We start from the raw sequence: 57,671 nt of genomic DNA, 5'->3' as shown, positions 1-57,671 counted from the left end.
CGCCGTTGGCGAACACCAACGTGCCGTCGGCCTCGGCCGCCACCACTTCCGCGCCGGTGACGATGCGCGCGCCGGCGTCGCGCGCGGCGGCCTCCAGGCCCGCGAGCAGGTCGCTGCGCGCCACCGCCAGCACGCGCAGGCCCGGCGGCAACAGCGCGGGGACCAGCACCTGGCCCGTATGGTCGCGTTGTTCGATGCCTTCGGCCAGGAAGGCGTTGCGCATGGCGCGCTCATAAGCGCCGATCTCGGACAGCACGGCCAGGCCGTTGGACCACAGGTATATGCCCGAGCCCGCGACGCGCAGTCCGGGCCGGCTTTCGTACACGGTGACGCGCCAGCCGCGCCGGCCCAGCGCCGCCGCGGTGGCCAGGCCGCCGATACCGCCGCCGCTGATAATGGCTTCCAGTGTCATGTCGAATTCCTTTTGCGCCGGCCGTCTCGCCGGCGGCATGTTGAGAGATTGCCGAGGGGGGCGGGCGCGGCGGTTCAGGGCCGGGCCAGGCTCCTGGCGTAGCTGAGCAGCCCCACGCCGCCCATCCATTCCTGGACCGCCTCGTACATGACGATGTCTGCCGGTGCGTCGCGCATCGCGCCCATCAGCGCCGCCCACATGAGCATTTCGGCGCCCCCGGGTCCGGCGTCCTCGCGCACTTGCGCGTGGCGCAGCGCCAGCAGCGCCGCGCTGTCGCCGTCGGCCAGCCAGCGCAGCACCTGCCGGTCCCAGCCGACGTTGACCAGGTTCCGGCCGGAAGCGGCCATTTCGGCTTCACGCTGCAGGATCGCCAACGGCAGGTCCGGGTCTTGCGCGAACGCCGCCATGCCCTGGATCTGCCAGCGCAGCACGCGTTCCATGAGCGGATCGCCGGGGTGTTCCTCGTCCACCGTGATGGGCGGCCAATGGGACAGCCCGCCGCTGGCCATCAGTGCGATGCGCTCGCCGCGGCCCGCCAGCGCCTTGCGCACGGCCGCGCCCAGCGCGTGCGCCCGCCGCCAGGTGGGCAGCGGCGGCGCGAAACAGTTGATGAAGATCGGCACCACGGGAATGTCTGCGTCCGGCCACAGGTACTTGCGCGGCATGAGCACGTTGTGGACAAGTTCGGCCGATTCGCTACGGAACAGTTCGAACCCGTCATCCACCACGGACTGGTATATGGCTCGCGCCACGGCGGGGTGGCCTGGAATGGGCGCGCGCGGCATGCCCAGCCATGCCTCGGTGGCCAGCGTCGGGCCCCAGTGGGTGTCGCCCAGCGCGATGGCCATGCCCGGCATCGCGTGCAGCGTGTACATGTCGAAGTGATCGTTGACGAACGCCACGATCACGTCGGGGCGCGCCGCCGAGATCTGGCGCCTCACGGTCGCGAAGCCGTCCATCATGCGTTGCATCTGGTCGGCGGGCGGCTTGTCGGTCTGGCCGCCCAGTCCCGGCGTGTGGGTCATCGCGAACGCGGCCACGATCGGCGTATTCTGTTCTGGTGACATCGGTGGTCCTTGCTGTGCGTTGCCGCCGCGTCCCGCGGCGGGTAAGAGACGTGTCCGCCGCGCCGCCTGCTCCTCCTCAGGCGGCGCGGCTGGATGGACACGGTTCGGAGTATGGGCAGCGTGCCGGGGCCGGTCATCTCTCAAATTGCAGATGGCCGGGCCCGCCCGCGTTGCTGGCAAACCCCAGTTGCGCGGGGCCTGGAGTTGGCGGACGATTGGCGGCTTTCGGGTCGTTCGGTGCTCCGTCCATGGCCGTCAACGCGGTGTCTGATGCCTTTCTTCTCGATCTCTACGCGTGTTGCGCGGACGCGGGCCGGTGGACGCCGGTGCTGGACCGGCTATGCGGTGAAGTCGGCACCCTGTCCGCCGTGGTGCAGTGCATCGAACTCGATGGCGCGCGGGCGGTTCCCTATTGGGCCGCCTACGATTCGCGCATCGACATGGCCGCGTACCGCAGCGAGGTGTCGGACGCCAGCAACCCGCGGTTCGATTCCTGGCGCTTGCGCCGCGTGGCCTCGCGGCCCGGCCGCATCGCCACCGACCACGAATTGTTCCTGCCCGGGGAGACGGCCATCCGCGATCGGTTGCACGCGCAACTGCGCCGTGCCGGACTGGGGCGATTCATGGGAGCGATGGCGCCGCTGGGGGGCAACCGCTATGCTGCCCTGGTGCTGCATCGCGACCCGCGCGATGACCTGGATTTTTCGCCGCGCCACAAGGAGCGCCTGCGCAGGCTGATGCCGCATCTGCTGCAAGCGGCGGGACTGGCCCAGGCGGCGGCCACCAGCCGCTGCGCGTCGACGCTGGTCGAGCACTATCTCGGTGCCTGGCCCCGCGCCCTGGCGCTGAGCGACGGGCGCGGCCGCGTATGGTGGGCCAATCGGCAGGCCCGGGCGCTGGACCATAGGTCGGTCGTCAGTCTGCGCGGCCAGCAGTTCAGCGCGCCGCCGTCGGCGCAGACGGCGCTGGTGGACGCCTTGTCCCACGCGTCGCAGACCAGCGAACCCGTTTTCCTGAAACTGACCGGCATACACGGAGCAATGCAGCTGGCGCTGCAGAGGCTGGATGGGCGCGGCGCGTCCGGGGAAGGGCTGGTGCTGGTTTCGTTCGTGGACGCGACGCAGCAGCACGGCCATTTTCCGATCGCCGCGCTGCGCGCGCTGTTCGGCCTGACGGAAGCGGAAGCGCGGCTGGCGAGCGCGCTGGTCGCGGGCAAGACGGTCGAGGCCTATGCGCGCGATCGCGGCGTGACGGTGGGAACGGCGCGTTATCAGTTGAACCAGGTGCTGGGCAAGGTCGGCGCGCGGCGCCAGGCGGATCTGGTCCGCCAGGTATTGTGCTCGGCCGCCGCGCTGGTGGTGCCAGGGCCCGACTGAATTCCGCCCGCCCGCGGACCTCGGGATGCGGTCGGCGGGCGGGCCGCCATCACCCGGGGCGGCCGCTCAGCAGGAAGGCGCGCGCCCGCGCGATCCAGGGATGGCCATCGTCCACGCAGCGGCTGCTGGCGGTGAAATGATCGTGGCCGGCCAGCAGGTCGAGGGCAACGGGCACCCCCGCCGCCTGCAACCGCTGCCGCATGTCGACCGCTTCGGCCGCGAGATTGCCCAGATCGTGCTCGCCGGCGGCGATATAGAAGGGCGGCGCTTGCGGATGCGCGTGCGACACGGGACTGGCCGCCTCCACGTCGGCGTCATTGGGGATGAAGCGGCGGCGTATCGCCAGCGCCGCCGCGCCGAAAGGCTGGTCCGGGTCGCAGGTCAGGTCGTACAGGCCGCTGATTGGCAGCACGCCCTTCACGACGTCGCCGGGCAGGCCCCATTCGCCCAGCCAGCGGCGGTCCAGGGCGGCCAGGCTGGCCAGATGTGCGCCGGCCGAATGGCCTCCCAGGAACAAGCGGTCCGGATCACCGCCGTAGCGGGCGACATTGCGCCAGGCCCAATGCACCGCCGCGGCCACATCGCGCACGGCGGCGGGGTAGACGTGGCTCGGGGCCACCCGGTATTCGACCGAAATGAACAAGGCCGGCGTGGCGCATATTGCCGGCGCCATGAAGCCCATCCATTCCTTGTAGCCGGTGGCGAAGGCGCCACCGTGCACGAACAGCAGGGTGGGCAGCGCGGCCGGGCATGCATGGGCGGGGGCATACAGGTCCAGGCGTTGGGCGGGATCCGAACCATGGGCGAGGTCGGGATGAAAGCGCAGATCCGGGCTGGCCGCGGCGCGGCGCGAGCGTTCCAGCACTGATTCGGCATAGGCCTGGCCGCCCGGCAGTCCGGCGGCGGGGCGAGGGGGCAGGGAATCGAAAGCCATGGTAGTCCTCCTGGTCAAGCATCCATGGCCCCACGGACGCGGCGGTGCTGCGCGTCATGGCGGGGCGGGTTAGCAGGGATCCTTGCGGCAGGAGGAGGCCGGCCACCGGCCAGCCTTGCGCTGGATGGTGGCCGTGCCGCGGGGCAAAGCGCGCAAATGATAGGCCGACAAGCGGGCCAGGGCAAGGTCCAGGAAGAAATGCCCGGTGTGGCGTCATCAGCGACCAGTGCGGTTGCCCCAAGTCCGCAGCCAGCGATTCAAGGGCGTGGAATAGACGCGCGCGATCCATATGCCCAGAAGGCACGAACCGATGAAGTAGCCCGGCAGCAGGGCGAGCCTGGCGTCGCCCGCCAGTTGCGCGGGCGGCAGCGCGGTGCGCAGCAGCCCCAGCACCAGCAGGTGCAGCAGGTAGATCTCGTAGCAGTCGCGGCCGCAGCGCATCAGCAGGCGCCGCGCCGGGCCGGGCGCCGAGGGGCTGGCCGCCGGCCCGCCGAGCAGCAGCAGGGCCGTTCCCACGGCGATGGCGCTGGCGCCAAGGATATTGCTCTGGCTGATCGGCCATGCCAGGTAGAGCGCGGCCATGGCGATCCCCACGAGCGCGCGGACCAGGGGGCGCCGCAGCGCCGGCCATGCCCGCCGCCGCGCCAGCGCCGCGGCGCAGCAGCCGATGGCGATCGCGTCGAAGCACGCGGCATAGCCATACAGCCAGGCTTCGCCGGCGCCCTGATTGGCAAGGCGGTAGAGCGGGCCGGCCGCGATCAGCAGCATGGCCAGCGCCTGCAGCAGCCAGGCGCGCCGCAACAGCACGCAGGCCAGCGGAAACAGCAGGTAGAAGGCCATCTCGACCGACAGCGACCACATCACGCCCAGGGGATAGTTGATCCATCCTTCCCGGATGACCAGCGCGTTCATCCAGGCCCCGAGCGCGGCGGCGTTGACGGTCCAGAGCGATACCGCGCTGTCGGCGCGGTTGCCGAACAGCGGCAGGCCAGCCAGCGCCAGCGCGTCGACCAGCAGCAGCGTCAGCACCAGCGTGGGCACGATCCGCGCCAGGCGCAGCAGCCAGAACGACGCCGGCCGGATGGCGCCCAGCCGGCCCCAGCGTTCGAGCGCGTTGCGGGTGATGAGAAATCCCGAGATGACAAAGAAGATCGTCACCGCGTAATTGCCGTTGCGCGCGACGGCTTGCAGCAGCGGCCAGCCCGGCGGGCCGCCCAGCGCCGTATCGCGCAGCGGATAGGCGATGTTGAAATGATGCAGCAGCACCAGCAGGATCGACAGGCCGCGCAGTGCGTCGATGCCGTCATCGCGCGTCGCGGCGTTCATGGCGGGGGCCGGCCGGATCACGGACGCCACGCGCCGGCCATGGCCGGCCAGTCGCGCACCAGCTCGTCGCGGGCGCGCAGGCCGGCGTTGGGCTGGGTGGCGCGCTCGTCCTGCAGCAGGCGGGCGTACACCAGCTGGCGGCCATCCTTGCGAGCCCAGCCGACGAACCAGCCGTAGGCATTGGCCGCCGTGTAGACGCCGTTGCTGCCGGGCGACCCGGTGCCGGTCTTGCCATACAGGCGCCAGCCATCGGCCTGGCCCACCTCGAAGAGGTTGTCCGCCAGCTCATAGGCGGCGGCCTTGACCGGCAATTGCCGGTTCACCAGCTTGCGCAGGAAAGCCAGATGTTCCAGCGGCGAAATGCGCAGCGACGAGATGATCCACGCGCCGTCGGTGCCGTTGTGCTTGCCGGGCTCGCCCGAGACGTCCGCATTGCCGTAGCCGAACGCGCTGGTGTAGCGCTGGAAGCGGTCCTGTCCCAGCGCCTTGGCCGTCAGCTGTGAATACCAGACCACCGAATACTTGATCCAGCGCGCCGGATCGGTGGGCTGGCGCCAGGCGTCGCCGCCCCAGTCGGGATAGGCGGGCTGGTAGTTCCAGACCGGCTCGTGCGGGCCTTGCAGGATGCCGGCGTCGGCGCCCATCAGGGCGATGGCCAGCTTGAAGGTCGAGGCCGGCGTGTAGCGCTCGGCGCAGGCCTGCTGCGTGCCTTGCTGGAACAGGATGCGGCCGTCGGCGGCGTCGGCCACCACGGTGCACAGGACGGCGGCCTGGACGGGGCCGCCGCCCAGCGCGGACAGGGAAAGGGCTGCGCCAAGGGCGCACGAAAGGCGTCGAACGGTCATGGTCGATGAAGCGGGATGGGCAGGAAGGGGAAAAGGGTTCAGGCGTGGCCGGGGCGGCCATTGAGCAGGACCAGCGTCAGGTCGCGGTCGTCGATATGCAGGCGCATCGCCAGGCAGCGTCCCGCTTCGGTCGAGTTGCCGGTCTTGGACAGGCGCACGTCCCAGTCCCGGGCGCCGACCAGCGGATTGGTGTTGCGATAGCTGAGCCGGCTGCCGGCCGCCTCGACCGTATCGGCAAGCGTGGTCGTGTCGCGCGCGATCTGCGGATAGGCGGCCGCCGCATTAATGATCCGGCCGACGTCGGCGGCGCTGGCGCGATTGGCGTTCGACAGGCCGGTCGCGTCCTGTAGCGTGGTGTGTTCCAGGCGCAGCGCGGTGGCCTTGCGTTGCAATGCCTCGGCGAACGCCGTTTCGCCGCCCGGATAGGCGCGGGCCAGGGCATGGGCGGCGCGGTTGTCCGATGCCATCAGCGCCAGCTTGAGCAGGGTGTCCAGCGTCACGCTGGCGCCAACCGGCAGCGGCGACGCGGCGCCCGAGGCGGTGGCCAAGGCATCGCGCTCGTCGATCCGGATGCGCCGCGACAGGTCTGGCGAAGTGTCCAGGACCACCATCGCGGTCACCAGCTTGGTGAGCGAGGCGATCGGCACGGCGTCGTTCTCGGCGCGGCCGAACAGCGTCGCGCCCGAGCGGCTGTCCAGCACCAGCACATGGGAAGCGCCACTGGCCTCGATCAGTGCCTGGACTCCCGGCATGCGTTCCATCAGTCGTTGCGCCTCTTGCGCCGACAGCGGCTGCGCCGGCCCGGCCGCCAGCGCCGACCAGGCGCCGAATCCAGCCAAGGCGCACGACATCGCCAGCGCCGGCAAGGCCACGGCGCGCCGGGCCGCGAGCGTGTCGGGACGCGCCAGGCGGCGGATGCGGTCGAGCAGGTCGCCGTCGCGCGCGGCGGGCGCCACCGGCGCCGGTGACTCGGTGGCGGCGCGCGCCAGGGCGTGCAGGGCCCGCGCCAGCGGCATGGGGCTGCCGATCAGGCTGGCCGCCATCTGGTCGGCGATGCGCTCGCGCTCGATCCGCAGGCGCCGCGACAGCCACCAGATCGACGGGTGGAAGAACAACAGCACCTCGGCCGCATGCTGCAGCAGGTTGACCAGATAATCATGGCGGCGCACGTGGGCCAGTTCATGCGCCAGCAACGCGGCCAGCAGGTCCGCCGGCATGCCGGTGACGAGCGAGGCCGGCACCAGGATCACAGGCTTGAGCCAACCAGCCGTTACCGGCGTGGACAGGTTGCGCACCACCCGCAGGCCGACCGCGCGCGACAGCCGCAGGCGGCCGGCCATCCCGGCCACGCGCGCCTGCCAGGCGGGATCGGCCCAGGGCTGGCTGGCGCGCAGCACGCCACGCAGCCAACCCAGCCCCAACAGCACCCGCAGGGCCGCGAGCGCGCTGCCGGCCAGCCAGGCCGCCGCCAGCCACAACGGCCAGAGCGTGGCGGCCGCGCTGGAGGCCGGCGCGGCCATGGGGGCGGGCAGGGCGCGCCAGGCGAGCGCCACGTCGGTTGCGCCGATGCCCACGCCGGCCAGCAGCGCCGCGCCCAGCAGCGCGTAGCGCAGCCGTGCATCGTCGCGACGGGTCAGGCACAGCAGCGCCAGCGTCGCCGCGTGCAGGCACAGGATCTTCCAGGCCAGCGCGGGCAGGCTGGCGCCGAGCGTCCAGGCCATGGCGAAGGCGACGTCGCTCACAGCTTGTCGTCGCGCAGCAGGGCCTCGATCTCGGCCCGGTCTTTCCTGCTGACGTGACCTTCGCGCAGGGCGGCCAGCACCAGGGCCTTGCCGGAGCCGGCGAAGGCCTTGCTGATCAGGTCCTTGACCAGGCCGCCCTGGGTCGCCTTCTGGCTCTGGGCGGCGGCATACACGTGCGAGCGCTCGGTTTCGTCGCGCGTCAGCAGGCCCTTGCCGTGCATGATCTGCATCAGCCGCAGCACGTTGGCATAGGTGAGGCTGTCGCGCCCGGCCGCCATGGTCGCGTGGACCTGCTTGACGGTGGCCGGGCCGGTGCGCCACAAGGTTTGCAGGATATCGAGCTCGGCGTTGGTGGGCTTGCCGCCCGCCGGGGATTTCGCGGTCATGAAGGGATGGGTCCTGCGCAGATATAGAAAAAATTTTCTATTGCCGGCAGGATAGGCGTTCTAGAAAATTTTGTCTAGATCCTAGAACATCATCCGGAAACCCACGGTGCCGGTGACGACGTAGCTGCCGGAGAAGTCCGCATCCGCGTCGACCTGGCCATAGACGGCATACCGCTTGCCCCAGGCGTAGTCGGCGCCCACGCCGAGATTGCCCCAGGTGCGCGACATGCGGCTTACCACCGGCACATCCGCGACCTGGATCCGCGTGCCGTCCAGGAACTCGTGTTTCAGGTTGATCACGCCATAGACGTTGGACCGGCGGTCGCTCCCCGTCCCCTGGCCGTTGCTCCTGTAGTCCAGCGCGACGCCCAGGCGGCCTTGCAGGCTGTCGCCCTTGTCGCTTTCGACCCGCGCGCCGAACCTGTCGCTGAAGCGGTCAAAGCGCGTGGAGACATACGTCAGCTGCGCCTGCGGGACCAGGGCCAGGCCTTCGCGCAACCCGAACGCCTTGCCGGCTTCCAGGCCGAGTCCATAGCTTTGCGCCTTGCGGCCGTCCTTCAGCTTGCCCGCCAGGCGGGATTTCAGGTCGCTGTCGAACCAGGTCGCCTGCGCCTGGGCGTCGACATAGACGCCGTCGCTGCCATACCAGGTCAGCGTGGGCGTCAGGCCGTAGCGGGTGGTGTCGATGGAGCCGTTGCCGTACACCGACGACACGCGGGTGTCGGAGGTGCCGTAGTGCAGGGCCAGCCCGCCCACCAGGCGCGAACCGTCCTCTTGGCCGGCCAGCACGCGGTCGACCCCGATCTGCATCTTCCAGTCGTCGATGTCCTGGCGCTGGCCGGTGGTGGACACGGCGGGTTCGAGGCGGCTGGTCGAGCCTTCCATGCGAGCCCACACCCCGTTGCGCCCGGCACCCTGCGGATCGTAGAGACGATCGCCGACCCGCTGGCGCAGCGTGGGCAGCTTGCTCAGTTGCATCAGGGTGTTGGCGTAGGCTTCATACACCGGTACGCCGGGCTGGTACAACGGGCCTGGCGCTGGGGTCGGCGAGCCGCCACCGGTTTGCGGCGATCCTGGGTCAGTCAGAGCCGACCGCAGATACCAACTGCCGTCGCCCGAGTCCTGTTGCAGCGTGTAGCCATAGGCGCCGGCCACCAGCGCCGGGCGTCCGCCGATCACGTAGTCACCGTTGGCAAGATTGAATTGCCCCGCGGAAAGGCCGTTGACCTGCACGACCTGGATGCCGCGCTGGGTCTGCGCGCCGGCGCCGCCGATGTTCGTCACCGTGACGGGCGTGGTGCCCGCGGTGGCGCCGGTGATCACCAGCTTGTCGGTCGGCGAGTCATCGCCGCCCAGCCGGGTGCGGACTTCCAGGTTGCCGCCCTGCGCGGCGTAGTCGCCGGCAATCGTCAGGGTGCCGAAGCCGCTGCGCGGGCCCGGCGCGATGGTGCCTTTGTTGGTCGTCGCGCCGACGCGTCCGGTCCCGGTCAGCCGCGCGCCGGCGAGCACGTCCACCGGTCCGCCGAGGACGCCATCGACCTGCAGCGTGCCGGCCTGCACCTGGGTGTTGCCGGTGAAGGCCGCGCTGTTGCCCGACAAGGTCAGCCTGCCGGCTCCCAGCTTGTTGAAGACGGACGTGCCCGAGAACGCGGTGCCCACGCCGACCTCGCGGCCGTTCGTGTCGAACCAGGCGCCGCCGGCAGCCACCGCCTGCGTGGCGAAGCCCTTGAGGAAATCGCCTTCGTCGCGGTTGGCGCGCAGGATGCCGCCATCCAGGTTGACGGTGACATTGCCCGCGCCCTTGATGACCGAACCGGTCTCGAGCACGCCACGACCGCTGGCGTCGCCTGTCAGGTTCAGCGTGCCGGTGGACGTGCCGTCAATGGCGACCCAGGTATCGCGGGCCGCGATGGCCAGCCCGCCTTTCGCCACGGTGAGCGCTCCCGTGCCAGCCCAGCCGACATTGATGCGGTCGGTGGCCGAGAGGGTCGAGATGTCGCCTGTCGTGCTCGATACGGTGACCGTGCCGATGCCCCCTGCGTTCTGGCCGATGTAGATCGATGCCGGGGCGCCGGGCGAGGTCGAGGCCTCGGTATGCACCGTGGCGCCATCCTGGACAAGCAGTTCCCCGGTGCCGTCGAAACCGACGTAGATGTTGTTGAACGGGTTCCAGGCCGATGCGCGGCCCGATACCGTGACGTTTCCTTCGCTGCCGGTGTTCCAGCCGATCATCCCCTGGCCGCTGTGCACGGCGCCGCCATTGTCGATCTGTAGCGTGCCTTTGCCGTCCGCACCGATAATGAAGGCGTTGGCCGCATTGAGATTCCAGGTCGATTTCGGCCCGGATACGATAGCCGTGCCGACACTGCCGGCACTGCTGCCAAGGGTGCCCGAGTAGCTTTGCGCCACGCCGCCGTCCAGAATCCGCAGTGTGCCGGTACTGCCCGGATCGGCGCCGATATACACGGGGCTGAGGCTGGTCCAGCTGGACGCCTTGCCGCTGCCGTCAACGCCCGTCACGGTCAGGGTGCCATCGCCGCCGTTGACATAGCCGATGAAGGCCCAATCGTTCCGCACAGACCCGCCATTGCTGATGGTCAGCGTGCCGGCGGCGGATTCTCCGACGGTCAGGTCTCCCCCTACCGTCCAGTCCGGCGAAACCAGTCCGGGCGTTACATCGCCGGTACCGGAGACGGACTGCGCGTTCGCGGGCTGCGCGAAGCTGGCCGCGGATGCGAGCAGGATTACCCACGTTGATAACACCGTACGATTGAAATTCTCTTCGACCACGACACATCCTCCCAGGTAGATTGCGCGCCGCACGCGAGCAGTACGGCATCCGACACGGTTTTTTTATAGGTGTTTACCCACGCTGGACGGCGGCGCGGGCTTCAAAGTCATGCGTGCTGCTTTCTCCACTCGCCGCGTCCCGGAACGCGGCCAGGCCCGGTCCGGCGTCCGCCTGCGCGTGACCCGCAACTGTGCAATTGCGTCCGCGTCGCTTCGCCGCGTAGAGCAGGTCGTCCGCGCGCTGGAGCGCGCTGGTGAAAGACTCGCCGGCCTGCGCCAGCGTCACCCCCATGCTGGCCGTGAAACGCGAATCGGGAGCCTGCGGCGCCCAGCGCTGCGCGACGAAATCCGCGCGGATCTCTTCGGCGATCGCGGCGGCGCTTGCCAGATCGGCCACGGGCAGCAGCAGCAGGAATTCTTCTCCTCCCAGCCGGGCGGCATGAGCCTGGGCGTGCGTCCGAGGCCGCAGCAGGGCGCCGAATCGCGCCAGCACCATGTCGCCAAACGGGTGGCCGAACCTATCGTTGATGCGCTTGAAGTTGTCGATGTCGGCCATGATCAGCGCGGTCGGCGTCGGGCCATCCGATAGCGGGCGCGCGGAACTGGAAGCGAGCAGGTTATCCAGGCCCTGCCGGTTCAGCAGGCCCGTCAGCGCGTCGGTATGGGCGTGGCGGCGGTATTTCTCTATGGCGTCGTAGCTCGTCGCGATGAACACCGCGAAGGTCAGCACGATGCTCCCGAGCAGCCCGGTGTACTGGATCAGGATGCCCCACACGGACGTGCGCCATTCTCCCGCCGCGAGCGCGGGCGTCGGCGCGGCGAGGTACAGGATGCACTGGCCCGTCAGCACCAGCGCGATGAAGAGGAAAGCGGCGGTGAGCACCCTGTCCGAGGTGGTCGCGGCGTGCCTGGCGAAGGACAGCGTGGCGCGCCAGGTCACCAGCGCGCAACAGGCCTGGACGAAGAACGTTTCCAGCTTCGCGCTGGCGAACAGCACCACCGAGACCACCACCATCGCCGTCGAGGCTAGCAGGATCGCAACGTCAAAGCAGGGCGGCGCCTGGCGGCCGCGGCGGCCCTGCAGCGCGCGACAGGCCAGGATGACACCGCCCAGGATGAAGGCATCCTCGACCACCTGCTTGTACGGCGCCAGCCCGCCGGCCTGCACCAGCATGATGGCGTAGCCCGCGCCCAGGCAAGCCAGGGCGCCGCCCCAGCGCAGCGTGTTGAAGCCGATGAAGCGCGCGGCGCAGAGGCCGGCTGCGCACATCAGGATCGCCGCGGGCACGGACCACTCGAGAAGGGTTGCGGGCATGGCAGGGATAGGTGAAACGAACCAGTCCGGCACATGCCTGACCGACACAATCTGTGTCGAAAAAGATTACAGTGTGTCGCAATGTATCGCCAGCATGCAACAGTCAAGGATTGTCAAGCGTGATGGCACACCGCTTCGACGTTGTAGCCGTCGGGATCCAGGATGAAGGCGCCGTAATAGTGCGGGTGGTATTGCGGACGCAGCCCGGGGCCGCCGTTGTCGCGCCCGCCGGCCGCCAGCGCCGCGCGATGGAACGCATCCACCTCGGCCCGGTTGCGGGCGCGAAACGCTACATGCACGCGCGGCGTGCTGGGCGTGCCCTGGTGGATCCAGAATTCGCCGCCCGGGTCGCCGGCGTCGTCCGCCTGGCCCACGCCGAAGCCCATGCCGGTGGCCAGCTGCTTGCGCGGCACGTGGCCCAAGGCCGCCAGCGCTTGCAGGTAGAAGGCGCGGCTGCGTTCGAAGTCGCTCACGTGCAATTCGACATGATCCAACATATCGCTTTCTCCGGAGGTTGGCCGCCAGGGGCCGGACCTGCCAGCATAGGCCCGGCGACAGGGCAGGGGCGCTTCGATTTGCAACCTGGGCGCCGCGCCCCGCGCGCTGACACGCTTCGGCGCGGATAACGCCGCGTCCGCGTCACGCCGCGGCGCCGCCCGTATCGCGCAGCACCTGTTCGAGCGGGACCAGGCCCGTCATGGCGCCGCTGCCGATCGCCGGCTTGCCGTCTTCGATCGCCAAGGCGAAGCGAAACGCGGGATCGGCCTCGATGCGCCGGCGCAGTTCCAGGATGCGCGGATAGTCCCGCGGCTCGATCGCCTGATGGAAGTCGGCCCAGCGCGCCACGCCCGCGAACACCGCGTCCGCCAGCGTCGGCCGGCCGCCCAGCAGATAGTCGCTGTCGCCCATCATCGCTTCGAGTTGCGCATGCCGCAGGGCGACGAATTGGCGGCCGAACTTGCGCAGGGTTTCCTTCTCGCCTTCGGTGGCTTCCTGCGCTTCCAGCGCGACCCACATGGGATAGAAGGCGCCGGTGAAGCCGGTGTTGAGAAAGGCCAGGTACTGGTGCAGCCGGTCGGCCTGCCGTGTGCCGGGCTCGAAGCTGATGCGTCTTTCGGTGTCGCGCGCCTCCAGCCACAGTGCGATCGCCATCGTTTCGGTGATGACCTGGCCTGCTTCGGTGATCAGCACCGGTGTTTCCACCCGGCCATTCAAGCGCTTGTAGGCGTCGGAGCGCATCTCGCCCAGCATGTCCACCCGGGTGATGCGATAAGGCTGGCCCAGCCATTCAAAGGCGGTCACGAGCCCGGCCGAGCTGCCCAGGGGAAAGCCGGCCGCGAGGATCGGTCCAGATGTGGGATTCATTTTCATTGCTCCGTTGGTTGACGCCTGGAAATATACGTTTGTGGACATTGATTGAATATATGGATAAATTGCGACTCAAAGTCCACAAATAGAGACCATGATGCTGAACCTGAACGATCTGCATTTTTTCGCCCAGGCGGTCGACAGCGGCGGTTTCGCCGCGGCCGCCCGGCGGCTGGGCTGCCCAAAGTCCACGGTCAGCAAACGGGTTGCGACGCTGGAAACAGCGCTTGGCGTGCAGCTGCTGCACCGCACGTCGCGCAGCTTCACGTTGACCGACGTCGGGCGCGACGTGTACGACCACGCCCGCGCGGTGATGATCGAGGCGCAGGCCGCCGAAACGGTGGTGCATCGGCGGCTGGCGGAGCCAAGCGGCACCGTGCGGATCACGGCATCGGTTCCCGTTGCGCAGTTTCAGCTCGCGAATCGCCTGCCCGTGCTGGCGCGGCGGTATCCGAAGCTGCGCATCCAGTTGCACGTCACCGACCGCCTCGTCGATCTGGTGCAAGAGGGCTTCGACATCGCCATCCGCAGTCATTTCGCGGCGCTGCCGGACTCGGACCTGGTGCAGCGGCGCATGGCCGAGGAGCCGATCACGCTGGTGGCCGCGCCGTCCTACGTCGCCGAGCGCGGCGCGCCGCAAGCGCCGCAGGCCTTGGGCGATCACGACGGACTGATGGCCGGCATGGCGACGAAGTCCTGGCGATTGGGCGACGCGAGCGGCCACATCGTGGAGGTCGCGCCGCGCCCGCGCTTGCATGCCGACGAATCCACGGCATTGATGCAGGCCGCGCAGGCGGGACTCGGCATCGTCTGCCTGCCGCGGACGATCTCGGCGCAGGCCGTGAGCGAGGGAACATTATTGCGGGTCTTGCCGGCCTGGACCGCCGGCCGTGTGACGACAACGATCTTGACGCCGCACAAACGTGGCCAGCTACCCGCCGTGCGTGCGGTGATCGATTTCCTGACGCAGGCAGAGGGTGCCGGCGATGGCGCGGTGGCCTGATCCTGACGGCTAAATACGCGCGAGGCAGGCCCTCGCCCCCCGGCATGGCGTTTGCTGGACAGGTTCGTCCCGATCAAACACAAGGAGGACACCATGCCTGGACATGACAAGGATATCGAGGCGTGTACGCGCCTTTGCCTCGACTGCTATCGGACCTGCCTGCAGACCGCGTCGCAGCATTGCCTGGAGGCCGGCGGCGAGCACGTCGAGCCAGGGCATTTTCGCCTGATGCTCGCATGCGCCGAAATCTGCCGGACGGCCGCCCACATCATGCTGATCGGCATCGAGCAGCATGGCAGGGTCTGCGCCGCGTGCGCGGAGATCTGCCGCGCCTGCGCGCAAAGCTGCGCCGGCCTGAGTGGCATGTCGGAGTGTGAGCAAGCCTGCAAGCGCTGCGCGCAGGCGTGCGAAAAAATGGGGTAGCGACCGGCGCCAAAGTCGCCATGCGGGCGCGGCGGGAGCCTCTTACCGGATGAGGCCGCGTCAATCTTCGATCCCGACCGCCAGTTCATGCAGGATGCGCGCCTTCAAGGCCAGCAAGGCCGGTGCATGGCGTTGTTCCACGGCGGCAAGCGGCTCGTCGGTGGCCAGGCTCAGGTTCAATGCCAGGGCCGGGCCGCCGATACCTTCCAACGGCGTCGCGAGCGCGATGACGCCCGGTTGCCACGAGGCCGCGCAATAGCCCCGGGTCGACACCTTGGCGATCGCGCGCTCGATGTCCAGGCGGATCGGCTGCCAGGAGGCGCTGCGGTAGCCGTGCATGATCCGCGCCAGCAGTTCGCCGCGCGCCGCGCCGTCCAGCGTGGCGAGGTAGGCGCGTCCCAGCGAGGTCAGTTCGATCGGCACGCGCTGGCCGGCGACGACGGTGCGCAGCGAGGCCTTGCGGTTGTAGCGGATCGATTCCAGGTAGACCATTTCGGCGCGGTCGGCGCTGGCCAGGCCCACGTTGACGTGGCGCTTGAGCGACAGCTCGCGCATCAGCGGTGTCGCGGTCCGTAAAACCGGCGAGGCCGCGCGCATCGCGTGCCCCAGGCTGAGTACCGGCGCGGCCAGGCGGTAGGCGCGCGCGCGCCGATCGTGTTCCAGGAAGCCGCTGGTCACCAGGGTCTGGGTCAGGCGACTGACCGTTGCCGCGGACAGGCCGGTGCGTTCGGCCAGTTCGCCGTTGCCGAGCAGGTTGGTGCCGGGCTTGAACGCGCGCAGGATTTCCAGCCCGCGCTCGAGCGACCGGTTCTGGCTGACGCCATCAAAGCGCGGGCGCCTGTCGGTGGGCGGTCGGGCGGGCTGTCTTGCGGTCATTCAATTCCACTCTATGGAAATAGGGGCGTGCCAGCCCCCCAATGTAGCGCCTACCGTGTCGTCATGCCAGAAGAAAGCTGCCCCGCCGGGCAGGACCGATCGAACAGCAACGGAGCGAGACGATGGCGGACTACGAATTCATCACACTGCAACGACATGAAGGGGTGGCGACGCTGACGCTGAACCGGCCCGAAAAGCGCAATGCGATCAGCGATGCCATGCGCACCGAACTGATCCACGCGCTGGAGGCGGTGGCGCAGGACCGCGCCGTCCGGGCATTGGTGCTGACGGGGGCGGGAAAGGGGTTCTGCGCCGGCGGCGACATCGCCGGCATGCAGCGTCGCATCGAGGCGCCTGCCGGCGAGGTGGCGTTCAACGGGTGGTCGCGGCAGCAGCGGGTCCATCACGCCGTCAGCCTGCTGTACCACATGCCCAAGCCCACCATTGCCGCCGTGAACGGCGCGGCGGCCGGCCTGGGCGCGGACACGGCGTTGAGCTGTGATTTCATCGTGGCGTCCGAGCAGGCCTCCTTTGCCTGGAGCTACATCGCGCGAGGCCTGATCCCCGACGGCGGCGGCATGTATTTCCTGCCGCGCCGCGTCGGCCTGGCGCGCGCCAAGGAGTTGATCTACTCGGGCCGCAGGGTGTCGGCGGACGAAGCGCTGAAGCTGGGCATTGCCGACCGGCTGGCGCGGCCAGGAGACGAACTGGCCATGGCCCAGGGCTGGGCCGCCGAACTGTCCCGGGGCTCGGCCACGGCGCTCGCGCTTGGCAAGTCCATCCTGGATCAAAGTTCCGAACTGTCGGCCGACCAGGTGTTCGCCATGGGCAGCCAGGCGCAGGGTATCTGCTATACCAGCACCGAACACCGTGAGTCGGTGGCGGCGTTCCTGGCCGGCATGGCGCAGGCCAGGGAGCAGGCCCGATGAACCGCGTATGGCAATTGCTGCGGCCCCGCAGCGTGGCGGTGGTGGGCGCGTCGGCCGATCCGGCCAAGACGGCGGGCAGGCCGATCGCCTATCTGCGCAAGCATGGCTTTGACGGGCGCATCTATCCCGTCAACCCGAAGGCGGCCGAGATCGAGGGCCTGCGCTGCTACCCCGATGTACGGTCGTTGCCGGAAGCGCCCGACGTGGCCATCGTGCTGCTCGGCGCGCAACGCACCCAGCAGGCCATCCGTGAACTAGCCGGGATCGGCGCGGGCGCCGCCATCGTCCTGGCCAGCGGCTATTCGGAGACCGGCGAGGAGGGCGCGCGGCGGCAACGCGAACTGCGCGACGCCGCCGGCGCGATGCGGATCCTGGGGCCGAACACGATCGGGCTGGTCAACCTGACCGACCGCATCACGTTGTCGGCCAGCGGCGCCCTGGCGGCGGATCAGCTGGTCAGCGGCGGGATCGGGCTGGTATCGCAGAGCGGGGGGATTCTGGGCGCGCTGCTGTCGCGCGCCACCGCCCGCGGCATCGGATTTTCCAAGCTGATCTCCACCAGCAACGAAGTCGACCTGGACCTGGCGGATTTCATCGGCGCGCTGGCCGATGATCCGGCGACCCGGGTGATTGCGCTCTATGTCGAGACCATCCGCCACCCCGCCGCGTTTCGCGCCGCGGCGCGCAAGGCGATCCGGGCCGGCAAGCCGATCGTGGCCTTCAAGATAGGCCGTTCCGACTCGGGCGCGCAGGCCGCGGCGTCGCACACCGGCGCGCTGGCGGGGGCCGACGCCATGTATGACGCGCTGTTCGAGGAAGCCGGCATCATCCGCGCGCAGGCGTTTTCCGATCTGCTCGATATTCCGGCGGCGCTGGCGAGCGGGAGCCGGCTGGCGGGGCGCCGTATCGCCGTCCTGACGTCGACGGGCGGGGCCGGCACGCTGGTGGCCGACTGCCTTGGGTTGGCGGGCTTCGAACTGCCCGCGCCCGACGCGCCCACCGGCGCGGCCCTGCGGGCGCTGCAGACGGGCGAGCACGCGGCGCTGGACCGCAATCCCATCGACGTGACGCTGGCCGGCCTGCAGCCCGATGTGCTGCGCGGCGCCGTGCGCGCCGTCCTCGAGAGCGACGGGTATGACGCGCTCGTCGCCATCGCGGGATCCTCCGCTGTCGCCCAGCCGGAGTTGCTGGCCAATGCGTTGAGGGATGCGCTTGTTCCCGGCGCCAAACCCGTGGTGGCCTATATCAGTCCGCATGCGCCGCGGGCGGCCGAGTTGCTCAGTCGCCAGGGGATTGCCGCGTTCCAGTCCCCGGAAAGCGTCAGTGCGGCACTGGCGGCGATGGGGCGGGTCCACGCGCCGGCGCGGCCGCCCGCGGCCGACTCCACGGCGCCGTCGCCGGCGCCGGTGTCGTGCCCCGAGCACGGCTCCCTGGACGAAGCCCAGGCCAAAGCCCTGTTCGCGCGGTTTGGCGTGCCCGGCGTGCGCGAGATCGCGGTGCGTTCACCGGCCGAGGCGGTCGAGGCCGCCAGGCAATTGGGACCGCGCGTGGTTCTGAAGTTGCTGTCCGGCGACATTCTGCACAAGAGCGAGGTCGGCGGGGTGGCGGTCAATCTGACGCCCGACGAGATCGGGCCGCGCCTGCGGCGGATGGCCGCGGACGTGCAGCGCCACACGGGGCGGGTGGCCGAGGCGTTCCTGGTGCAGGAGATGGTGGCGGGAGCGGCCGAAGTCATCCTGGGCGTTCATCGCGATCCGCTTGGCACGGCGATTCTGCTGGGAATGGGCGGCGTGGTGGCCGAGCTGATCCGTGACACCACGCTGTTGCTGCTGCCCGAGGATGGCGCGGCCCTGACGGCATGGCAGGTCGAGGCCGCCCTGCGGCGGCTGAAGACCTGGCCGTTGCTCGATGGCTACCGGGGGCGTGACCGCGCCGATGTGCCCGCCCTGGTCGACGCCGTGCTCGCGTTTGCGCGGATGGCGCAAGCCCTGGGCGACCGGCTGGTCGAGGCCGAGATCAACCCGCTGTTCGTCAGGCCGCTCGGTCAGGGCGTCCGCGCGGCCGACGCCATTGCGATCATCGGCGCGGGCGCGGCCTGATTTCGATGGATGGAATTGGCGGGATGGCAGGCGGCCCTGGCATCCCTACACTTTTTCAAGGCGCCGCGAGCAGATCGGCGCTGGACAATACCAGGAGACAAATCATGAAGAACCAATGGATCCGGGCGCGCGGCGCCAAGGGGCTTGCCGCCGCGTTGGCGGCGCTGACTGCGATGGCGATGCCCTTGCTGGCGCGGGCCGCCTTTCCGGAGCGGCCGCTGCGCATCGTCGTGCCGTTCACGCCGGGCGGCGGCACCGATATCATCGCGCGCCAGTTGGCCAAGGGCCTGACCGATGCGCTGGGCCAATCCGTCATTGTCGAGAACCGGCCGGGCGGCAGCACGATCATAGGCACCGAGAACGTGGCCAAAAGCCCGGCGGACGGCTATAGCCTGTTGATGGCGACCTTCGCGCATGCCGTGAATCCCGCCATCCACAAGAAGCTGCCCTATGACACCGACAAGGCGTTCGCGCCGGTCGCGCTGATCGGCAAGTCGCCCAACGTGCTGGTGGTGTCGCCGAAGTCCAGGTTCAAGAGCGTGCAGGACATCCTGGCGTATGCCCGCGCCCATCCCGGCAAGCTGACCTTCGGGTCCTATGGCAACGGCACGTCCGCGCACCTGGCCGGGGAAATGTTCAAGAGCCTGGGCAAGGTGGATATCCTGCATGTGCCCTACAAGGGCGCGGGACCGGGCATCAACGACTTGATGGGCGGGCAGATCGATATGATCTTCTCGACCTCGGCCAGTGTCAGCGGCCAGATCAAGAACGGCCAGTTGCGCGCGCTGGCGGTGACGACCAAGGATCGCTCGCCGTCCTATCCGGGCGTGCCGACGGTGGCGGAGTCGGGGGTGCCGGGGTATTTCGTCGACAGCTGGTATGGCGTGTTCGTGCCCGAGGGGACGCCCAAGGACGTCATCGATCGCTTGAATGGCGCCATCAAGACGGTGTCGGCAAATGCGGATTTCCAGGCGGCGCTGCAATTGGAGGGGCTGGTTGCCGAGGTGGGGACGCCGCAGGCGCTGGGCGGTTACGTCAAGGACGAAGAGGCGCGCTGGAACACGATCGTTCAGCAGGCGGGGATCCGCGACATGCCTTAACGGCATGGCGATTGCGCGCCCGGGCGGGACGCGCATTCCCTTTCAACCCGGCGGGAGATGGTCAAACGGCTTCCAGGTTGTGGCCGTCAGGCCCGATGACAAAGGCGGCGTAGTAGTGGGGATGATAGTGCGGGCGCAGCCCCGGGGGACCGTCAATCACAGCCATTGCAATGTGGCGCCATGCGGATCGGTCCAGGCGAGGGGATTTCCGGCAACGCATAGCAAGAACATGCCCGGGGGCTGTTGCGCCGTGTCGGGCAGGAATTGAGGGAAGACCAGCGGGCTTTCGTTGCTGATCCAAATGCAGCGTGACGCCAGCATTGCCCGCGCGAATTCATTGCGCCGCGCCTGATCGGTCACATAGTTGAGGACGGCTGAGTGATACACCACGACGGTGGCATCTGCTGGCGCTTGCGCGACCACAGAGGCAAGGTCGCGCAGCAGATCGCCTCTGATGATCCGGGGCGGTTCGCGCCGACAGATGCGCAGCGCTGACCGAAGCCGTGCGAGCCGATGCTCGTCCTCGGGCCAGACAAGGGTTTCGAGCCATTTCAAATCTGCGTCGAGGCGGACATCGATCGGGCTTAAGTCCAGCCCCGCCCGCCACACAATGTCTGGATACCTGCGGGGCAGCGGTGGCGTGCCGGTGACCGCGCAGGACAGGACGGGGTAGTCCGAAACGCCCACATCCGGTGTCAGGCGCTGCACGCCCCAGTCGTAGCCATACCTTTCCATCAGCAGGCATAGTCCCGCCGACGCGCCCACCTCGATCAACGCAATCTTGCCCGGGATCGTGGCGATGGCGGGCATCAGTACCGCGCAGCGCCCGGGTTCGTTGGTCTGGGTGGAGCGGGCCAGCATGAGCGCGCGAATTTCAGCGTCATGGCGCGCCAGCGCCGCATCGCATTCCGCAGGTGATCGAGGCAAGCCCGCCGTATGGCGCAGCGCCGCGAACAGCAGGTTGGGCTGCTGCTTATCGGCAGGCAATCCGCGGAGAAATGTCAATGCGGAAAACGACTTCGCCACATGGAATGCCCATTGTTCGTACAACGGCGATCGCCCAGCTGCTTCGATTTTGGCAAACCTCAGATAGCGGTCGGCTATTCGATCCATGCCATGTCCTCTCCGGATGAATCAGGGCAGATTAGCATCGTCCCGCAACATCGACTCAGGGGAAGAATTCGCCGGTATCGCTCCCCGGCGTCCCCGGCAGGACATCACGATGCAGCGCGACGAAACAGGCGAACATCACGGTGAACCGACCGGCGGCCGGGTTGCGATCCGCGACGGTCGCGACCCGGATGTCAGGTATCAGGATTCGCATGGCCAGGCGTATGAGGCGGGTTGGCCAGCGCCTGCGCGCGTAGCAATTCCCGCGTCCTCTGCGCGGTCCTCGGATGATCGGTACTGAGGCTTGCCCGGACTTGGAGCTTCAAGGACTTCTTGTGCAATCGTGCCGTCCGCAGGCGCGGCATGCACTCGCCGCGCTATGTCCGGGAGGCTGGTATCGCGGCATGCGGCGCCCGTGAGGAGCGTGTGCAATGGAGACGATGCCGAGGCGGCGCATTCCGCAATGAGTCTCCCAGATATTGATCGCCGCGGGCCGCCGGCTGCCGGCCATCGGAGAGATGCCACTGCCCGCCGATGTCGCGCCAAACCGGGGGCCACGCGGCTACCTTCGCGGCTATAGTGTTGTGCCGTTCCGACCTCCCGTCCTGGCGGCGGGCCGGGACTTGTCTTTTGATTCAGGAAACTTGCATGACCATGACCGCCGAACAGTTCCACAAACGCATATGGGAGATCCTGGACCCCGTGGACGCCGCGTATTTCGAGGTGGTGGCCGCGCCCGCGCCCGATGCGGCCGCGATCGCGAGCCTGGAGGCCGCTGTCGGGTTCGCGCTGCCGGCGGCGTTCGCGGCCTTTTGCCAGCGCACCAACGGCCTGTGCGTGATGGCGCGCGAGGAAGTCTGGCCGCGCGCCAAGGAGTTCGAAGTCGGCCCGGCCTGGACCTTCTGGCGCGGCGTGGTGCTGTTGGGCATCGATGCGCCGGAGTTGCCTGAATGGGCCAGCATTTCGGCGCAACAGCGTCAGCTTGCAGAGGCCGGTCTGCCCGGCATCCTGCCGGTGCTGAAGATCGTGGGCGACGGCAGCCGGATCTGGGGCGTGGACCAGGCGGGGGCCGTCGTGGCGATCGACGACGGGGCTGATCCGGAGCCGGTGGGCGGCGATCTCATCGATCTTTATGCCGAGCAGATCGCCGACCTGATGCAGCGCCAGCAGGACATGGCGCTGCGACTGGCCGAACGCGCCAAGCACAAGCACGGCAAGCTGCCGGGATAGCGGGGCAGCGGAGCGCGGGGTCAGCGCGCGGACGCTGCCGTTTGGGGCGGATCGAAGGCCCGGACCGACGGCAATGGTCCGTCATGGCGCTCAACCTGCACCGCCGTCAACTGGCCGCTGCAACCCTGCGCCAGCGACGCTGCCCACCGGCGCCTGGTGGCAAGTGGCGCGGGTGATCCCCCGCTGCGGGTCCAGCGTCCGCGCCTACCAGGTCCGAGGTGCCGCCCCGGCGCAGCCCTTTTTATACCGAGCGCAGGCTGCACTGCTCGCTGGCCGACAACGAGGCCTCAACGAGCGGCTTCGCCCAATCAGGCGTGTCCCGCATCTGCGCAAGCGAAGTGGGATAGTGCACCTGGCCCTCGTCCACGTAGAGGACCAGAGCCGGCTCAGGCACGGCCTCGCCAGGCTCTACGTCCACGCTGTTGTCGTAGATCCGCAAGCTGACCAGGTGCGGCATCAATTTCAGCAGATTGCGGCAGGACGTCTTGCAGCGTTCGCGGATGCGTTCTTCGGGGATGTCGTGGCCGCCGCGCGCCACCCGGGCCTGCACTCGCGCGATATGGTGCTCGGCGTCGCGCAGGCCGCAGTACCAGACCAGCACATTGTGTGTCGACGCCGCGGCGATGAGCTTTTCCACGATGGTCTGGCCGCCCAGGGTGGTTTCGAAGGCGAACGACCCGCCCGCCGCCACGGCCGCGTCCAGCCGCCGCACCCCTTCCGCCCAGGCCTCGGCATTGGCCTGTTCCTGGGATCGGCCCAAGCGCTGTACAAGCTCACGAGCGAAAGTGTCAGGGTTGAACCAGGCCATGCCGGCCTGAGTCAGGATATGGCCGCCCACTGAGCTTTTGCCGGCGCCATTCACTCCCGCCAGCACGTACAGAATCGGGCGTTCCATCAAAATGTGGATCCGGCCTTAACCCGGCCAGCCAACGGCCCGGGGTTGCGCATAACGCTTCGCAAGCGCTCGGCCGCGTCGGGGGCGGACAGCGCGGCAAGTCGTTGATCAAAGCTGCGGCGCAGGTCTTCGACCGGGTCCGGCACGGCGGCCTGGGCAGCGCTCAGCGCGTCCATGATCCGTGTGTACTCGGCCACCGTCATGATCACGGCCTCCGGCTCATCGTGGTTCGTGACGACGAGCCTTCCTTCGGCGGCGGCAAGACTGCGGACGACACCCCGCCAGCCGTCCTTCTTGACTGCCGAGGCGGGCTTCGCCGGCAGGCGGGTGATAGGTTCAGCGAGCAATGCGGAAGCAGCCATGATCGTTCTCCCTACAGCGGGTTTGGTTGAGCCTTAATAGGCATTTTGCCCATTTTACCCTTTTTCCCTTAATTGGCCTTATGGAACTGCACGGGGAGACTGTCCGCTTGAATCCACAGCCGAAAGCCGCCACTGGCAACAAGCGCCCCCCCGCTCAGGGATTCCCCCAATCACATTTCCCTTGCGGAAAATCAATGCTCTATAGGACACTTTGTGTCATAGCCGCGATCCAGCGGCGAACACAAGGGGAAACCTATGAAGCGCATGATCATGGCCGCCGCGCTGGCGGTGGCCGCAGGGGCGGGTAGCGGCGCGCAGGCCGCGTTTCCGGATCATCCGATCCGGCTGGTGGTGCCGTTCGGCGCCGGCGGCATCACCGATATCGTGGCGCGCCAGGTGGGCAAGGGCATGGGCGATGCGCTCGGCCAGAGCGTGGTGGTGGAGAACCGGCCCGGCGCGGGCGGCGTGATCGCCGCGCAGGTGGCGGCGACGGCGCCGGCCGACGGGTATACGATCTTCATGGGCACGGTGGGCACGCAGGTGGTGAATCCGCTGATCTACGCCAAGCTCAGCTACGACGCCGACAAGTTCGCGCCGGTCGGACTGGTGTCCGGCTCGCCCTATCTGCTGGCGGTGCGCGGCGACCTGCCGGCGGCGAACTTTGCCGACTTCGTGACGTACGCCAAGGCGCACCCGGCCAAGCTGAATTTCGGTTCGGCGGGCACGGCCAGTTCGCCGCACCTGGGGCTGGAACTGCTGAAGCTGACGGCGGGCGTGGATATCGTGCACGTGCCGTTCAAGAGCGGCAGCGAAGCGGTCAACGCAGCCATCGGCGGGCAAGTGGACGTGGTGATGGATGCCAGTCCGGTGATCATGCCGCACGTGGCGTCGGGCAAGCTGCGCGCGCTGGCGGTGGCGGCGGACCAGCGCCTGCCGTCGGCGCCGCAGGTGCCGGCCGCGGGCGAGGCTGGCGACGCGGGGCTGCAGATCAGCTCGTGGAATGCGTTCTTCGCGCCGGCCGGCACGCCGCCGGCGGTGCTGGAAAAACTCAACGCGGCGCTGCGCCAGACGCTGGCCTCGCCTGAATTGAAGGCGAGGCTGGCGGCACAGGGCACGCAGCTGTACACCGGCGCGCCGGACGAATACCAGCGTTTCATCGCGGCCGAAAAGAAGAAATGGGCCGAGATCGTCAAGCGCGCCGATATCAGGATGGATTGACGATGACCACGCATCCCTTGGCGGGACAGCCGCTGGAACTGGCCGATACGCTGCGTTCGGGCAATGCCTGGAAGATCCGGATGGCCTGCGGTTACATGGGGCTGGCGCTGACGCGCCGCACGTTCGACATCGTGCAGGGCGACCTGGAGACCGAGGCCTTCGGCCGCATCAATCCGTGGCGCCAGGTGCCCGCGCTGCGCACGCCCGAAGGCGTGTGGCTGGCGGAGTCGCAGGCGATCCTGTGGTATCTGGGCCGGGGCTCGCCGTGGCTGCCCGAGGGGCGGCTGGCGCAGGCGCAGGTGGCCAGCTGGCTGAGTTTCGAGCAGACCCAGCACATGCACGCCTTCGCGCAGCCGCGGCTGCTGATCCACCTGCGCGGCACGGCGCGGGTGGATGACCCGGCGATGGTCGAGTGGCGCCGCATCGGCATGCGCGCGGCGGCGTGGATGGAGGCGCATCTGGCGGGCCGCGCCTTCCTGGTGGGCGAGGCGCCAACCATCGCCGACATCGCGCTCTATCCCTACACCAGCATGGCGGAGCAGGGCGGCTACGACCTGTCCGCCTTTACCCACATCAACGCCTGGCTGGCGCGCATGCGCGCGCTGCCGGGCTTTACGCCGTTGTTGGAAACGGCATAGCAAGGAGTCAAAGATGGCCGATACGATGCATTTGGGCAAGGATGAACTGATCGCGCGGGCCAAGGCCGAGATGCAGCGCCAGTTCGACACGCCCGACTGGACGCTGCGCGAGCGCCTGGCGCTGACCTGCCGCATCCTGTTCGACGGCGGGCACGATTCGGGCCTGGCCGGCCAGATCACGGCGCGCGCGCCGGCACCGAACCGCTACTACACCCAGCGGCTGGGCCTGGGCTTCGACGAGATCACGGCCGGCAACCTGCTGCTGGTGGACGAGGACCTGCGGGTGCAGGAAGGCGGCGGCATGCCCAACCCGGCCAACCGTTTCCATTCCTGGATCTACCGGGCGCGGCCGGACGTCAACTGCATCATCCACACGCACCCGCTGCACGCGGCCTCGCTGTCGATGCTGGAGGTGCCGCTGGAGGTCTCGCACATGGACAACTGCCCGCTGTATGGCGACGTGGCGTTCCTGAAGGACTGGCCGGGCGTGCCGGTGGGCAACGAGGAAGGCGAGATCATCTCGGCGGCGCTGGGCGACAAGCGCGCCATCCTGCTGTCGCACCACGGCATGCTGGTGGCCGCGGGCACGGTGGAAGAGGCCTGCGTGCTGGCGCTGCAGTTCGAGCGCGCCGCGCGCATGCAGTTGCTGGCGATGGCGGCCGGCAAGATCCAGCCGATTCCGCCGGCGCTGGGGCGCGAGGCGCACGACTGGATCCTGACGCCCAAGCGCTCGCAGGTGGGTTTTTCGTACTACGCGCGGCGGGCGTTGCGCCAGCACCCGGACGTGCTGGGCGCGTAGCGCGATCCGCCCCGGGGCGCGGGCCGGTCATGGCGCCCCGGATGGGCAGGGGAGGCCGACTCGACGGCCGGACGGGTTTCGGGCATGCTTACCGGTCGTTTCCGCCATTTTCCCGCCCATGATCGACCTGCCTCACCGCCTGCGCGCGCTGCGCCGCCAACAATCCCTGTCCCTGGAACAGCTGGGCGAGCGCACGGGCCTGACCAAGAGCTATCTGTCCAAGCTGGAGCGGGGCCTGAGCGAGCCCTCGATCTCCACCGTGCTGCGGCTGGCCGAAGCCTATGGCGTGGGCGTGTCGCAATTGGTGGGCGGCGATGGCGCGGCGCAGGACGAGGTCGTCAGCCTGGTGCGGGTGGCCGATCGCGAAGCGCTGCAGCGGCGCGACCTGGGTACTGAATACCATTACGAATCGCTCGCCGGGCGCCGCAAGGTCAAGGCCATGGAACCCTTCATCGTGCACCCGCCGCGCGAGTTTCCCGACGCGGCCGCGGTGTTTCCGCACCCCGGCGAGGAATTCCTGCTGGTGCTCAAGGGCGCCATCGAGGTCCAGGTCGGCGAACGCGAGTTCCGCCTGGACGCCGGCGATTCGCTCTATTTCGATTCCGAACTGCCGCATCGCATGCGCACGGTCAGCCGCGGCGCGGCCGAGGTGCTCGTGGTGGCGGCGCATTGAACTCCAAGGAAAGCGCAGTGAAGCATGATCAATCGCGGCTGGTCCGCATCGACGCCGGCCCCATGAAGAATCCGGTGCCCGGCAAGCCCAAGCGTCCCCTCTCGGGCGACGCGGCGTTCCGTACCGTGACCGCGTTCGAAGGCAACGGCGGCCGCGCCGAGGCCGGCGTGTGGGAGAGCACGGCCGGCAGTTTCCAGTCCAATACCACCGGCTACATCGAATTCGGCTACATCGTCGAAGGCGCGGCGCGCCTGGTCGACCCGGATGGCACCGTGCACGAACTGACCGTGGGCGAGGCCTTCGTGATGCCGGAGGGCTATACCGGCCGCTGGGAAGTCGATACCTTCGTCAAGAAGATCTATTTCATCAGCCGCACGGCCTGAACGCGCGGCGCTGAAGACGCCCTACGGCGTTGGCCGCTGCGGATAGGCCGAGGTGCCGAAGGTGTTGCCCATGCGGTTGCCGATGGTGGCGGGCGTGGGAAGGCCCATCTGGTTGGGCGGCCGTTGCGTGATGGCTTCGGAGCCCAGCGCGGGCGGCGGCCTGGGCGCCGCGTCGGGCGCCATCTTCTGGTTCAGGCAGCCATACGACAGCGCGCGGTAGCCGTTGACCTCGGTCTCGATGCAGGCGCCGCCGGGCGCGGGCCCGGCCGTCGACGCGGGCGGCGGCACCGGCGTGGCCTGCGCGGCGGGCGCGGTCTGGGCGCCCGCCGTCAGGGGCGCGAGCGCCAGCGCGGCCAGCAACAGCAGACCGGCGCGGTGCGGAAAGGGGCAAGGGATGCGCATGCGGGCTCCTTGGAAAAGGCCCGGCGGCCAGTGGCCACCGTGCCATCAGTATAGGGACAGATGATCGCGCGCAGGTGACGATTGCGTGGCGGGCCGGCGCCGCGTGCATGTGGCGTGTCACGATTGCGTCATTCACGCGTCCTAGCATGGCGCCTTTCCTTCGAGGCGGGTGCGCCGGCACTCGCGACAACGGCAATGCCTGGCATTTTTCCTCCATGTTGGCGTCCATGACCTTTGCCTGTCCGCCGGGCGGGGGCTGGATGGGACGCGCCTGCCTGGCGTTGGGGATGTGGGCGCTGGCCGGCGCGGGCAGCGCCGGGGCGCCGCCGCGCGAGATGGCATTCGCCATTGCCGCGCAGCCGCTGGACCAGGCGCTGGCGGAGTACAGCCTGGCCAGCGGCCGCACGGTGCTGGTCGACACCGCCTTGACCGCCGGCCGACACGCGCCCGCGGTGATAGGCACCTATACCCCCGGGGATGCCCTGCGCAGGCTGCTGGCGGGGGCGCCGTTGGCGATCCGCTATGCCAGCACGCATTCGTTCACGCTGGTGGCCGCGCCGCACACGGCGCCGGCGGTGCGCGCGGCCAGCGCGGCGCGGTTGCGAGACACGCCCTACGCGGCCGCGCTGCAAGGCGCGCTCAAACAGGCGCTGTGCAGGGGCTCGCGGGCCGAGCCGGGCCGCTATCGCGCCCTCGCCAAGCTCTGGTTCGACAAGGCCTGGCGCGTTGACAGGGTGGATTGGGTCTCGGACACGGGATCGGCGCCATTGAATCGCCGGTTGGAGACCGCGCTGCGCGGGGTGACGGCCGGGCCATTGCCCGCCGGCATGCGGCAGCCGGTGACGATATTGCTGCGGGCCGGTGGCGCTGACGACTGCGCCGCGCCGCGAGGGGCGGGCCATGCGGGATGACAGGTCGCCGGGCTCGCTGCGCGCGCTGTTCCTGGAGCGCTACAACGATTTCCGCAGCCAGCTCAGGCGCCGACTGGGGTCCGATGACCTGGCCCATGACGCGATGCAGGAAGCCTTCCTGAAAGTGAACGACCTGCCGGCGAGTTCGTCGATCCAGCAGCCGGCGGCCTATCTGTTCCGGGTGGCGCTGAACATCGCCGAGGACCAGCGCCGCCGTGATTCACGTCTATTGACGGGGGTGGAGATCAGCGAGCTGATCGGCGGCACGGACGAAGCCGCCGATCCGGCACGCATCGCGCAAGGCCGCAGCCAGATCGACGCGTTCCGTCGCGCCTTGCGCCAGTTGCCCGAGCGCACCCAGCAGATGCTGTTGGCTGCCCGGGTGCACGACGTGCCGCATGCGGAGATCGCCAGGCGCTATGGCGTGTCGGAACGCATCGTGTCCAAGGAGCTCAAGCGCGCATTGGTCCATTGCGGCAAGGTGCTGCAAGCGCAGGAGGAGCCAGCGCGACGCGCCGGCGAGGAAGACGAAACATGACGCTGACGGGGCTGCCAGGAAGGCGCAGGGGCGAGGCGTCGGCGCATGACCGCGATGCGCGCGAATGGTTGTTGATGCTGACTTCGGGCGCCGCAACCGAGGCCGATGCGCAGGCATTCCGCGCCTGGCTGCGCCAGGACGCGCGCCACGAGGCCGCGTTCGCCGAACAGAAGCGCCTGTGGCAGGCGCTGGGACCGGCGGTGCGCGAAGAGGCGAAGGCATGGGCCGCGCCGCGTCGTCCGTCGCCGTCGGGCCGGCGCGCCTTCCTGGGGGGCGCGGTGGCGGCGTCGGTCGCGTATCTGGCCTGGCGTCCTCCGCTGGGACTGTGGCCCGGCCTGGGAGAATTCGGCGCCGATTACCGCACCGCCACCGGCGAGCAGCGGCGGGTGGCGCTGGGCGAGGCGCTGGAACTGGAGCTCAATACTCAGACGCGCATCAACGTGCGCTCGGCGCCCGACGCCGGCGCGGTGATCGAACTGGAGGCGGGCGAGGCCGAAGTCCGCGTTGGCCGGCCGCTGAATGCGCGTGGCGAAGCGGCGGCGCCGGCGACACAGGTGGTGGCCGGCGCCGGCCGCATCACCGCGCGCGAGGCGCGGTTCAACCTGCGCTATCTCGACGGCGAAGCCAGCTTGTGCTGCCTGTCCGGCAGTTTGCGGCTGGCGCACGCGCGGGGGGCGTATGACGTGGCCGCCGGGCAGGAGCTGCGCTACGACGGCCAGCGGGTGATGCCGCCGGTGGCGGCGGATACCGAGGCCGTAACGGCCTGGCGCCGCGGCTGGCTGGTGTTCGATCGGGTGCCGCTGGCGGACGTGGTGGGGGAACTGAACCGCTATCGTCGCGGCCGCCTGGTGCTGCTCAACAGCCGGCTGGGCCGGCGCCGGGTGCAGGCGCGCTTCGCGCTGGCGCAGGTGGCGGACGCCGAGCAGTTGATTCGTGACGCTTACGGCGCCGAGGTGACTCGATTGCCCGGAGGCGTGGTGTTGCTGTCCTGAGCTGCCACCAATGTCGGGCCGGGAAGCTGCATGAATTATTTATGACAGGGTTCCGGTCGGCATTTTTCCATCCGTCTGTCTTGTTCCAGGTGGCGACACCCCGATAGGAATGAGGAAGGACGATCATGCAGACACGGTTGGCGCAACGCGGCGGTAGGGCATTGAGGGCGCGTAAGGCGGGGCGCGGGCGTCCGCGCTGGCGTCCGACACAGGTGTCGCAGGCGTTGGCGGTGCTGCTGGTGGCGGGCGGCTGGAGCGGCGCGGCGCAGGCGCAGGCGCGCGCCTTCAGCCCGGCCTGGTTCGCGGACAAGGGCGCGGTGCAGTCGACCGCGCAGCGCACCGGCCGCATGCCCGACGGCAGCCTGGCCGGCATCGGCAACAGCGCCCGCCAGCAGGCGCAGTCGCGCCAGCAGTTGCAGCGCTCGCTGGACAACCTGAATCGCACCGCCGCGGCGGTGGCCGCGCAGCAGGCGGCGCAGGCGGCGGCGCGCGCGGCCGCGGCGGCCAACGGCGCCGCCGTGCCGGACGGACTGACGCAGGGCGGGCTGTGGATCGCCGAGGGCGCGCAGGCCAAATGGGAAGGCGCCAACAAGCCGCGCACCGGCACCGAGGGCGGGCGCCAACTGGTGACCATCGAGCAAACGCAGTCGCGGGCGATTCTGAACTGGGACACGTTCAACGTGGGCCGCAACACCACGCTGCGGTTCCAGCAGAAGGCCGACGACGCGGTGCTGAACCGGGTGGTGGGCGCGTCGGCCCGGCCCAGCCAGATCCAGGGCGCGATCCAGGCCGACGGCACGGTACTGGTGGTGAACCAGAACGGCGTGATCTTCAGCGGCACCAGCCAGGTCAATGCGCGCAACCTGGTGGTGGCCGCCGCCACCATGAGCGACGCGCAGTTCCGCGGCAATGGCCTGTATGGCGACAATGGCCAGCCGACTTTCCGCGACGCCGCCGGCCGCATCGAGGTGCAGGCGGGCGCGCGCCTCCAGACCTCGACGCCGGCCTCCTCGACCACGGGCGGCGGTTATGTGCTGCTGCTGGGCAAGGAGGCCGTCAACGCCGGCACGATCGATACCCCGGGGGGCCAGGCACAACTGGCGGCCGGCGACAGCTTCGTCATCAAGCGCGGGCAGGGGACGGCGGGCAATCAGTTGTCCACCACCCGGGGCAACGAGGTGACGCCCGCGGGCGCGACGGGCCGTGTCGAAAACACCGGCCTGATCCAGGCCGCCCTGGGCGACGTGACATTGACCGGCGCCGAGGTGGCGCAACGCGGTGTGCTGTTGTCGAGCACTTCGGTGAACGCCCGCGGCACCCTGCACTTGGCCGCGGCGGGCGCGGATGGCCGGATCACGCTGGCCGCAGGCAGCGCCACGGCGATCCTGCTGGATCGGGGCGGCGACCTGGCGCTGGACAGCCAGCGCGATGGCCTGCGCGTGCCCCTGGGCGCGCAGACCGATGCGCCCATGGCCGCGGCAGGCAGCGACCGGCGCGACCTGTCCCGCGTGGAAATCCGCAGCGGCGGCACGGTCGATTTCGCGGCGGATTCCATGACGCTGGCCACGGGCGGGCAGATCGTGGTCCACGCCGCCCGGCGCAGCCTGCTGCGCGACGGCGCGGTGCTGGACGTGGCCGGCGCGGTGGGCGTGCCCGTCGCCATGGAAAACAACAACATCAAAATCAACGTGCAGGGCAACGAGCAGCGCGACGCCCCGCTCAATCGCGACAGCGGCAAGCTCAACAGCAGCGATGTGTGGGTGGATCTGCGCGAGCTGGTGTGGGTGCCGGCGGGAACCAACGGCTATGCCACCGATCGCTGGTACACGGCGGGGGGGCTACTGGAAGTGAGCGGCTATCTCGGCACGCGGCCGCACGCGGTCGGCGAATGGATGGCGCAAGGCGGCAATGTCGAGTTCAGTGGCGGCGACGTGGTGACGCGCGCCGGTTCGTCCATCAATCTGTCCGGCGGCACCCTGGACGTGCAGGACGGCATGATCCGCCAGAGCTGGTTGCGAGGCGCGGACGGCCGCTTGTATGAGGTGTCGCGCGCGCCGGGCGACCTGGCCTATGCCGGCCTGTACCTGGGGTACGAGGCGCGCAGCGCGCGCTGGGGCCAGACGAGGTATTTCTACAACCCGCTGCTCGCCCCGCGCGAGCGATTCGAGACCGGCTATACCGTGGGCCGCGATGCGGGCAGGCTGCTGGTGGGCACCAGCGGCGCGGTGCTGGAGGGCGAACTGCTCGGCGCCACCTTCCTGGGCGAGCGCCAGAGCGTCGCCGCGCGCTCTGACCTGGATGGCTACCAGCAATCGCAACGCGCCGCGGCGCGCGGCGCGCAATTGGTGGTGGGCGCCTACACGCCCTATTACGACAAGCGCACCGGGGCGTTGCGGTACACATTGGAACGCAATCAGAACACCGCCGCGCGCGTCGTGCTGGACGGGTGGGTGGCAGCCATCGCCGGCGGCCTGGAACTGGACACCGCCCTGCCCGCGGACCGCGGCGCCAACCTCTTGCTCGACAGCGCACGGTTGAGCGCGTCGGGCCTGGGCGCCGTCAGGATCGCCGCCGCCGACATTGACGCGCGCGCCGACCTGACGGTGGCGCCCGGCGGCGAGATCACGCTGTTTGCCGAGCGGGTGTCGGTGGACGCCACGTTGAGCGCGCGCGGGGGCGCGCTGCGCCTGGGCAGCGTCATGACGCAGGCCACGCCGACCGGCATGCTCGACACCCTGGCGGGCGGCAACGGCGCGGACGAGCGCGTGGCGCTGGGCGCGAACGCCCGCCTGGACGCGTCGGGGCTGTGGCGCAATCTGGCGCCGGCGCAGGCCGGCGCCCTGGCTTATCTGGATGGCGGCAGCGTGTCGGTGCGAGGACGCGGCGATCTGCTGCTGGATGCGGGCAGCACGATCGACGTGGGCTCGGGCGCCGCATTGCGCGCGCCGGGCAAGCTGACCGGCGGCAGGGGCGGCGACATCACGCTGGAGACGCTGGCGGCCGACGGTTCGGCAGGCGGCCGCTTGCGCCTGGCGGCCGACTTGCGCGGCTATGGGGTGGAGGGCGGCGGCACCTTGGCGGTAACGGCGCCAAAGGTGGTGCTCGGCGATGCCGGCGCGGCGGGCGACGGCGCGCTAATGCTGGAGGCGGCGCTGTTCCAGCGCGGCTTTTCGCGCTACCAGATCGCGGGCAGCGAAGGCCTGGCCGTGGCCGACGACGCGCGCATCGACGTCGCGATGCCGGTCTACCGGCCCGGCGCCGATGCGGCCGAAGTGCCGACCGGCTCGCGGCCGGCCGTGGCGCTGCAAGCCTGGCTGCCGCCGGTCTATCAGCATGATCCGGTGGCGGCAACGATCACGCGCCGGCGCGGCGCCAGCCTGTCACTGCAGAGCGGCCGCAACCTGGCGACGGCCGGCGCCGACGTCGATGCGGCGCTGACGATCGGCCGCGGCGCGCGCGTCACCGTCGACCCCGGCCAGACCCTGCGGCTGCGGGGCGCGGGCCAGATCACGGTGCTGGGCGCATTGAGCGCCGCCGGCGGCAGGATCGACATCCGGCAATTGCGGCTGGGCGATATCGACGTGGCCGAGTCGGTGGAAACCGCCAGCGGACGGGTCCACGACCGGTCCATTCTGGTGGGAGAGCAGGCGCTGCTGGATGTCGCCGGCCGCGCCGAGGCTGGCGTGGACGCGCGCGGGCGCAGGTACGGCGTGGCGGATCAGGGCGGCGCCATCGTCATCGGCGGGGAAATCGACCACGAGCGCGCCACCGCGACCTCCTCCGATGCCTATGTGATCGTGCGGCCCGGGGCGCGGCTGGAGGCCTCGGGCGCCAGCGTGGATCTGGACGTGCAGGGCGTCGGGCCGCTGCGGCTGGACCGCGATGGCGGCCGGATTTCGCTCAGTTCGTACCTGGGCGTGCAGCTGGACGGCCAGTTGGCGGCGCGCGCGGGAGGCCCCGGGGCCGCTGGCGGCACGCTCGATATCGCGCTGGAAACGCCGTTGTATCGCCTATGGGGCGGTGATACGGCCACGGCCGCGGTGCAAGTGCCGCGCGAATTAGTGCTGACGAGCGGCGCCGCCGCGGGCGAGCCGCGTTATGGCCAGGCGCGACTGGACCTGGCGCGCGTGTTGGCCGGCGCGGGCTTCGATCACATCGGCCTGTTGTCCAACGGTCTGATGTCCTTTGACGGCGCGGTCGACCTGGCGGCCGCGGGCAGTCTGCGGCTTTATGCCGGCGCGTTTTCCCTGGCGACGGGGGCCGACGCGGCGGACAGCCGGGTGATGCTGTCGGCCCCGTATGTGCGCCTGTCGGGCCCGGGCAGATACTTCGCCACCAATGGCCTGACGCGGCCCCGGGTGCTGTTCGGCGATGCGGCCACGGTGGGGGCGGGCAACTTCACCGTGCGTGCCGGCGGCTTGCTGGAGGTCGGCAACAGCCTGTCCTTTGGCACCCAGGGCCAGATCCAAGTCGCCGGCGCCACGCCGCTCGTGGTGACGCGACCAGGCTTTGACCGTGTCGAGCTGCGCAGCGGCGGCGACATGCGCTTCCTGGCCCCCAACGATGATCAGCCGCGCACGCGCCTGTGGACGCGCGGCGACCTGGATCTGGTCGCCGCGCAACTCTATCCGGCCACGGGAGCTGATGCGGAGGTGCTGGCCGGCCACACCCGCGACCTCGCATCCGGCGCACTGGTGTTCGATCCGGCGCGGACCTTGCGCGTCGGCCGTGTGGACGCGGCCGCGGCATTGCCGCCCGTGCCGTATTCCGCGTTCGGCACGCTGCGCCTGGCCGCCGCCAGCGTCGAGCAGGGTGGCGTGCTGCGGGCCCCGTTGGGCGCGATCGTCCTGGGCGACCTGAGCGAACGGTTGGGGACACGGCGCCTGACCCTGCTGCCGGGCAGCGTCACGTCCGTCAGCGGCGCCGGCCTGGTGATGCCTTACGGCGGCACCTCGGATGGGGTGTCATACCGGTTCCAGGGCGAGGAGGTGGCGCTGGTCGGCGTGGGCGGGGCGACGGGCTTCGAGCAGGGCGCCTATCTGCGCACCGGCATCACGCTGGCGTTTCGCGACGTGGATGCGGCGCCGGGCGCGTTGCTGGATCTGTCGGGCGGCGGCGAACTGGCCGGCGCTGGCTTCGTGTCGGGCCGCGGCGGTTCAACCGATGCGCGCTACTTTCCGCTGGTGCGCAACACGCCCGACGGCGGTTTTTTCCTGCCGGCCCTGGCGGACCATCCGGTCTATGCCATCGTGCCGGGCGCGCAACCCGGCTATGCGCCCGCGGGCGGCGAGGCAGGCGCGTCGAGGCCGGGCGTGGGGCGCCAGATCACGGTGGGCGCGGGCGTGCCCGGCTTGCCGGCCGGCACCTATACCTTGATGCCTTCCACCTTCGCGCTGTTGCCGGGCGCCTTCCGCGTCGAGATCAACGGCGCCGCGGCCGCGGGGCCGGCCATCGCGCCGATGCGGCTGCGCAACCTGTCATGGGCGGCCAGCGGCACGTTGTCCACTGCCGGCACGGCCTTGGCCGACAGTTTGCCGAGCCAGGTGATCCTGACGCCGGCCGCCGTGCTGCGAACCTATTCGCAATACAACGAGACCAGCTACGCCAGCTTCGTGCGTGCCGACGCGGTCAGGCGGGGCGTGCCGCGCGCGATGTTGCCGGCCGACGCGCGCACGCTGCGGCTGACGATATTCCCGGGGACGTCCGACGGCCAGGCGCTGCGCTTTGACGGCGTTGCCGATTTCCGGGCGGCGGCGGGCGGTTTCGCCGGCACCGCGGCGCTCAACGGCGGCAGCAGCCAGGTGGAAATCCTGCCGGCCGGCCAGGCGCCGAGCGCCGGCTTTGGCGGCGCATCGGTGCAGGCGGATGCGCTGGCGGCCCTGGGTGCCAACCGGTTGGTGATCGGCGCCCTGCCGGTGGTCGAGTATGGACAGGGCGGCCGCTTCTACACCTTCCAGGGCGGCGCGCAGCGGGTGATCCTGCGGTCCGGTGCGCAGCTGGCCACGCCCGAGATCCTGGTCTCGTCGCGCGAGATCGAAGTCGAGGCCGGCGCGGGGCTGTCGACGCTGGGACGCGGCGCGCCGTCGGTGGATTCGACGCAGGGCTATGCCTTCCAGCCTGGCGCGGTGGCGCTGTTGGCGCTGTCCAATGGGCGCCTGGATGTGCTGGCGCCCGACGCGCAGGCCGCCGGGTCGATCCGCATCGGCACCTGCGCGGCGGTGCCGTGTCCCTCGGCAACGGGGCTGTACTCCGAAGGCACCATCGCCGCGGCGGTCAATGGCGTGTTCGACCTGGGCGAGGCGGTGCGCTACGGAACCCGCAACCTGACGCTGGCGGTCGGCGCAGTCAATGTCGGCACGGCCACCGCGCTGGAGCAGGCGGCGGCGCGTGGCGTGCTGCCGAGCGGCCTGACCTTGAACCAGGAAATTCTCGCCCGGCTCCTGCGTGGCGATGTCAGTAGCGGCGCGCCGGGGCTCGAAGTGCTGACGCTGACCGCGCGCGACGCCATCAATTTCTATGGCTCCGTGGCGCTCGATACGCGCGACCCGGCCAGCGGCCGCTACAGCCTGGCCACACTGGCGCTGGGCACGCCGGCCCTGTACGGCTACGGTGAAAGCGGCGACGAGGCCGCCATCCGCACCGGGCATCTGGTCTGGAACGGGGCCACGCAGGCGCCCGGCGCGGTGGCGGCGGGCGGCGCCGGCACCGGCCGGGGCACCCTGCGCATTGACGCCGAGCGCATCGAGTTCGGCTACGGCCAGGGGGCGCAGCCCAACGGCGTGGACGACAACGCCCGCCTGGCACTGGGCTTCGGCGCTGTCGTGCTCAATGCCAGCGAACGCGTCACCGCGAACCATCGTGGCAGCCTGGCGGTGTACCAGTCGCAAGGCGCCTATGGCAGCGGTGGCTACGCGTACAGCGGTGGCGACCTGACGGTGAACACGCCGCTGCTGACCGGTGTCGCCGGCTCCGTCAACCGTTTCATCGCGGGTGGCGACGTGCGGGTCGTGGCGCCGGCGGGCGCGCCGGTCGCGCCGGTTCAGGCGCTGGGCGCGGAGCTGAGCCTGACGGGGGCGAACGTGCGGATCGGCGGGGCCATTGTGCTGCCCAGCGGCAAGCTGACGCTGACGGGGCGCGACAGTGTGTTGTTAGGGGCGGGCTCCACGCTGGACCTGGCGGGCCGCGCCATCGCCTTCAACGACGTATGGCGCTACAGCTGGGGCGGCGAACTGATCCTGGAAAGCGGCCTGGGCGCCATCCGCCAGGAAAGCGGAGCGTTGATCGACCTGTCGGCGCGCGAGAACGACGCCGGCGCCCTGCGCGCGGTGGCGCTGTCCCCGACCGGCGGCGAGGTGGCCTTGCTCGGCCGCATACTGGGCGGCGCGTCGGGGCGCTACGACGCGGCAGGCACGCTGGTGCCGTATCGGGCCGGCAGCATCGACATTCGCGCGCAGCGCCTGGGCGCGGCGGGCTCGCTGGATGCCGATTTCGACGCCCTGAATCAACGCCTGAACGAGGGCGGCGTGAGCGGCGCGCGCAGTTTCCAGATCAAGCAGGGCAACCTGACGGTGGGCGACGCCTTGCGCGCCAACGATATCAATCTGTCGCTGGACGGCGGCCACCTGACCGTGGCGGGCCGTGTCGACGCCAGCGGCGAACGGGTCGGCCGCATCCGGCTGGCGGCGCGCGAAGGGCTGACGCTGGCGTCCGGCGCCGTGCTCGATGCGCACGGCACGCTGCTGCGCGTGGACAGCTACGGCAAGATCATCGACGCGCCCAACCGCGCCGTCGTCGAACTCAATGCCGGCCAGGGCGTGCTGACCCTGGCCGGGGGCGCGCGCATCGACTTGCGCCATGGCACGGCGGCCACCCAAGGCACGGCGGCGGGGCAGCACGATGGCGCCGCGCGCGGCACGCTGGAATTGCTGGCGCCGCGCGTCGATGCGGCCGGCAACGCCGGCATCAACGGGGGCGGCGCGCCGGATGCCGCCGCCACATATGGCGACATTGCCATCGAGGCGCGCGGACCTCTGGCCATCGAGGGCGCCAAGGCAATCACGCTGATCGCCACGCAGCGCTACGACGATGCCCGTCCCGGTGATCCCGCCGAGCGCAGCGGCGGGCGCGAATACCAGATCATCGACCAGGATTACCTGAACGAAAAGCATGCCGACAGTGCGGCTTTCATGGGCCGCGCGCTGGCCAACGGCAACCTGCTCGGCGGCAAGCTCGCCGGCCTGAACAATGCCGTCTATCGCGACGTGTTCCATCTGCGGCCCGGCGTCGAGATCGTCAGCCGCAGTGCGGACGGCGACCTGGTCGTGCAAGGCGACCTGGACCTGTCGGGCTATCGCTATGCCAGCCTGAATCCGCGCACGCCGCTGGGCGCCGCGTATGGCTCCGGCGAGGCGGGCGCGCTGGTGCTGCGGGCCAAGGGCAACCTGGATGTATATGGCAGCATCAACGACGGTTTCGCCCCGCCGCCGGCGTCGCCGGACGACGAGAACGGCTGGATCCTGACACCGGGGACGCAGCCCTTCGGCGGTGACGTGGTCCTGCCGCGCGGGGGAGTGGAGCTGGCCGAAGGCACCGAGTTCCCGGGCGGGCGCACCCTGAATTACCCCTTGCCCTTGCAGGCGACCACGCTGGCGGCGGGGACGCGCCTGCCGGTGGAGGCGGTGCTGGACCAGAGCCTGTCGCTGGCCCCGGGCACGGTGGTGTCCGGGGACGTGCGCGATGCGGCCGGACAGTTGCTGTACGGGGCCGGCACCGTGCTGGCGCAGGCCGTGGAACTGCCTGCGGGGACGCGCTTGGGCGCGGGCACGCTGCTGGCGCAGGGCACGGCCTTGCAGGCGTTCACCTGGCCGGCGGACGTGGCCCTGCCGAACCTGCACACCACCCAGGGCAATGAGGCCAACGTGCTGCGTCTGGCGGGCACGATCACGCTCAAGCTGGGCGCGCTGATCCCGTCGCAGGCCAAGCTGATGCTTCCGGCCGGCACCGAATACGTGCCATTGCGGCCGGACGCCACGGCGGCGCAGCGGCGCAATTGGGCGTTGGCGCCGATGCTGCCCGCCGGCAGCCAGTCGTGGTCGGTCCAGCTGGTGGCGGGCGCCGACCTGGAGGCGGCCGATCCGCGCCGCGTCCTGCCGGGCGCAGGCCACCTGACGCTGGCCGACAGCCATTACAACGTCAGTCTGGAGCAGGGCAACGCCCGGCTGGTGTGGGGGCCTGACGCGCCGGATTACGGCGCCGAACCGGGCAAACCGGTGCCGGACGAAATGCAGTGGCTGTGCGATGTCACGCCCGGCCTGTGCGTGCCGCCGCCGCCCTGGGTGTGGGCCGAGGACAACTGGCTGGGGTTCCCCGGAGGCGAGCCGGTGGCCGATGGCGACCTGGCGCTGTGCAAGACATTTCCCGATCAATGCGTCGCGAACAAGACCACCCTGACGATCGTTAACCATACGCAGAACTTCAGCGTGCTGCGCACGGGCACGGGCGATCTGGCGCTGGCGGCGGGGGGAGACATCAGCCTGCGGTCGGCCTATGGCGTCTACACGGCGGGCACGCAAGCGGCCGACGTGGCGCCGGCCTACCTGCTGTCGCGCGGCCGTTATGGCGGCACGGTGCTGGGGGATGCCTACGCCTCGACCTATGAGCCGTTCGTGGCGGACGGCGCCTACCAGGCCTGGTATCCCGAGGCGGGCGGCAATCTCGACCTGTATGCCGGCGGCGCGCTGCGCGGCGACGTATGGGGCAGGACCGTGCCCGCGTCCCTCGAGGGACGCGTGATCGATCCCAGCGTCGGCGTCGGCAACTGGCTGTGGCGCCAGGGCACGGGCAGCGCCAACGGCGGTGACACACCCACGGCATGGTGGATCAACTTCGGCAGCTATACGCAGGCCCCTGCCTCGTTCAAGGATGGCACGCCTTTGCTGGCCGGTTTCACCGGATTCGGCGCGCTGGGCGGCGGCAACGTCAGCGTGCGCGCCGACGGCGACGCCGGCAATATCGACGCGCGCGGCACCGCTTCGGACCCGCGCAGCCAGGGCCTGGTCGTTGCGGTGGGCAGCACCGGCCGCGTCGCTGCCGACGGCGCCCTCGCATTGACCGGCGGCGGGGATATCGACGTGCGCATCGGCGGCCGGCTGAATCCGACCCAGAACGCGCGCGGACTGGTGTCGACGACGACGGGCGCCAAGCCCTTCTATGGCGACCCGGCCCTGGACCTGCAGGGCGCCCTGATCAACCTGCGGGGCAGCGTGCGCCTCTCGGCGGGCGCGGTGGGCGGCCTGGCGCTGCAATATGGCAACAACGCGACCCTGCAGGACGCCAAGGAAAGCCGCGGCTACGATCCCTACACGTCCACCCTGGCCAGCGCCACGGGGGGGCTGGTGCTGATGCCTGGCGACGCGGTCATGCGCGTTGATACGCGCGGCGACCTGGTGCTGGGCGGGGCTGGCGACCCTGGCCGTGTCGCAGTGCCCAACAGCACGCCGTTCCGGCTGCCCGACGGCACCGCGCTGGCGGGCGGCGGCTACAGCTGGTTTTCGATGTGGACCGACAGCACCGCCATTGAACTGGCCAGCGCTGGCGGCAACCTCGCGCCCAGCCGCCAGACCGCGCACAGCGCCCGCAATTCACCGCTGCAGACGGGGCGCAACACGTCGGCCTCGGACGCGCGCTATCTGTATCCGTCGATACTGCGCGCCACCGCCTACGACGGCAGCGTCTACGCCGGCGCGTCCGCGGGCTACCTGAACAGCGAAATCGATGGCGTGCCGTATTCGCTTACCCTGGCGCCGGGCGCTCGCGGCCAACTGGAACTGCTGGCCGGCGACTCGATCTACGCTGGCGGCTACGCCATCAATCGATCCGGCGCCGATCCGACCGTGATGGCGAGCGTGCGCAACCCCGCCTTCGCCGGTTATGACTCCCTGGCCAGCGATGCGGTATTGCTGGGCAACCAGGGGGCCGGCGGTGGCGCCGCGACGCGCGGTATCCATTACCCACTGTTCCATTTCGGCGCACCGACCGCGGGCGCCGCCGGCTCCAACGCCGTGACGCGGCTATATGCGCGCGACGGCGACATCGTCGGGTTGCGCAGCGGCGAGCTGATCAGCGTGGCGCAGGGGCCGCAGGCCGGCCTGAACTGGTTCGAGGCCGCCGGCCCGGTCCGGATGATGGCGGGACGGGACATCGTGGCCTCGGGCACCGACATCGGCAAGCCCACCGCGGTGCCCACCAGCAACGGCTATACCTTCGGGATCGGCGACGGTGTGTCCAGCGGCAATCTGTTCCTGCATCGGGACGGGCTCGATGTTTCGCGGGTCGCGGCGGGCCGCGACATCCTGTACAGCACGTTCCAGGTGGCGGGGCCGGGCGTGCTGGAGGTCACGGCGGGCCGCCACGTGCTGATGGCCGACCGGGCCGCCATCGGCAGCCTCGGCCCGGTGCTGCCGGGCGATCCGCGGCCGGGAGCGTCGATCGCCGTGCAGGCGGGGGTGGGCGCGGCCGGGCCGGACTACGCCGGGTTCCTGGCGCGCTACCTGGATCCGGCGCGGCTGGCCGATGCCGGCCGGCCGCGTGAAGACCAGGGCCTGCCCTTCAAGACCTATGAGGCGGAACTGCTGCTGTGGTTGACGCAGCGCTACGGTTTCGCGGGCAGCGGCGAGCAGGCGCGCGCCTACTTCGACGCCTTGCCCGCCGAGCAGCAGCGGATCTTTGCGCGCCAGGTGTATTTTGCCGAACTGCGCGCAGGCGGCCGCGAATACAACGACAAGTCAGGTCCGCGCAGCGCCAGTTACCTGCGCGGCCGCCAGGCCATCGCGGCGCTGTTCCCGGATACCGCGCCCGGTGCCTACCAGGGCGATCTCACGCTGTATGGCGCGGCCGGTATCCGCACCGCTTTCGGCGGCGACATCCAGCTGCTGACGCCGGGCGGACAGCAGGTGTTCGGCGTGGAAGGCGCGGCGCCGCCCGCCACGGCCGGCATCATTACACAGGGCGAAGGCGATATCCAGCTGTATGCGCTGGGCAGCATCCTGTTGGGCCAGAGCCGCGTCATGACCACGTTCGGTGGCGGCATCACCGCCTGGTCCGCGCAGGGGGACATCAACGCGGGCCGTGGTTCCAAGACCAGTGTGCTGTACACACCTCCCAAACGTGTCTACGACAGCGTCGGCAATGTGACGCTGTCGCCCGCCGCGCCCAGCACGGGCGCGGGCATCGCGACGCTGGCGCCGCTGCCCGAGGTGCCAGCAGGCGATGTGGACCTGTACGCCCCGCTTGGCACCATTGACGCGGGGGAGGCTGGCATCCGGGTCTCGGGCAACGTCAACATCGCTGCCTTGCAGGTGGTCAACGCGGCCAACATCCAGGCCCAGGGCGACAGCCAGGGCGTCCCGGTGGCGGCTGCGGCCAACACAGGCGCGCTGGCGTCGGCCAGTGCCGCCGCCAGTTCCGCGGTCAACGCCGCGCAGGATTCCGTCCAGCGCGCCCAAAGCCAGGCACGCCGGAACCTGCCATCGGTGATCACCGTGCAGATCCTGGGACACGGCGATGAGCCGCTGGCGGGCGCGTCCCGGCCGGCGGCGCCGGGGCCGGCCACCGGCTACGACGCCGCCAGCGCGGTGCAGGTCCTGGGGGCCGGGACGCTGGACGACAGCGAGATGCGCGCGCTCAGCCCGATCGAGAAAAGTCGGCTGGCGATGTAAGGGCGGACGGCGCGCGGGTGACGCGCACATGACGATTGCCGGGCGATGCGGCCTCGATCGTCACGCGGGCGTCACCCGACCGTCACATGCGGCCGCTACCATGCCGCTTCCGCCCTGCGTCCGGCCGTCGCCGGCACGCAGTCGCCACGCCATCTTAGAGACATCGGGGTGTTATGACAGTCACGCAGGCGCCTGGGGCCGCTTGGGCGTTCGCATGGTGGTTCGCGCTCGGCCTGTCGATGCTGCCGCCGGCTGCGCTGGCCCAGCAACGGGCCGCCGAAACCGCGTTGATCCCGTTCGACATCGCCGCGCAGCCGCTGGATGCGGCGCTGGCCGCGTATACCCAGGCCACCGGCATGGCGGTGCTGGTCACCAGCCGCGTGACGGCGGGCCGACAAGGCGCCGCGGTGCGCGGCCGCCTGGCGCCGCGCGAGGCGCTGCGCCAGTTGCTGGCCGGCACCGGCCTGCAGGCGCGCTACACCAGCGCGTCGGCGTTCACGCTGGTGGAGGCCGCGGCTCCCGCGGCGGCGCGCGCGCCGGCCGCCGGCGCGCCAGCGGGCGCCGTGACGCGTTACGCCGGCGTGCTGCAGAACACCGTGACGCGCGCGCTGTGCCAATGGACCGGCGCGCAGTTCGGCCGCTACCGCGCCTCGCTGCAATTGTGGATCGGGCGCAATGGCGTGGTGCGCCAGGCCCGCGTGCTGGCGGGCACCGGCGACGCGCGCCGCGACGAGGCGCTGGCCGGGGTGCTGGCGGGATTGATCATGGACACGCCGCCGCCGGCCGACCTGCCGCAGCCGGTGACCATCGTGCTGGCGCCGCGCCCGGATCCGCGGGCCGATTGCCGCCTGGCCGGCGCGGCGGGTTGACGCGCATGGCCATGACCGGCGACGCCCTGCGCAACCTGTTCCTGTCCAAGTACCAGGAATTCCGCAAGCGCCTGCGCATCCGGCTGGGGTCGGAAGACCTGGCCAACGACGCCATGCAGGAAGCGTGGCTGCGGGTCGACAGCCTGGCCGAGACCGCGCCGGTGGAGTATCCAGCCGCCTATCTCTTCAAGATCGCCTCGAACATCGCCGAGGACCAGCGCCGCGCCAATGCGCGCATCCTGTCGATGGCCGAGATCGAGGAGCTGTACGACATGGCCGACGAGGCGGCCGGCCCGGCGCAGGTGGCGGAGGGCCGCCAGCAGGTCGAGGCGCTGGAAGCGGCGCTGGCCGAACTGCCGCGCCGGCGCCAGGCGATCGTGATCGCGGCGCGGGTGGACGACGTGCCGCACCGCGAGATCGCCGAACGTTTCGGCATCTCGGTGCGGACCGTGGAAAAGGAATTGCGCGCGGGGCTGGAGCACTGTTGCGAGAAATTGGAAAAAAAGTATGTCCAGCGCTACGGTCCCCAGGCCCGGGAAACGTCTTAGCTATATGACACCCCTGTTCAGACGCTCCCGCCCCGGTGGCGACCCCGCGGCCGCGCTCAAGCGCGAGGCCCAGGCCTGGGTCGTGCGCCTGGCTTCGGGCCAGGCCAGCGTGGCCGATGGCGAGGCCTTTCGCCGCTGGTGCGGACAGAGCGCCGAGCACGCCCGCATCTTCAAGGAAACGCGCAGCGCCTGGCAGCAATTGGCGCCGGCCGCGCGCCAGGTCCAGGCGGCGCAGGCGCGCCGCGGCCGCAGCGCGCGGCCGGCGCGGCGCGCCTTCCTGGGCGGCGCGGTGGCGGCCTGCGGCGCGTGGCTGGCGTTCAAGCCGCCGCTGGGCCTGTGGCCAGCCGTCGACGAACTGACCGCCGACGTGCGCAGCGGCACCGGCGAGCAGCGCCGGGTGGCGCTGGCGGGCGATGCCAGCGTGCAGTTGAACACGCAGACCCGCATCAACCTGTCGCGCAGCGGCCAGGCGCAGCAGATCGACCTGCTGGCCGGCGAGGTCGAGCTGGCGACGGCCGGCCAGCCCGTCAGCCTGACGGCGGGCGCCGGCCGGATCAACGCCACGTCGGGTTGCGTCAACGTGCGCTACACCGACGGCCAGGTCCGCGTGACCTGCCTGGAGGGCAGCGCCCGCGTCACATCGCGGCAGGACTCGCTGGAACTGACCGCCGCGCAGCAGGTGGTGCTGGGCGCGGCCGGCGCCAGCGGACCGCGGCGGGTGGACCTGGACGCGGTCACCGCCTGGCGCCGCGGGGTGCTGGAGTTCAACGGCGTGCCGCTGGCGCAGGTGGTCGACGAGATCAACCGCTATCGCCCCGGCCGCATCGTGCTGGTGGGCGACCGCCTGGCGGGCAGCCTGGTGCAGGCGCGCTTTTCGCTGGACCAGCTGGCCGATGCCGCGCTGCTGATCCGCGACGTGTACGGCGCCCAGGTCACGTCGCTGCCCGGCGGCATCGTGCTGCTGAGCTGAGTCCGCCGCAGGTCGCGGCCGCCGCGTCCAAAACCTGAAATATGAATTTTTTGTGAAAAAGCGCAGTCGATGACGCTTCAGACGGTCTAGGCACCCATGCGCAGAATCGCCCGGTCCGTGCCGCCGTTTTTTCCCGGCGAACCGGCCCCGGCGCTGCAGATGCCAGATCCGATTCCAGGAAGGAAAAGCCGTCATGCCCAGCCGTAATCACGCTCTTGTTTCCCGCAGTTCCCCGCGGCGTTCGCGCCGTCCCGCCTGGCGCCTGAGGCCGGTGACGCAGGCGTTGGCGGTGCTGCTGGTGGCGGGCGGCTGGAGCGGCGCGGCGCAGGCGCAGGCGCGCGCCTTCAGCCCGGGCTGGTTCGCGGACAAGGGCGCGGTGCAGTCGACCGCGCAGCGTACCGGCCGCATGCCCGACGGCAGCCTGGCCGGCATCGGCAACAGCGCCCGCCAGCAGGCGCAGTCGCGCCAGCAGTTGCAGCGCTCGCTGGACAACCTGAATCGCACCGCCGCTGCGGTGGCCGCGCAGCAGGCGGCGCAGGCGGCGGCGCGCGCGGCCGCGGCGGCCAACGGCGCCGCCGTGCCGGACGGACTGGCGCAGGGCGGGCTGTGGATCGCCGAGGGCGCGCAGGCCAAATGGGAAGGCGCCAACAAGCCGCGCACCGGCACCGAGGGCGGGCGCCAGCTGGTGACCATCGAGCAAACGCAGTCGCGGGCCATCCTGAATTGGGACACGTTCAACGTGGGCCGCAACACCACGCTACGGTTCCAACAAAAGGCCGACGACGCGGTGCTGAACCGGGTGGTGGGCGCGTCGGCGCGGCCCAGCCAGATCCAGGGCGCGATCCAGGCCGACGGCACGGTGCTGGTGGTGAACCAGAACGGCGTGATCTTCAGCGGCACCAGCCAGGTCAATGCGCGCAACCTGGTGGTGGCCGCCGCCACCATGAGCGACGCGCAGTTCCGCGAGCGCGGCATCTACGCCGACGCCGACGGGAAGATCGCCACTTTCCAGGACGCGCTCGGCAAGATCGAGGTGCAGCCCGGCGCGCGCCTGGCCACCGCCGCGCCCGGCAGCGCCACGCGGGGCGGCGGCTACGTGCTGCTGGCGGGCAAGGAAGTGCTCAATGCCGGCGAGATCAGCACGCCGCAGGGCCAGGCGCTGCTGGCTGCCGGCGACAATTTCATCATCCGCCGCGGCCAGGGATCGGACAGCAACATCGCGTCCACCACCCGCGGCAACGAGGTGCAGGTGGCCGGCGCCGGGCTGGCGCGCAACACCGGCCTGATCCAGGCGCCGCAAGGCGACGTCACCCTTACCGCCCAGCGCGTTGAGCAGGCCGGCGTGGTGGTGTCGACCACTTCGGTCGACGCGCGCGGCACCATCCATCTGGACGCGCGCGGCAATGGCGCCGCCGTGACGCTGGCCGAGAGCGCCGTCAGCGCCATCCTGGTGGACGCCGGCCTGGCGACGGCGCTGGACGGCCAGCGCGGCAGCCTGCTGCAACCGGCCGTGAGCGGCAATACCGCGCTGGTTCCCGGCGACGAATTCCGCCGCGACCTGTCGCTGCTGCGCATCAGCAGCCAGGGCACGGTGGATTTCCAGGGCGGCTCGCTGTCGCTGGCCACCGGCGGCCAGGTGGCGGTCAAGGCCGATGGCCGCGCGCTGGTGCGCGACGGCGCGCGCATCGACGTGAGCGGCGCGGTCGGCGTGAGCGTGTCGATGGAGTCCAACAACCTCAAGATCAACCTGCAGGGCAACGAACAGCGCGACGCTCCGGTCAACCGCGATAGCAAGCTGCTGAACAACAGCGAGGTGTGGCTCGACCGGCGCGACCTGGTGCGCCTGGCGGCGGGCAGCGGCGGCAACGACACCGACCGCTGGTACACGGCCGGCGGGTTGCTGGAAGTGGGCGGCTACCTGGGCACGCTGGGCGTGCCGGTGAGCCACTGGCTGGCGCAGGGCGGGGTGGTGCGCTTCGATGGCGCCGAGGTGGTCACGCAGGCCGGCTCGGCCATCAACCTGTCGGGCGGCACGCTCGACGTGCAGAGCGGCGAGATTCGCCAGAGCTGGCTGCGCGGCGAGGACGGCCGCCTGTACCTGGCCGACCGCGCGCCCGGCGATCTGCTCTACAGCGGCCTGTATCGGGGCTTCGAGGCCGTGTCGCGACGCTGGGGCGAGAACGCCACGCGGCGCTTCTACAACCCGCTGATCGCGCCGCCGACGCGCTACGAGTCGGGCTACACCGTGGGCCGCGACGCCGGCACGCTGGTGGTCTCGACCCGCAACGCGGTGCTGGACGGCGATCTGATCAGCGACACCTACCAGGGCGACCGCCAGACGCGCGCGCCGGTGGCCGGCCAGGACGGCTACAGCCAGTCGCACCGCAACGCGGCGCGCGCTGCGCAGTTCGTGGTGGGCAGCTACAAGCCGTACTACGACACCGCCGGCAATTTCCTGCGCTACCAGCTGGGCGCCACCGGCACGGCCGCCGAGGTGGCGGTGGGCAAGGACCTGGCGGGCCGTTCCGCCGGCCTGGACCTGGCCGCTGCGCTGCCCGTCGACCTGACGGGCAAGCTGTTCCTGGACGCCGACCGCCTGAACGGCTTCGGCCTGGGCGCCATCCGCATCGCCGCCAGCCGCGGCATCAGCGTCGACGCCGCCTTGCGCAGCGCCGATGGCGGCGAGATCACCCTGTACGCGCCCACCGTCGACATCAACGCCGACCTGGTCAGCCGCGGCGGCCTGATCCAGGCCGGCAACCTGCTGCGCCAGCCTGGCCAGACCGGTCGCGTCGAGGACGTCGCGCTGGCACCGGCGGCCGGCGCCAAGGCCGCGCTGCGCGTGGCGGGCGGGGTCGTGCTCGATACGCGCGGCGTGTGGAGCAACCTCAAGCAGGACCCGGCCGCGCAACGCGGCCTGGCCGTCATCGATGGCGGCCGCGTGTCGCTGCGCGGCACCGGCGACGTGGCGCTGGCGGCGGGCAGCCTCATCGATGTGTCGTCGGGCGCGGCGCTGCTGACCAGCGGCGCGGTGCAGGGCGGACGCGGCGGCAGTGTGACGCTGGAAGCCAACGCCGTCAGCACGCAGGCCGAGTCGGGCGGCAAGGTGTCGCTGGCCGGCGCGGTGCGCGGCTACGGCGTGAGCGGCGGCGGGGCCTTCAGCCTCGCCAGCGGCGGCACCGTCGTGCTGGGCGGCCCGGCCGACGGCCTGGCGGCCGACGCCGTGCGGCTGGATCCGTCCTTGTTCCAGGCCGGCTTCGCCAGCTATGACATCAACGGCCATGGCGGCCTGCGGGTCGCCGAGGGCGCCGACATCGCCGTCGCCATGCCGGCATGGCGCATGCGGCGCGAAGCCGGCGCGCTGCCGGTATCGGGCGCCGAACCGGCCCAGGCCCTGGCGCTGTGGACGCCGCCGCTCTACACGGAAGATCCCAAGCGCGCCAGGCTGAGCCAGCGTGGCGGCGCCAGCCTGACGCTGCGCTCGGATCGCGCCGCCCTGGGCGGCGTGCTCGAGGTGGGCGAGGGCGCGCGGGTCGCGGTGGATCCGGGCCAGTCGATCCGCCTGGTCGGGGGCGACCAGATCACGGTGCTGGGCCCGCTGGTGGCGCCCGGGGGCCTGATCTCGATCCTGGACACGCGCGTGAATTCGCAGCAGAACTACACCCCCAAGGCCAACGGCCGCTCGGTGTGGATCGGCGGGCGCGCGGTGCTGGACGTGGCCGGCGACAGCCACGTCGCGCTGGCCACCGACGGCCGCCGCTATGGCGTGGCGCGCGACGGCGGCAAGATCGAGATCGGCGGCATGCTGGACTGGGAAGCCGATGCCTACGCTCCGCGCCGGCCGATGGATCGGCACCTGATCCTGCGTCCCGGCTCGCTGCTGGACGCATCCGGATCACAGGCGCTGGTGGACCTGCCCGGCCGCGGCGCCACGCTGCTGGCCTACAACGGCGGCAGCATCGTGCTGGCGTCGGCCAACAGCCTGTACCTGGACGGCGACCTGCGCGCCGCCGCGGGGGGAGCGGGCGCGGTGGGTGGCACCCTGGGCGTGGCGCTGGCGCCCGCCTTCTACCTGAGAAGCCTGGCCGAGGCCGCGGTGCTGACGCCGCGCGTGCTGACGCTGTCGCAGCAGCGGGGCGCCCCGCTGCTGCCCGCCGACCTGCGTCCGGGCGAGCTTGCCGCGGACCTGCGCTATGGCGCCGGCGGCCTGGGCGTGGATCAGGTCCAGGCCGGCGGTTTCGGCAACCTGGCGTTGTTCGCGTCGGTAAGGGCCGAGAAGGGCCTGTCGCTGGCCATGCCCCAGAGCCTGCGCCTGTCGGGCCCGTTGATGCTGAGCGAGAACGCGCCCGCGGACAGCCTGGTGCACCTGGCGGCGCCCTATGTGTTCCTGAATCACGCGGCCTATGAGCCGCCGTTGGGGTCCGACAGCGTGGTGCAGGTCGGCATGGTGGCGCCGGATTGGCTCAAGCGCGGGCATCGCCTGGTGCTGGACGCCGGCATGATGGATCTGCGCGGCATGCGCGACTTGCGCAGCTTCGATGATGTCCAGATCAACCTGGCCGGCGACCTGCGCCTGGCGAGGGTGTCGGTGGGCCAGGACTTCAATGGCAATACGCTGCTTGGCGCGCCGAACCGCCTGACCATCACCGCGGCCCAGATCTATCCCACCACCGGCGGCGGCGGCGGGATCGCCGCGGGCGAATACTACGGGCAGGGGGGCGGCAATGTACTGAGAAATCCGGATGCGGTGCTGACGATCCGGCGCGCCACGGATGAATTGCCCGATATGCCGTATTCCGCCTTCGGTTCGGTGACGCTGTCGGGGCCCAATATCGTCCAGGGCGGCGTGGTGCGCGCGCCGCTTGGCTCGATTTTCTTCATGGGGCCTGAAGACGCGCCGTCCAGCGTGCGTTTCCTGGCCGGCAGCGTAACGTCGATCAGCGGCCAGGGGCTGGTAATGCCCTATGGAGGGACAACCGACGGGATCAAGTACCTGTACGGCGGGCAGGAGATCCGCACCACGGGCGTGGGGGGCAATGATCTGAACGGCGCGCCGCCCCGCATGATCCAGATCAACATGAAATCCATCGTGGCCGACGCCGGCTCGCTGCTGGACCTGTCAGGCGGCGGCGAACTGACCGGCGCCGCGTTCGTGCGCGGACGCGGCGGTTCCGTGGACGTGCTCAAGTACGCCATGGCCGACGCCAATCCCGGCTTCGGTTTCAGCAAGTCCGGCAATGCCGTCTATGCCATCGTGCCCGGCTTCGGCGGCGACTATGCGCCGGCCACGAAAGACGCCGCCATGCCTGCGTACGGCCAGCGCGTCACCATCGGCGCCGGCGTGCCGGGTTTGCCGCCCGGCACCTACACGCTGTTGCCCGCCAATTTCGCCATGCTGCCGGGCGCGTTCCGCGTCGAGGCTGGCGCGCCGGGCGTGTTCGACGCGGCGCAGGCCGCGCCGACCCGCGGCGGCTCCTGGGTGACCACGGGCCGGATGACGGCGCCGGGCGTCAACCCGGGCGCGGTGGCCGCCAGTCAGCTGCTGGTGACGCCGGGCGACGTGGTGCGCCGCCATGCGCAATACAACGAAACCTCGTACAGCGCCTTCCTGGTGGCGAACGCGGCGCGCACCGGCACGCCGTTGCCGATGCAGCTGGCCGACGCGGGCATGCTGCGCCTGAAACTGACGCCGGGCGCGGGCCGCGAAGGCACGCCGGCCCTGTCGTTCGGCGGGGTGGCGCGCTTCTCCGCGGCGCCGGGCAGCACCGGCGCGGGCGGCACCCTGGCCGTGGACGTGCGCGGCGGCGGCCTGGAAATCCTGGGTCCGGGGCAGGCGTCGGCCCTGGCCGGCCCTGGCGTGGCCGTTTCCGCGGACGCGCTCAACGCCCTGCGTCCGGCGCGCATGGTGCTGGGCGGCGTGATAGGCGCCTCCACCCAGGCCGATGCGCTCGGCGCGATCAGCCTGGGCGGCGACGCCCAGCGCGTGCTGGTGCGCGGCGGCGCCAGCCTGTACGCGCCGGAGATCGTGCTGTTCTCACCCCACAACGGCAATATCACCATCGAGCAGGGGGCCGTCCTGTCCACCGTCGGGCTGGGGCCGGCGCCGCAGGACGCGCGTGGCGGCTATTACTATTCGGTCCAGTCCAACGGCGCGCTGGTCCTGTCCAATGGGCTGGTCAACCTGCGACCGCCGACGCAGGACGGCCGTGTGGCCATCGACATCGGCGCCTGCGCGGGTGTCTGCTCGGGAACCACGCGCCTGGTGTCCGAAGGCACCATCGGCGCCGCCACCAACGGCGCCTTCACGCTGCGCGACAATGTCGAGTACGGCACGCGCAACCTGATGCTGAGCGTGTCCGGCCTGAATCTGGGCTCGCCGCAGGCGCTGGCCCAGGCCGCGGCGGCAGGACAATTGCCGCCCGGACTGGCGCTGGACCAGGATGCCCTGGCGCGGCTGCTGCGCGGCAATACGGCGTTGGGCGCGCCCGCGCTGGAAAGCCTGATCTTCAATGCCGCCGAATCCATCAACGTGTATGGCGCGGTGACGCTGGACACTCGCGCCGCGGCCGGCCCCTCGGCCTTGCGGCGGCTGGTGCTGGGCGCGCCGGCGGTGTATGGCTATGGCGCGGCGGGCGACACGGCGCGCATCAGTGCGTCGGAATTCGTCTGGGCCGGCTCGGTCAGGGCCGCGGTGGCCGGCAACGTGCCGTTGGGCTACGACCAGCCCGCGGCGCCGGGCGGCGCGGTGCTCGATCGCCTGGGCGACGGCAGCCTGACCATCGCGGCCGATGTCATCCGCTTCGACTACTCGCCCTACACGGTGCCGGCCTCGCTGGTGCCGGCCAACCGGCTGGCGCTGGGCTTTGCCGCGGTCAACCTGGAGGCGGCCCAGATGATCACGGGCGTGTCGACCGGCAGCCTGCACGTCTATCACAAGCAGAACGGCTATGTGGCGGAAGAAGGCTGGCGCTACCAGGGCGGCGATCTGACGCTGCGCACGCCGCTGTTGACGGGCGAGGCGGGCGCGACGCTGGCGTTGCGCGCCGGCGGCGCGCTGGCGCTGACGGGCACCGGCGCCGTGGCGCCCGCCCGCGACGTGCTGGGCGCCACGCTCGATCTGAAGGCGCAGCGCGTCACGCTGGATTCGACCGTGGCGCTGCCGTCGGGCAAGCTGGCCGTCAAGGCCGATGGCGACATCACGTTGGGCGCGGGGGCGCGCATCGACCTGGCGGGACGCGCCTTCACGGCGTTCGATGCCACCCGCTACAGCTGGGGCGGCGACCTTGAGCTCAATAGCGTGACGGGCAATATCGCGCAGGCGGCCGGGTCGGTCATCGACCTGTCGGCGCGCAACCAGCGCGGCGGCCGCATGCAGGCCTTGGCGCTGGGCGCGGCCGGCGGCCGCGTGGCGCTGGACGGCGTCATTCTGGGCGGGGCCAGCGGCGAGCACGATGCCGGCGGCACGCGCGTGCCCTATGACGGCGCCGAGATCACCCTGCGCGCGCAGACGCTGGCGGATTTCGCCGGCCTGAACCAACGGCTGAACCAGGGCGGCGTCACCGGCGCCCGCCGCTTCCAGCTCAAGCAGGGCGATCTGGTGGTGGGCGACGAGGTGCGCGCGCGCGTGGTCGAGATCAGCGTCGACGGCGGCAGCCTGACGGTCAATGGCCGCATCGACGCCAGCGGCCGCCAGGTCGGCAGCATCCGCCTGGCGGCGCGCGACGACCTGCGCATCAACGGCCTGCTGGACACGCATGGCACGCGCCTGCGCCTGGACAGCTATGGCAAGGTCATCGACGCCGCCAACCGCGCCATCATCGAACTGACCTCGCGCGACGGCACGTTGGCGCTGGACGCCGGCGCGCGCTTCGATCTGCGCGCCGGCACCGACGACGCCAGCCGCCTGGGCGGCCGCCAACTCGGCACGCTCGACCTGAACGCCCGCCGCCTGGGCGGCGGCGCGGAACGCGGCGCCATTGCCGGGTCGGGCGACGGCGCCAACGACGTGGCCATCCGCATCACGGGAACGCCGCAGATCCTGGGCGCCAAGACCGTGGCCGTGAATGCCTTCCGCCGCTACGACGACGCGCCGCTGGCGCCCAAGCCGGACGTCAGCGGCAAGACGCCGCAGCTGATCACGCAGGCCTACCTGGACGGCATCGACGGCGAAAGCGTGGCCTACATGAACGCCGCGCTCGGCAACGGCGCGCTGGCCGCCCGCCTGGCGGCCCTGGGGCCGTACCACCTGCGTCCCGGCGTCGAGATCGTCAGCGCCACGCCCGATGGCAACCTGACGGTGTCGGGCGACATCGACCTGTCGAACTACCGCTACGGCCCCAACGCCAACCGCGCGGTGGCCGCGCTGCGCGGCTACGGCGAGCCCGGCAAGCTGGTGCTGCGCGCCGGCGGCGACCTGGCCATCCACGGCAGCATCAACGACGGCTTCGCGCCGCCGCCCGAGACCCTCGACGACAGTGGCTGGAAGCTGGTCGAAGGGCGGTTCCTGGACAATGGCCAGACGCCGTTCGGGGAAGACCTGGTGGTGCCCATCGATGGCGTCCAGCTGGAAACGGGCACCATCTTCCCGGCCGGCCGCGCGCTGAACTACGACCTGCCGGCGCAGGCGGCCACGCTGCCGGCCGGCACCGTGCTGCCGATGGCGGCGACGCTGAACGGTCCGCTGGCGCTACCCGCCGGCCTGGTGCTGACCGGCGACCTGACGCTGGCCGACGGCCGCGTGCTGCGCGCCGGCTCGGTGCTGCAGGAGGCGCTGACGCTGGGCGCGGGCGCCCGCCTGGGCGTGGGCTTCACGCTGCGCAACGAGGCGGCGCTGCAGGCCTTCACCTGGCCCAAGGGCGTGCCGCTGCCGGCCGCGCTGAAGGCCAGCGCGCGCCTGGACCTGGCGCGCGGCTCGCTGATCCCGTCGCAGACCTTCATCGAACTGCCCGGCGACCAGCCCATCAACCTGCGTCCGGTCGGCCCGGACGGCAGGCAGGGCCGCAACTGGGCGCTGGCGCCGATGCTGGGCGAAGGCGCCAGCGCCTGGAGCCTGATGGCGGTGGCGGGCGCGGACCTGACCGCGGCCGACATGGCGGCGCGGCGCGCCGACGGGCAGGGCGACATCATCCTGGCCGACACGCACTACGGCCGGCTGGGCTTTGGCACCAAGACCATCACCAGCGTCTTCATCGGCGACCGTGTGCTGACGCAGCTCGCCATCACGGACCTTGGCTTGGACCCGTCGTTGCTCGGGACCTCGCCAAAGGCCATCGCCGAAAGCTTCTTCATGACCGAGGATGAGTTCTGCGCTGGCACGGGCTACTGCGAAACGGCCTCGCGCACGCTGACGCTGGCCGGGGCGATCATGTATTTCGGCGACCCTGCCTACGTCGGCTACTCCGTCAGGAAACTGGCGGAAGAGTGGTTCATCGATGAGAACGAGGTGTGCTTCGACGCCAGTTATTGCGAAGGCGGCGGCCGCATGGAGACCACCGTGAAGCGCGACTACCGCTACGCGGACCGCGCGCCGCTGTTCAGCGTGCTGCGCACCGGCACCGGCGACCTGTCGCTGCTGGCCGGGCGCGACGTCGGCATGGCCTCGGTCTACGGCGTGTACACGGCCGGCGCGCCCTCGTCGCTGGGGGCACCGCTGGACGCGCGCTTCAACCTGCCGCGCGGCACCACCGACGATGACGCCGTGCTGGGCACCATCCAGCACGATGGCAAGTACGACGCGGCGCTGGCCGCCTATCGCGCCTGGTACCCGGACCAGGGCGGCAACCTGACCGTGGCGGCGGGGCGTGACATCTACGGCGATGCATGGAGCGCGAATTCCATGAACGCCCAGCGCTATGGCACCCAGGATGTCGAATACACCAAATACCCCAGCGCCGCGCTTAGCAATTGGTTGTGGCGCCAGGGCAGCGTGGGCATGCCGGGCGTGAACGACATCGCGTCGAGCTGGTGGATCAACTTCGGCACGTACGCGGCCAATGCCTCGACCAACAGCCAGCAGCCGCGGGTCGTGGGCTTCACCGGCTTCGGCACTCTGGGCGGCGGCAATCTCAGCCTCAGCGCCGGACGCGATGCCGGCGTGCGCGATGCGCGCGGCGACGCGCTGCTCAACAACAATCTGGCATCCGGCCGTTCGCAGGCCCTGGTGGCCGTGGTGGCCGGCACCGGCCGGGTGGTCGACGGCGACCTGGTGTTGACCGGCGGCGGCGACATGGATCTGCGCATCGGTGGCGCGTACAACCCCAATCTGCGCGCGATGCAGCAGACCGACGGCAGCGCTGGCACCGGCACCGGCTATGCCGGCAACTTCGAGGATGTCGATCTGAACGGGCTGCTGGTCAATCTGCGCGGGCAACTGGCGTTGACGGCGGGCCGCGTCGGCGGCATCTCGCTGTTCTATGGCGACGGCGCTCAACTACGCGCGCCCGATATGTCCGCGGTGGGCGGCGGCAAGCCCATGGGCGGGCCGCGCCTGCTGCTGGGCGATGCGGTGGCCTCGCTGGATACGCGCGGCGACCTGGTGCTGGCCGACGCGCCGGACCCCGGCCGCGTGCGCCAGATCAACACCAGCCCCTACACCCAGGGCAGCCTGTCCAAGGGCGGCGGCGCCGAAAGCTGGTTCACATTGTGGACGCCGGCCACGGCCATCGACCTGTTCTCGGCGGGCGGCAACCTGACGCCGCTGACCACCAACAATACCTTCAAGCCGGGCACCGACCTGCAGATCGATGAAACGACCCGCGTCGGCGCGCAGCGGCAGGTGAGCTACCTCTACCCGTCCAAGCTTGGCGTGACGGCGGCCGGCGGCAATATCATCCTGGCCGCCACCACGCGCGACGCGGAAAGCGTCAATCACGTGCTGTTGCTGGCGCCGTCGTCCAGCGGTGAATTGTCGATGCTGGCCGGGGGGTCGATCTTCGCCGCGGGTGCTCACGCGGTGTCGATCTCCGGCGCGGACACGCCGCTGCCGACGCCGTGGCGCCCCGGTTTCATGGCCATCAATGCGGGCGAGAACAACGACCAGACCATCTTCAATGTCTCGGTCGAGGGCAACAAGGTCTGGCAGAACTCGCCCAAGCCGTTGTTCACGTTCGGTCCCAATACGCCATTGGATGCGTCGCCGCGCCAAGGGGGAACGGCAGTGGCGCGTTTCCATGCCGTGGATGGCGATATCGTCGGCCTGCGCGCCGGCGCCGAGACGCGGATCATGACGGATGCCTTGCAGGGGCGGCCGCGCACCGTGCTGACCTGGTACGAGGCCGCGTTGCCGGTCTCGGTGCGGGCGGGACGCGACATCCTCGGGATGAGCGCGCTGGGCCTGCACAGCAACGCCAACGACCTGTCGCAGGTGAGCGCCGGGCGTGACATCGTGCGGGCCGACCTGACGGTGGCCGGCCCCGGCACGCTGCTGGTGCAGGCAGGCCGCAACATTCGCCAGGACGACGTGGCCAGCATCGTCAGCGCCGGCGCCATCGTGCGCGGCGACGCGCGCCCCGGCGCCAGCGTTGCCGTGCTGGCGGGCGTCGGCCCGCAGGGGCCGGACTACGCCGGCCTGCTGGCGCGCTACCTGGATCCGGCGCGGGCGCTGGCCGCCGGCCAGACGCTGGGAGCCAATCCGGACCGCGTGGTGCAATCCTACGCCGGTGAACTGTCGCTGGCCGGCTGGCTGCGGCAGGTGTATGGCTACCAGGGCGACGAGGCCGGCGCGCCGGCGGAACTGTCGCAGCGCCAGGCGCAGCTGGATGCCGAGGTGGCGGCCGATCCGTCGCGCAAGCGCCGCGACCTGATGCAGGACTATCGCCAGGAAAGCGAGCTGCACCTGGTCAACTGGCTGCGCGCGCACCATGGCTACGACGGCGGCGAAGACGGCGCGCGCGCGGCGCTGGATGCCCTGGCGTCCGAGCAGCAGGGCATCTACGCGCGCCAGCTGTACTTCGCCGAACTGCGCAAGGGCGGCCGCGAGTACAACGAGCAGGGCGGCCCGCGCAGCGGCAGCTACCTGCGCGGCCGCCGCGTCATCGCGGCGCTGTTCCCGCAGACCGACGCCGAAGGCGCGCAGCGCTTGTACCAGGGCGACTTCACCATGTATGGCGGCGCCGGCCTGCGCACGCAGTTCGGCGGCAACATCCAGGTGCTGACCCCGGGCGGACAGCAGGTGCTGGGCATCGAAGGCGCGGCGCCGCCGGCGACTGCGGGCGTGGTGACGCAGGGGCAGGGCGACATCCAGCTGTACGCGCTGGGCAGCGTGCTGCTGGGACAGAGCCGCATCATGACCACCTTCGGCGGCCACATCCAGGCCTGGTCGGCCGAGGGCGACATCAACGCCGGCCGCGGCGCCAAGACCACCGTGCTGTATACGCCGCCCAAGCGCGTCTATGACGCCCTGGGCAACGTCACCCTGGCGCCGACGGC

General features: G+C 70.5%; 37 protein-coding genes and 1 pseudogene (2 of these 38 only partly in view). 20 read left to right on the top strand and 18 right to left on the bottom strand.

Annotated features, from left to right (window positions below):
- Positions 1-412, bottom strand: partial view of an FAD-dependent oxidoreductase gene (locus ACVN9Z_RS26790; protein WP_070781176.1) — the 5' portion only. It extends 746 nt beyond the left edge of the window; only the first 412 of its 1,158 coding nucleotides appear in the window; it begins with the start codon at positions 410-412; the stop codon falls past the left edge of the window.
- 74 nt (positions 413-486) lie between these two features.
- The gene (locus tag ACVN9Z_RS26785; protein WP_218911316.1) at positions 487-1,479 is read right to left on the bottom strand and encodes a DODA-type extradiol aromatic ring-opening family dioxygenase; all 993 of its coding nucleotides are present in this window, start codon (positions 1,477-1,479) and stop codon (positions 487-489) included.
- 248 nt (positions 1,480-1,727) lie between these two features.
- On the opposite strand from ACVN9Z_RS26785, the gene ACVN9Z_RS26780 reads away from it, so the two are divergent.
- Positions 1,728-2,855, top strand: coding sequence for a helix-turn-helix transcriptional regulator (locus ACVN9Z_RS26780; RefSeq protein ID WP_458212841.1), 1,128 nt, complete (start codon positions 1,728-1,730; stop codon positions 2,853-2,855).
- A 49-nt stretch (positions 2,856-2,904) separates the two neighbouring features.
- On the opposite strand, the gene ACVN9Z_RS26775 is transcribed toward ACVN9Z_RS26780, so the two are convergent.
- The 9 genes from ACVN9Z_RS26775 to ACVN9Z_RS26735 all read right to left on the bottom strand — a co-directional run bounded on the left by ACVN9Z_RS26775 (position 2,905) and on the right by ACVN9Z_RS26735 (position 13,558).
- Positions 2,905-3,789 carry an alpha/beta hydrolase gene (locus ACVN9Z_RS26775; protein WP_241060716.1) on the bottom strand — a complete coding sequence of 295 codons (885 nt, stop codon included), beginning with the start codon at positions 3,787-3,789 and terminating at the stop codon, positions 2,905-2,907.
- Positions 3,790-4,005: 216 nt separating this feature from the next.
- Positions 4,006-5,115, bottom strand: coding sequence for an acyltransferase family protein (locus tag ACVN9Z_RS26770; protein WP_458212840.1), 1,110 nt, complete (start codon positions 5,113-5,115; stop codon positions 4,006-4,008).
- 17 nt (positions 5,116-5,132) lie between these two features.
- Positions 5,133-5,960, bottom strand: a complete 828-nt coding sequence (gene blaOXA, locus ACVN9Z_RS26765) for an OXA-114 family class D beta-lactamase (RefSeq protein WP_458212839.1) — start codon at positions 5,958-5,960, stop codon at positions 5,133-5,135.
- Positions 5,961-5,998: 38 nt separating this feature from the next.
- Positions 5,999-7,702 (bottom strand): M56 family metallopeptidase, encoded by a 1,704-nt coding sequence (locus ACVN9Z_RS26760; protein ID WP_458212838.1) that lies wholly within the window; start codon positions 7,700-7,702, stop codon positions 5,999-6,001.
- Positions 7,699-8,088 carry a BlaI/MecI/CopY family transcriptional regulator gene (locus ACVN9Z_RS26755; RefSeq protein ID WP_054498651.1) on the bottom strand — a complete coding sequence of 130 codons (390 nt, stop codon included), beginning with the start codon at positions 8,086-8,088 and terminating at the stop codon, positions 7,699-7,701. The genes ACVN9Z_RS26760 and ACVN9Z_RS26755 overlap by 4 nt, the downstream gene beginning before the upstream one ends.
- An 81-nt stretch (positions 8,089-8,169) precedes the next feature.
- Entirely contained in the window at positions 8,170-10,878 is a 2,709-nt protein-coding gene (locus ACVN9Z_RS26750) for an autotransporter family protein (RefSeq protein ID WP_458212837.1), read from the bottom strand.
- Positions 10,879-10,951: 73 nt separating this feature from the next.
- Positions 10,952-12,166, bottom strand: a complete 1,215-nt coding sequence (locus ACVN9Z_RS26745) for a GGDEF domain-containing protein (protein WP_458212836.1) — start codon at positions 12,164-12,166, stop codon at positions 10,952-10,954.
- Positions 12,167-12,306: 140 nt separating this feature from the next.
- On the bottom strand, positions 12,307-12,690 hold the full coding sequence (locus tag ACVN9Z_RS26740; protein ID WP_054448423.1) for a VOC family protein: 384 nt from the start codon (positions 12,688-12,690) through the stop codon (positions 12,307-12,309).
- A gap of 142 nt (positions 12,691-12,832) precedes the next feature.
- Positions 12,833-13,558 carry a glutathione S-transferase family protein gene (locus ACVN9Z_RS26735; protein WP_049052745.1) on the bottom strand — a complete coding sequence of 242 codons (726 nt, stop codon included), beginning with the start codon at positions 13,556-13,558 and terminating at the stop codon, positions 12,833-12,835.
- 97 nt (positions 13,559-13,655) lie between these two features.
- On the opposite strand from ACVN9Z_RS26735, the gene ACVN9Z_RS26730 reads away from it, so the two are divergent.
- A complete protein-coding gene (locus ACVN9Z_RS26730; protein ID WP_458212835.1) occupies positions 13,656-14,564 on the top strand; it encodes a LysR substrate-binding domain-containing protein in 909 nt (302 codons plus the stop codon).
- A 93-nt stretch (positions 14,565-14,657) separates the two neighbouring features.
- Entirely contained in the window at positions 14,658-14,987 is a 330-nt protein-coding gene (locus ACVN9Z_RS26725) for a four-helix bundle copper-binding protein (RefSeq protein WP_458212834.1), read from the top strand.
- 60 nt (positions 14,988-15,047) lie between these two features.
- Here ACVN9Z_RS26725 and ACVN9Z_RS26720 read toward each other — a convergent pair whose 3' ends face one another.
- The gene (locus ACVN9Z_RS26720) at positions 15,048-15,863 is read right to left on the bottom strand and encodes an IclR family transcriptional regulator (RefSeq protein ID WP_006384933.1); all 816 of its coding nucleotides are present in this window, start codon (positions 15,861-15,863) and stop codon (positions 15,048-15,050) included.
- A gap of 122 nt (positions 15,864-15,985) precedes the next feature.
- On the opposite strand from ACVN9Z_RS26720, the gene ACVN9Z_RS26715 reads away from it, so the two are divergent.
- The 3 genes from ACVN9Z_RS26715 to ACVN9Z_RS26705 all read left to right on the top strand — a co-directional run bounded on the left by ACVN9Z_RS26715 (position 15,986) and on the right by ACVN9Z_RS26705 (position 19,991).
- Positions 15,986-16,792 carry an enoyl-CoA hydratase/isomerase family protein gene (locus ACVN9Z_RS26715; RefSeq protein ID WP_006384934.1) on the top strand — a complete coding sequence of 269 codons (807 nt, stop codon included), beginning with the start codon at positions 15,986-15,988 and terminating at the stop codon, positions 16,790-16,792.
- Positions 16,789-18,891 carry an acetate--CoA ligase family protein gene (locus ACVN9Z_RS26710; protein WP_458212833.1) on the top strand — a complete coding sequence of 701 codons (2,103 nt, stop codon included), beginning with the start codon at positions 16,789-16,791 and terminating at the stop codon, positions 18,889-18,891. Before ACVN9Z_RS26715 ends, ACVN9Z_RS26710 begins: the two co-directional genes overlap by 4 nt.
- Before the next feature lie 104 nt (positions 18,892-18,995).
- The gene (locus tag ACVN9Z_RS26705; RefSeq protein WP_006384937.1) at positions 18,996-19,991 is read left to right on the top strand and encodes a tripartite tricarboxylate transporter substrate binding protein; all 996 of its coding nucleotides are present in this window, start codon (positions 18,996-18,998) and stop codon (positions 19,989-19,991) included.
- 61 nt (positions 19,992-20,052) lie between these two features.
- On the opposite strand, the pseudogene ACVN9Z_RS26700 reads toward ACVN9Z_RS26705, so the two are convergent.
- The 3 genes and pseudogenes from ACVN9Z_RS26700 to ACVN9Z_RS26690 all read right to left on the bottom strand — a co-directional run.
- Positions 20,053-20,145 (bottom strand): annotated as a pseudogene (locus ACVN9Z_RS26700) (VOC family protein); the annotation flags it as partial.
- Between the two features lie 2 nt (positions 20,146-20,147).
- Entirely contained in the window at positions 20,148-21,104 is a 957-nt protein-coding gene (locus tag ACVN9Z_RS26695; protein WP_458212832.1) for a DUF2332 domain-containing protein, read from the bottom strand.
- 55 nt (positions 21,105-21,159) lie between these two features.
- Positions 21,160-21,315 (bottom strand): hypothetical protein, encoded by a 156-nt coding sequence (locus ACVN9Z_RS26690; protein ID WP_155257629.1) that lies wholly within the window; start codon positions 21,313-21,315, stop codon positions 21,160-21,162.
- A 434-nt stretch (positions 21,316-21,749) separates the two neighbouring features.
- Between ACVN9Z_RS26690 and ACVN9Z_RS26685 the strand changes: the two genes are divergently transcribed.
- A complete protein-coding gene (locus ACVN9Z_RS26685; RefSeq protein ID WP_024069672.1) occupies positions 21,750-22,331 on the top strand; it encodes a hypothetical protein in 582 nt (193 codons plus the stop codon).
- Between the two features lie 241 nt (positions 22,332-22,572).
- Here ACVN9Z_RS26685 and ACVN9Z_RS26680 read toward each other — a convergent pair whose 3' ends face one another.
- Both ACVN9Z_RS26680 and ACVN9Z_RS26675 read right to left on the bottom strand, forming a co-directional pair.
- Complete coding sequence (locus ACVN9Z_RS26680; RefSeq protein ID WP_458212831.1) at positions 22,573-23,226, bottom strand: AAA family ATPase; 654 nt, start codon at positions 23,224-23,226, stop codon at positions 22,573-22,575.
- Positions 23,226-23,588 carry a hypothetical protein gene (locus ACVN9Z_RS26675; protein WP_006384941.1) on the bottom strand — a complete coding sequence of 121 codons (363 nt, stop codon included), beginning with the start codon at positions 23,586-23,588 and terminating at the stop codon, positions 23,226-23,228. The genes ACVN9Z_RS26680 and ACVN9Z_RS26675 overlap by 1 nt, the downstream gene beginning before the upstream one ends.
- Positions 23,589-23,843: 255 nt before the next feature.
- Here ACVN9Z_RS26675 and ACVN9Z_RS26670 point away from each other — a divergent pair, with 255 nt between their 5' ends.
- The 5 genes from ACVN9Z_RS26670 (at position 23,844) to ACVN9Z_RS26650 (ending at position 27,299) form a co-directional block, all read left to right on the top strand.
- Positions 23,844-24,806 (top strand): Bug family tripartite tricarboxylate transporter substrate binding protein, encoded by a 963-nt coding sequence (locus ACVN9Z_RS26670; protein ID WP_006384942.1) that lies wholly within the window; start codon positions 23,844-23,846, stop codon positions 24,804-24,806.
- A gap of 2 nt (positions 24,807-24,808) precedes the next feature.
- Positions 24,809-25,444, top strand: a complete 636-nt coding sequence (locus ACVN9Z_RS26665) for a glutathione S-transferase family protein (protein ID WP_458212830.1) — start codon at positions 24,809-24,811, stop codon at positions 25,442-25,444.
- 13 nt (positions 25,445-25,457) lie between these two features.
- Entirely contained in the window at positions 25,458-26,243 is a 786-nt protein-coding gene (locus ACVN9Z_RS26660) for an aldolase (RefSeq protein WP_458212829.1), read from the top strand.
- 118 nt (positions 26,244-26,361) lie between these two features.
- Complete coding sequence (locus ACVN9Z_RS26655; RefSeq protein ID WP_020928619.1) at positions 26,362-26,916, top strand: helix-turn-helix domain-containing protein; 555 nt, start codon at positions 26,362-26,364, stop codon at positions 26,914-26,916.
- A 17-nt stretch (positions 26,917-26,933) separates the two neighbouring features.
- Positions 26,934-27,299, top strand: a complete 366-nt coding sequence (locus tag ACVN9Z_RS26650) for a cupin domain-containing protein (protein WP_006384946.1) — start codon at positions 26,934-26,936, stop codon at positions 27,297-27,299.
- Between the two features lie 21 nt (positions 27,300-27,320).
- Here ACVN9Z_RS26650 and ACVN9Z_RS26645 read toward each other — a convergent pair whose 3' ends face one another.
- On the bottom strand, positions 27,321-27,701 hold the full coding sequence (locus ACVN9Z_RS26645) for a hypothetical protein (protein WP_054436995.1): 381 nt from the start codon (positions 27,699-27,701) through the stop codon (positions 27,321-27,323).
- Positions 27,702-27,916: 215 nt separating this feature from the next.
- On the opposite strand from ACVN9Z_RS26645, the gene ACVN9Z_RS26640 reads away from it, so the two are divergent.
- The 8 genes from ACVN9Z_RS26640 to ACVN9Z_RS26605 all read left to right on the top strand — a co-directional run.
- Complete coding sequence (locus tag ACVN9Z_RS26640; RefSeq protein WP_458212828.1) at positions 27,917-28,612, top strand: STN domain-containing protein; 696 nt, start codon at positions 27,917-27,919, stop codon at positions 28,610-28,612.
- Positions 28,602-29,150, top strand: coding sequence for an RNA polymerase sigma factor (locus ACVN9Z_RS26635; protein ID WP_020928616.1), 549 nt, complete (start codon positions 28,602-28,604; stop codon positions 29,148-29,150). Before ACVN9Z_RS26640 ends, ACVN9Z_RS26635 begins: the two co-directional genes overlap by 11 nt.
- Positions 29,147-30,142: a FecR family protein gene (locus ACVN9Z_RS26630; protein ID WP_049054288.1), complete on the top strand. Its 996-nt coding sequence runs from the start codon at positions 29,147-29,149 to the stop codon at positions 30,140-30,142. Before ACVN9Z_RS26635 ends, ACVN9Z_RS26630 begins: the two co-directional genes overlap by 4 nt.
- A gap of 125 nt (positions 30,143-30,267) precedes the next feature.
- Positions 30,268-42,858 carry a filamentous haemagglutinin family protein gene (locus ACVN9Z_RS26625; protein ID WP_458212827.1) on the top strand — a complete coding sequence of 4,197 codons (12,591 nt, stop codon included), beginning with the start codon at positions 30,268-30,270 and terminating at the stop codon, positions 42,856-42,858.
- Positions 42,859-43,031: 173 nt separating this feature from the next.
- Positions 43,032-43,727: an STN domain-containing protein gene (locus ACVN9Z_RS26620; RefSeq protein WP_054447339.1), complete on the top strand. Its 696-nt coding sequence runs from the start codon at positions 43,032-43,034 to the stop codon at positions 43,725-43,727.
- 11 nt (positions 43,728-43,738) lie between these two features.
- The gene (locus ACVN9Z_RS26615) at positions 43,739-44,275 is read left to right on the top strand and encodes an RNA polymerase sigma factor (RefSeq protein ID WP_223203209.1); all 537 of its coding nucleotides are present in this window, start codon (positions 43,739-43,741) and stop codon (positions 44,273-44,275) included.
- 4 nt (positions 44,276-44,279) lie between these two features.
- Positions 44,280-45,245, top strand: a complete 966-nt coding sequence (locus ACVN9Z_RS26610; protein ID WP_107315758.1) for a FecR family protein — start codon at positions 44,280-44,282, stop codon at positions 45,243-45,245.
- Between the two features lie 193 nt (positions 45,246-45,438).
- Positions 45,439-57,671 carry the 5' portion of a filamentous haemagglutinin family protein gene (locus tag ACVN9Z_RS26605; RefSeq protein WP_458212826.1) on the top strand. Its footprint extends 460 nt past the window's final position, so the window shows 12,233 of its 12,693 coding nt (coding positions 1-12,233); its start codon is at positions 45,439-45,441; the stop codon falls past the right edge of the window.

The sequence above is a fragment of the Achromobacter sp. KK8 genome (assembly GCF_054188005.1).
Note: the sequence above shows the minus strand (reverse complement) of the source record. Positions and strands in the feature narration are given on the sequence as shown.

What these genes read in the sequence shown, in the direction of transcription:
- ACVN9Z_RS26710 (WP_458212833.1), top strand. Translation starts at nt 16,789, where the DNA reads ATGAACCGCGTATGGCAATTGCTGCGGCCCCGCAGCGTGGCGGTGGTG.
- ACVN9Z_RS26685 (WP_024069672.1), top strand. Translation starts at nt 21,750, where the DNA reads ATGACCATGACCGCCGAACAGTTCCACAAACGCATATGGGAGATCCTG.
- ACVN9Z_RS26690 (WP_155257629.1), bottom strand. Translation starts at nt 21,315, where the DNA reads ATGCGAATCCTGATACCTGACATCCGGGTCGCGACCGTCGCGGATCGC.
- ACVN9Z_RS26675 (WP_006384941.1), bottom strand. Translation starts at nt 23,588, where the DNA reads ATGGCTGCTTCCGCATTGCTCGCTGAACCTATCACCCGCCTGCCGGCG.
- ACVN9Z_RS26645 (WP_054436995.1), bottom strand. Translation starts at nt 27,701, where the DNA reads ATGCGCATCCCTTGCCCCTTTCCGCACCGCGCCGGTCTGCTGTTGCTG.
- ACVN9Z_RS26785 (WP_218911316.1), bottom strand. Translation starts at nt 1,479, where the DNA reads ATGTCACCAGAACAGAATACGCCGATCGTGGCCGCGTTCGCGATGACC.
- ACVN9Z_RS26740 (WP_054448423.1), bottom strand. Translation starts at nt 12,690, where the DNA reads ATGTTGGATCATGTCGAATTGCACGTGAGCGACTTCGAACGCAGCCGC.
- ACVN9Z_RS26670 (WP_006384942.1), top strand. Translation starts at nt 23,844, where the DNA reads ATGAAGCGCATGATCATGGCCGCCGCGCTGGCGGTGGCCGCAGGGGCG.
- ACVN9Z_RS26640 (WP_458212828.1), top strand. Translation starts at nt 27,917, where the DNA reads ATGTTGGCGTCCATGACCTTTGCCTGTCCGCCGGGCGGGGGCTGGATG.
- ACVN9Z_RS26715 (WP_006384934.1), top strand. Translation starts at nt 15,986, where the DNA reads ATGGCGGACTACGAATTCATCACACTGCAACGACATGAAGGGGTGGCG.
- ACVN9Z_RS26660 (WP_458212829.1), top strand. Translation starts at nt 25,458, where the DNA reads ATGGCCGATACGATGCATTTGGGCAAGGATGAACTGATCGCGCGGGCC.
- ACVN9Z_RS26635 (WP_020928616.1), top strand. Translation starts at nt 28,602, where the DNA reads ATGCGGGATGACAGGTCGCCGGGCTCGCTGCGCGCGCTGTTCCTGGAG.
- ACVN9Z_RS26680 (WP_458212831.1), bottom strand. Translation starts at nt 23,226, where the DNA reads ATGGAACGCCCGATTCTGTACGTGCTGGCGGGAGTGAATGGCGCCGGC.
- blaOXA (WP_458212839.1), bottom strand. Translation starts at nt 5,960, where the DNA reads ATGACCGTTCGACGCCTTTCGTGCGCCCTTGGCGCAGCCCTTTCCCTG.
- ACVN9Z_RS26620 (WP_054447339.1), top strand. Translation starts at nt 43,032, where the DNA reads ATGACAGTCACGCAGGCGCCTGGGGCCGCTTGGGCGTTCGCATGGTGG.
- ACVN9Z_RS26610 (WP_107315758.1), top strand. Translation starts at nt 44,280, where the DNA reads ATGACACCCCTGTTCAGACGCTCCCGCCCCGGTGGCGACCCCGCGGCC.
- ACVN9Z_RS26770 (WP_458212840.1), bottom strand. Translation starts at nt 5,115, where the DNA reads ATGAACGCCGCGACGCGCGATGACGGCATCGACGCACTGCGCGGCCTG.
- ACVN9Z_RS26655 (WP_020928619.1), top strand. Translation starts at nt 26,362, where the DNA reads ATGATCGACCTGCCTCACCGCCTGCGCGCGCTGCGCCGCCAACAATCC.
- ACVN9Z_RS26695 (WP_458212832.1), bottom strand. Translation starts at nt 21,104, where the DNA reads ATGGATCGAATAGCCGACCGCTATCTGAGGTTTGCCAAAATCGAAGCA.
- ACVN9Z_RS26725 (WP_458212834.1), top strand. Translation starts at nt 14,658, where the DNA reads ATGCCTGGACATGACAAGGATATCGAGGCGTGTACGCGCCTTTGCCTC.
- ACVN9Z_RS26665 (WP_458212830.1), top strand. Translation starts at nt 24,809, where the DNA reads ATGACCACGCATCCCTTGGCGGGACAGCCGCTGGAACTGGCCGATACG.
- ACVN9Z_RS26755 (WP_054498651.1), bottom strand. Translation starts at nt 8,088, where the DNA reads ATGACCGCGAAATCCCCGGCGGGCGGCAAGCCCACCAACGCCGAGCTC.
- ACVN9Z_RS26780 (WP_458212841.1), top strand. Translation starts at nt 1,728, where the DNA reads ATGGCCGTCAACGCGGTGTCTGATGCCTTTCTTCTCGATCTCTACGCG.
- ACVN9Z_RS26720 (WP_006384933.1), bottom strand. Translation starts at nt 15,863, where the DNA reads ATGACCGCAAGACAGCCCGCCCGACCGCCCACCGACAGGCGCCCGCGC.
- ACVN9Z_RS26730 (WP_458212835.1), top strand. Translation starts at nt 13,656, where the DNA reads ATGATGCTGAACCTGAACGATCTGCATTTTTTCGCCCAGGCGGTCGAC.
- ACVN9Z_RS26615 (WP_223203209.1), top strand. Translation starts at nt 43,739, where the DNA reads ATGACCGGCGACGCCCTGCGCAACCTGTTCCTGTCCAAGTACCAGGAA.
- ACVN9Z_RS26625 (WP_458212827.1), top strand. Translation starts at nt 30,268, where the DNA reads ATGCAGACACGGTTGGCGCAACGCGGCGGTAGGGCATTGAGGGCGCGT.
- ACVN9Z_RS26630 (WP_049054288.1), top strand. Translation starts at nt 29,147, where the DNA reads ATGACGCTGACGGGGCTGCCAGGAAGGCGCAGGGGCGAGGCGTCGGCG.
- ACVN9Z_RS26775 (WP_241060716.1), bottom strand. Translation starts at nt 3,789, where the DNA reads ATGGCTTTCGATTCCCTGCCCCCTCGCCCCGCCGCCGGACTGCCGGGC.
- ACVN9Z_RS26705 (WP_006384937.1), top strand. Translation starts at nt 18,996, where the DNA reads ATGAAGAACCAATGGATCCGGGCGCGCGGCGCCAAGGGGCTTGCCGCC.
- ACVN9Z_RS26735 (WP_049052745.1), bottom strand. Translation starts at nt 13,558, where the DNA reads ATGAATCCCACATCTGGACCGATCCTCGCGGCCGGCTTTCCCCTGGGC.